Consider the following 57,671-nt stretch of genomic DNA (forward strand, 5'->3'; position numbering starts at 1 on the left):
AGATCCAAGAACTGTAAACCACGGTTAGTGTATTTTTTCGCGATAGAGATAACTAAACGTAAGTTTGCTTCTACCATTTCTTTTTTCGCACGACGCGCTTTGGCTTCACCAATTGACATGCGGCGGTTGATATCTTTGATATCTGCAATGATTAATCCGGTTTCTTCTTCAACCGCATTCATCTTGCCAATGGCACGTTCTAATTCTTCTTGGTGTCCTCTCATTTCTTCTGCATAGGGCAATGAAGAGTCGAGAATTTTGAATAACCAAGCAGTAGAAGTTTCGTTACCAGAAAAGGCTTTGATAAAGTCTTTCTTCGGCATTTTTGCAGTGATAACGCAGTGTTTCATCACTATACGTTCTTGCACTCGAATTCTGTTCATCATGCTACGCATGTTTTTAACCATTCGGTCAAACTGCTTAGGTGTGAGTCTAAACTCTTTAAAGACTTCGCTTAATTCAAAAATTTGAACGCGAGCTTCTTTATGTGAACGGCCTTTTGCATCGATAACGTCACGGGCTTTTTCATATTGAATACGAAGTGCAGTGAATTTTTCACGGGCTAACTCAGGATCTGGACCTGTGTCTTCTTCTTCTTCGTCTTCATCATCATCGCCATCTTCATCTTCTAATTCTTCTTTAGATAATTCAGAACCAACGTGTGTGGCTGTAGGCGCTACGTCTTGTTCATTTGGATCAACAAATCCGATAATGATGTCGCTAAGGCGAATTTCTTCAGCTTCGAATAAGTCCCATTGGTCTAACAAATGAGTAATGGCTTCTGGGTATTCTGCTACAGAACACTGAACCTGATTAATGCCTTCTTCGATACGTTTGGCGATAACAATCTCGCCTTCGCGAGTCAGTAGTTCAACTGTGCCCATCTCACGCATGTACATACGTACTGGGTCAGTTGTACGGCCAATCTCACTTTCTACTGTTGATAGAGCTTGGGCTGCGGCTTCAGCTGCTTCATCATCGGTATCGTTGTCTTGCATCAAAAGCTCATCTTTATCAGGAGCTGTTTCGAATACTTTGATACCCATGTCGTTGATCATGCGGATGATGTCTTCCATCTGATCTGAATCGACTATATCTTGAGGAAGGTGGTCGTTAACTTCCGAGAAAGTCAGATAGCCTTGTTCTTTACCTTTAGCAATAAGGAGTTTTATCTGCGACTGCTTGCTTTGCACCATATAACTTACGCTTCTCGAATTAGTTGGATATTCATCAAAACCCCTCACTAGAGAGGATTCACGCTGTAACTTGCTTAAATTGACCCAATAAATACCTTGTATTTACTGCGGTCTTAGCGAATTAGCCAGTATAGCAGACTCACTATGCTTTGGGCTAGATGTTGGGTCACTTTTGTTCTTTTACAAGTAGGTTAAGTTCTTGTTTTTCTGCATCGGTTAATTTGCTCACCCTAGACCTAGAGAACAACTCATCCATACGGCTTTGTAAATGCCAATCTAATAGCTTGGCAAAACTGTCTTCAAACACTGCTACTTGGTTATGCTCAGCGTATTCCCACATCATTAATTTAGCTAATTGAACACTTTGTGGGTGATGGCGAAAATTCTCTAAGACTTGTGCAGTATTTGCTTGTGGTTTGCTTAAACAGAATTGAAAAAGCTCAATTAGCATTGCGATACCAGGGACATCAACTGACTGTAATGGTGTAGGATCTGCGGCACTACATTTTGACGCCAAACTCGGATCGTCTAACAATAATCTAATCATCATACGAACGGGGGATATTGTGCTTTTGTTCGGCGTCTTGAAATCTAACTTAGTCGGTGCTTTTCGTTGATTTGCCTGAGCGACATCACGTTCAAATTTATGTTTGTTTTGATCACCCATATGATTACTTAGATCGGCTAACAAACTATCCCGAATGTTTTCGCCAGCTATTTGCTCGATTAACGGTAATGCTTCAGTTTTTAATGCCGCTTTGCCTTCATTACTGCCTACATGATGACGTTGTAATAAGTTATCAAAAAAGAATTTAGATAACGGAACAGCATCGTTCTTTAGTTTTTCCTCAAAGGTGTCTTTGCCAATTTTACGGACCAGGGTGTCTGGGTCTTCCCCATCAGGTAAAAATAAGAACTTCATCTCAACCCCGTCCTTCAGGAAAGGCAGTGCGTTTTCTAAAGCACGCCAAGCTGCTTCTCTTCCAGCGCGATCGCCGTCGTAACAACATACTACTTCACTGGTTGCGCGGAACAACATTTGAATATGTTCTGGCGTAGTAGCAGTACCAAGTGATGCCACCGCATAGTCGATACCAAACTGACCAAGGGCAACCACGTCCATATACCCCTCGACAATCATTACCCGAGCTAAGTTTCGATGGGCTTGTTTAGCTTGGTAAAAGCCGTATAACTCATGACCTTTATGAAAGATTCGGGTCTCAGGAGAGTTCAGGTATTTAGGGCCTCCGTCTTCTAATACTCTGCCCCCAAAACCGATTACTCGTCCGCGCTTGTCTCGGATAGGAAACATAATACGATCGCGGAAAAAGTCGAATCGTCTTCTGTTGTCATTTTCAGTGATGAGTTTTAATTCAAGTAACTGCTCTTGATACATCGGACTTACACCAAAGGTCTTAAGTACTGAGTCCCATTCTGGTGGGGCATACCCCATATCGAACGCTTTAACTATTTCGCCGCTAAGTCCTCGATTTTTTAGGTAATTAACCGCTTTATCTTTGTCAGGATGAACCCTCAGTTGTTGGGCAAAGTATTTAGTTACTTTCTCCATTAACTCATAGTCATTTTCTTTTTGTTGTTTTTGCTCAGCGGAAGGGGGAGGAGCGCCGCCTTTTTCCCGAGGTACTTCAATACTGTGGTATTGGGCTAGTTCTTCAATTGCTTCTGGAAATTCTAACCGGTCAAATTCCATCAAAAATGAAATGACATTGCCATGAGCACCACAACCAAAGCAGTGATAAAACTGTTTATCTTGACTCACAGTGAACGAAGGACTTTTTTCGTCATGGAAAGGACAGCAAGCTTGATGATTACGCCCAGCTTTTTTTAGACGTACACGACTGGCAATCAATTCTACTATGTCTGTGCGAGCAATAATGTCATCAATAAACTCGCGGGGAATACGACCAGACATTTACCTTCTCACTTAACAAAAACGGCTGAATATAATGCCATATAGTTTGGCAAATTTATGCACTAAAACAAACAAACCGCATCAAAGTGCGGTTTGTAAAATATTGTTCTGTATTTAGCGGGTTATGAATTAAGTTTGGCTTTAATTTTACCACTTAATTTACCCATATCAGCACGGCCTTGAACTTTAGGTTTTAATAAACCCATGACCTTACCCATATCCTGCATACTCGATGCACCTGAATCAGCCATCGCTTGCACAATTAAAGCATCGAGCTCTTCTTCGCTTAGCGCTTTTGGCATGAAATCTTGCAAAATAACTATTTCTGCTAGTTCGATATCAAGTAAATCTTGTCGACCCGCAGTTTCATATTGACTGGCTGCATCTTTGCGTTGTTTTACCATCTTGATTAAAATACCAAGAACACCTTCGTCATTCAGAGCAATATAATCGGGGTTAGTACGCCCATCGATTTCATGTTGCTTTACGGCAGACAAAGCCATGCGAATAGTGCCCAGACGAATTTTGTCTTTGGCGCGCATCGCCTCTTTTTGTGCATTTTTTAAATCATCTAATAAAGACATGGAATGACTCAGTAAAAACGGAAAAAGGATGTGTGATAAAACGACTTAAAACGCGTTACTAATCTAATAACGCGTTTCAGAAGAGATTTAGTACAATCTGATGCGACGAGCGTTTTCGCGAGATAACTTCTTCAAAAGACGTTTCTTAGCGGCAGCTTTCTTACGCTTACGTTCCCAAGTAGGTTTTTCAAAAAATTCGCGACGACGAACTTCAGAAAGTACACCTGCTTTTTCACATGAACGTTTAAAACGACGCAATGCAACATCAAAAGGTTCGTTCTCTCTAACTTTAACGATTGGCATTAAACTCTTACCTCAAAAAATAAAAACTATTATATCGTGCCGGCGTAATGAATAACCAGCTCGCTTAAAAATGGTGCGGAATACTAATCAAATCCACAAGGCTTGTAAAGTCTTGATAGGGTAAAAAACCGATTAATTCAAACAAATGTCATATTAAATTGGAGGTTTGTCTTCTAATCAGTAGAATGCCGACAGTTTAAGACATTTTTGTTAGATATTAAATATGCGTGTATTAGGTATTGAGACCTCTTGTGATGAGACCGGGGTGGCCATTTATGATGACCAACAAGGGTTATTGTCCCATCAATTATATAGCCAAGTAAAATTACATGCGGATTATGGCGGTGTAGTGCCTGAGCTTGCGTCTAGAGATCATGTGCGAAAACTGATTCCGTTAATTAAAGAGGCTTTACAAGAGGCGAGTTGTAGTGCCAAAGATATTGACGGTATTGCTTTTACAAAAGGCCCTGGTTTAGTCGGGGCTTTGTTAGTGGGTTCATCAGTGGCTCGCAGTTTGGCTTATGCTTGGAATAAACCCTCTGTGGGAGTGCATCATATGGAAGGGCACCTGCTTGCTCCTATGTTAGATGAACCTGCGCCTGAGTTTCCCTTTGTGGCCCTTTTGGTTTCAGGCGGTCATTCGATGATGGTGAAAGTGGAAGGTATCGGCCAATATAAGGTATTAGGCGAATCGGTTGATGACGCAGCTGGGGAAGCTTTTGATAAAACCGCTAAGTTACTTGGACTTGATTACCCCGGAGGGCCTTTATTGGCCAAATTAGCCGAAAAAGGCGAAGCGGGTCATTATAAATTCCCACGTCCGATGACCACCAAACCAGGTTTAGATTTTAGTTTTAGTGGCTTAAAAACCTTCGCTGCCAATACTATTCGGGCATCAGATGGTTCAGAACAAACCAAGGCTAACATTGCTTACGCTTTTCAAGAGGCCGTTGTGGATACCTTAGCCATTAAATGCAAACGTGCTTTGAAACATACTGGTTTAAAACGTTTAGTGATTGCAGGTGGTGTGAGTGCCAATAAACAATTACGTCAAGAGCTTGCCAGAATGATGAAAAATATCAAAGGAGAGGTGTTTTACCCAAGATTGGAATTTTGTACTGATAACGGCGCTATGATTGCCTATGCGGGGTTGCAGCGACTTAAAGCGGGTGAAATTGAAGGTTTGTCTACTAAGGCTAGTCCTCGATGGTCATTGGAAGAGTTAGCGGCAATTTAACTCAAATCTAGCGCTTTTTTTCTAACCAAGACAAAGGCCAGTTAATGACTAAGCTGCCATTAACTGTTTGTTGGTTCGGCATATTTGTATCATTTAACAAAGCGAACTTTTGCTGAATAAAGGCGACGCCTAAAACGGCATTGGCGGACTTATCAAGCTGGGACAGATGAGCCGCAAAAAGCGCCTTGGTTTCGGTTATAGCTGTTTTATTGCGCTGCTCTTTATAACACGTCAACATGTTACTGATATGCGATACCCCCATGGAAAAATCATCTAAACTACTATGTTTACTGGCATTTTCAGCCATAACCTGCTCATATAATTGTAGCGCTCTGTCGCAGTCATGGTTGTAGTATGCAGAAAGGGCAGTAATTAAACGCAAGGTATTACTATTCGGGGTTTGCACCAACAACAACTCTACAGTCCGCTGCCATGATGTTATTTTGCCTAAGCCCAATTGTACTAGTGTCATATGTCTGAGATTAATGTAATTCCCATCCACCTCAATTAATGGCTGCAGAATTTGTTCCGCGATATTAAGGTCATTGCTCCACAGTGCTACTCGGCCTCTGCTACCCAGCACATATGGATTATTTTCACCTAATATATTGGCACTTTTTTCTAATAGTATTTTTGCTTGTTGTTCATTGCCGGTTATTAATTGCAGTCCTGATAACCCCAATAAACAGGCTGGAAAATCAATAATGACTGCAAGGCAATGTTCATATTGTGAAAAAGCCTGATCTACAAAGCCTTCAGAATACAGAGTGTCGGCTAACGCAAAGTTACTCATAGGTGCCAACGGGTTAAGAGCCAATGCAGATTCAAAATGTTGCCGAGCTAGAACAAATTGATTTTGCATCCAATAACTAAACCCAAGGTTATGCTGAGCGGAAACTAGCGCGGGATTAAGCGACAACGCAGTGCGATAAGCGTTTTCGGCCTCAATGAAGTCACTGTGATAACTATGGTAGAGGCCCAATGCGGAAAAAGCCTCTGCAGAGGACGGTTCAGTTTTTAAGGCTGCTTGAATATGTTGTCTGGCCTCTGGTCCTGCAATGGTAAGCGGCTCTTTCGAAAATTGATGTTGCAGCAGTATTGCTTTCGCCATGGCGGCATGAGCTAAAGCATAATCAGGTGCCAGTTTTAAAGCTTGTTCTAGTTCGCTTTTGGCATTGGTTAAGAGTTTTGGCTGATCTTTACCCATTAATACTGCCGCTTTTAAAAAATGGGCATAAGCTGCATTTGATTTGGGATGATTACGCATGATGTTGAATTTGTTACGGTCGTAGTTGGGTGAAATCAACGACGCAATGCTCTGGCCAATTTCTTCCTGTACTTCGAGTATAGCAGTATGTTTACTGTCGAACACTTTGGACCATTGATGGTATCCATCTGCAGCTCGAATCAGTTGCAGAGTAATACGAACACTCTCATCGGACTGGCGAACTGAACCTTCGATAATATGGGTGACATTTAACTGCTTGGCTATTTCGCGCGGATCAATATTTCTATTTTTAAAAGCAAAGGTGGCGTTACGAGACACAACATTCAAATCGGGTAGCATAGTTAACTGGTGAATAAGCTCCTCTGCCAGCCCATCGGCAAAATACATTAATTCGGTTTTTTTAGAAAATGATTCCAGAGGTAAAACAGCGATCGAATGGATCTGTTTATCAGCAAAAAGTGGGTTTTCGGTTGGCTTTTGAACATACCAAAACCCAAAAAAAGACAATACCCCTAATACGCAAATTGCTAACAAAAATGTACCAAGTTTAAAAGCTCGATTTGACGTCGCAGGCTTTTGTAAATCGCTCTTTACTGTGGTTTTATCACCGGCATAAATCGGTGTGACTTGGGTAAGGGCATAGCCGATCCCGCGAGCTGTTTTTATTAAAACATGGTGTTGATTAACATCTGGCATTAACGCCCTGGTGTCAGATAACAAACGAGAAAGTGCCCAGTCACTGACCACACGATCCGGCCACAGTTTGCTCATCAATATTTGTTTTGTAACTATCTCTGGACTGGTTTGAGCAAGTGTTAACAGCAATAAATAACTGCGTTCTGATAAGTCAATTTCAGTTGTTTGATGAAGTAGTTTTCGATTCAACACATCGAGTTGATATTCACCAATCTCATAGCTAACGACGTTTTCAGACATTAATGATAATCCTTTACAAGCACACACCACTATAAGTACAGCTTAAATAATACGCAACTACTGTCTGAGCAAACCTCAAAAACAAGATGTAATTCATTGATTACAATAGGTTTCACATTAACTCACACTAATTCAAAGATGGGGGGCGGAAAACAGGACTATGGTGATTGAACACAGACAAGAGTTGTGGAAAACGCGTTAGTAAAACTACTCATAAATGGCATTGCTATGTTTCAGCCAGTATTTTCGCCACCAAGTGATTTGCGGTATTTGCAGGAAATACAAAACAGAATGAGGGATTTAACATGTTTACAGGTAATGGAAATTGGATAAGACGTATTGCATTGGCCTGCTTAGTTGGCGGTTTTTCAGTAAATAGTGCTGCGGTTTTAATGGCTTTTAATGATCAAGCTACCTTTCAAACCGCAATAGGTACTAATTCATCAACGACGTTAGATTTTGACAGCGTTACTGCAGCTACGCCTATTGTAAATGGTAGTCAGTTTCAAGGTGTCGACTTTTTGTTTACTGATGGTGTTGGCACTTCATTTGATGGGCAGGTTGCAAGCGGTTTTGATACCACTTCGGGCGATAATTATTTGGGATTTAATGACCCTAATAGTAGTTCCTTTTTATCCGGTGACAGTATTGTCATGAACTTGCCCCAAATGGTGCATGCCATTGGATTTTTTATTATCGCTTCACCTGGTGACCTTTTATTCTCAGATGATGCGCTACTAACTATAGGAAGTGGCAGTGCAATGGTTAACCCTACGCCAAACTCTGTATTAGCTGATGGTGGAGAAATCTTCTTTCTTGGCTTGGTTGATACGGATGGTTTCACTACAGCTGAATTATCTAGTGCTTGTTGCGGATTTTTTGAATTCAACGTCGACGACATCCAGTTTTCAACTTTCGCACCCCCTTCTGCACCGAGTCATGTTCCTGAACCTGCCACCTTAAGTTTGTTCTGTTTGAGTCTTTTATTCGGTTTAACTAGACAAAAAGTTTGCACAAACAAAAGACCATAATCACTACGTCTAGCAGCCATAGATATCGGCTACGCTAATGGCGTTTAGTCCAAATTTAACAAGGAGTCACAGATGAAAACATTCTATACATTGCCACTCACTTGCCTACTCGTATGTTTAGTGTCGTTGGCGCATGGCCAATCAAGACCTTCAGTATCAGGCAATGCCACGCGCATTAATACGCTTGAAAGCAACCAAGTACTAATACGCACTGACGTCAATGGTAACAGCAGCGAACTTACGCTGTTGCAGCAACAGATTGATGCCAACCGTGCTTCAATAGAGGCTCAAGTGCCCATTCAAGGGCCAGCAGGACCAGCTGGCGCACCGGGTCCCCTCAGTGGCCTGCAATGTGAGTTTGGTCAATTTGCGACATGGAATGGCAGTGCCTGGGTGTGTACCAGCATGGCAGGCGAGGCGACCCCCATATCAGATGATGACTGCATACGTGGCTTAGAATTTTCTATTAACTCTGCAGACCTTACTGAAATAGAGCAGGGGTGGAATGTATTGTGTGAAGATAAAACACAATATGAAGTCACTCTATCCGGTCCATTCACACTAAATCCCTTTGATCGTTCGTCAGTAACAACAATTACATTCAGTAATTTCCCCGACTTTTCTGCAGGTCTTATTGATGTTTTTATTCATCCCGTAGGGGTGGCACACTGGAGATCAAATATTGACAATAAGATCATTATTAACGTCTCTCTTATTGCGCAGATTTCAGGACAAAGCAGTGAGGTTGGGGCTTTGACGTCAGTACCTAATTCCCCTTTAGGTAATCTCAATATTAGGTTTGCTGACCATCGTCTTGATATGGTGTTAAGTCAATGTATTTCGGTGGGTTTTTCCGCTAAACCACTGCTAATTGGTCGTGATTATTTTGTCCAGGAAAAACTAGACTTGCGGTGTACCAGCTCGCCTGAAATGGTATTTTCTGAACATCCTATAATCGAGGGTTTGTTAGACATGCTGATAAATACCCCTGTGCATAATCGAGCAGACAGGATAAATATCCAATTTACTCCCATAGGACAGAGTTCTCTGAATGAGTTTAACCGAGAGTACAATGTGTCATTTCTGAAATACGCCTTCCCTCGACTTTCACGTATATTACCGGCACGGGGGATCCCGATAGACAGCAGTACACCATCATGGCAGGCCAGTAACCATAGCCTAACCTATGAATTCTCTAGGATTTTTGAGTTGCCACGTTAAGTGCTACTTGCCTTTAAACTATAAGGAAATAAAAAATGAAAGCAGCCCATTATTATAGATTGTTAGTTGTTTTGGCCGGCATTTCAACAACCCTTGCTGCTGTTGAACGGCCGTCTCTTGGCAAACACGCCAAGCAAATCGCTGAATTGGAAATCAAAACCGTGGTAATCGATTCAGCTGTATTAGAGAATAAAACGAGCATGGCAGAGCAGGCTGTTTTGATCGACACAAACACAAAAAACCTAGCTCTAGCGACAGGTAAAGAGGGGCCTCAGGGTCCAGAGGGGGAAGTAGGGCCGCAAGGACCTGCAGGACCGGCGGGAACAGCAGGCAAAGATCATCCTTTAAATGAACTTGAGTGTAAATTGGGTCAGGTCGCTACTTGGAACAGCAGTCAATGGGTATGTTCTGAACAACAAAGTCCAAATTACCCGCCTGTGGATGGAAGATGCGCTACTGGTTTCTTTTTTGCCGTAGATGCACAAACTGTGGGCAATGACGAAAAATGGAATGTTATCTGTGATAAAGCTAGTTCAGCAGCCAGTATTTTGGGGCCCTTTACAGAATCGTCTGACAGTAACGGCTTCTTCTATACTCCTAGCGCATTACAGGCACAAAATGTGCCTAGTGTTAGCCTTCACTTATTTTCCTCATACGGTTCTATGGATAATATTGTACAAGTTGAGTTTGCCCCAATTTCATTAGGCAATAATCAAGGACTCAGCCTTAGTATTATCAGCCATGAAAACGGACTAAATGATAAAATCATACAATGGGCAAACTTTGGGAGTTCTGACTGGACCTTTGGGTTTCAGGAGTCGATCTCAGGTACTCGGATTGAGTTTAGTCGTTGTCAAGCTCTGGAACTCAAGATTAAACCGGTGCGTTTTGAGGCAGAAGTACTGACTGAACATTATGTTGAGCTAAATTGTAATAAAGTAGAAGCAATCGAAGTATTTGCCCACCCGTTAGTTGTCACATTATTACTCAACCATTTTGCACAGGCAGAGGGTGTGTCACCTGATAGCTTTACTCTTCGTTTTGATTCTGTTGAAGATGCAGATATGAGTCAGTTTGATCGTGCTTTTGAAGTTGTGCAGTTTTCACAGTACCAATTACCCAATGTGACTCAAGCTGGCGAATTTCAAGAACAGTTGGTTTGGCAGCTTGGGCCACACTCCTTAGAGTTTGACGGACAGGCCTCTAACATCAATTTAGCACAATAACATCACTATGATTAGTCAGCGTATCGGAGTATCAAAGTACCTATTTCTTTGGTTGAAAAAGCAGCGTTTGGAGATTTAATTAACGTGTTACGAGTGGGGGAATTCTATTCTGCACCACTACTATTTTTTTTATCAGATACTTTAGGTTCTTTGCCTCGTATTAATCGAACAATATTACCTTTGTGACGCAAAACAATTAACAGACTTAATATACCCACTGGTAAGGCATACTCTGGTTTAAGTATCCAAGTTATTAGCGGTGCCAAGCTGACCGAAATAATAGCGGCAAGAGACGAATAGTTTGTGATTCGTACAACGATACCCCATGTCAAAATTAATAACGCCGCTATATCTAGCCCAAGAGGTAGTATTGTGCCAAAGGCCGTGGCTACTGCTTTACCACCAGAAAAATCAAAAAATACAGGAAACATATGACCTAGGCAGGCGAAAACAGCCACAAACGCTAAATAAATAGGTTCTAGGCCAAGATAATAACTACCCCATACAGGTATGGTGCCTTTCAATACATCAAAAACTAATACTAATATCGCTGGAAATTTTCCACCTAGTCGTAAAACATTGGTTGCGCCAGGATTGCCTGAACCTTGACTTCTGGGGTCGCCTAAACCAAACAATTGGCATACTAATATTGCACTGGAAATAGAACCCAACAGATAGGCTAATGCAAACATTAATATTGTGAGTGCTGTCATGTACTTATATCAAAAGAATGGGTTACAATTTAGCAGAGTATACTAAACCTTCTTAAAATGCAGCGCGGACCACCAATGAATAAAATTCATATTGAAGGACTTGAGGTTTTTGCGTTGATTGGCGTATATGACTGGGAGAGGGATCATCAACAACGATTAATAGTTGATGTTGAACTCAGTGCCGACCTTTCTTTGGCGGCGCAGACCGATGATGTAAACAATACCCTCAATTATGCCCAAATAGCTCAAGGTATAAGCCACTTTTCGGCAAAAAGCGACTATAAACTGATTGAAGCTTTAGCAAGCAATATGGCTGACTGGTTATTACAAACATTCCCTATGCTTAAATCAGTGCGTCTTAAGTTAAGTAAACCAGACATTCTGGCAAATGCTAAAAATGTCGCAGTAGAATTTACTAAGGAACAAACTCTTTGAGTATTGTCACTGACCAATCACATATTATCTATATAAGTGTTGGTAGCAATATAGATAAAGAAAAACATACAAAAGCTGGATTACAAGGTATGTATCAGGCATTTGGTGAGTTGACTCTTTCATCGGTTTTTGAAAGTGAATCGGTGGGATTTGAAGGCAACAATTTTTACAACCTAGTGGTTAAGGCAAGTACTAAGTTATCCATTGCAGAGGTATGTTGTGTTCTTAAAGAAATTGAACAAGACAACAAACGTCAGCGAGGTGAACAAAAATTTGCTCCTCGAACTCTGGATTTGGATCTACTGCTTTATGATCACCAGGTGACAACGCATCCGGTAGTCTTACCTCGTCCTGAAGTACTGTATAACGCTTTTGTGTTAAAACCTTTAGCCGAAATTGCGGCTGATGAAGTTCACCCAGAAGTAAAGAAAAGCTACGCCAGTCTTTGGCAAACATATGACAAAAGCCAACAAAATCTGTGGGTAATTAAATTTGATTGGAGCCCAACTAACACATGACCTTATTTGAGATTATTATCTTGGCGATTATTCAAGGACTGACTGAGTTTTTACCAATATCTAGTTCGGCCCACTTAATATTACCTTCTGAGGTCTTAGGTTGGAATGATCAAGGTTTAGCCTATGATGTGGCTGTGCATGTAGGTAGCTTATTGGCTGTGATGATTTATTTTCGCCAAGACATTGTGCGTTTATTGACCGCTTGGTTTAGTAGTGGGCTGAGTTCAAATCAAACGCCAGACAGTCGTTTAGCTTGGTGGGTGATTATTGGCACTATTCCAGCAGTGTTACTTGGATTTGCCTTTAAAGATATTATTGCGATATACGGCCGCTCAGCCCTAGTTATTTCTATTACTACTATTAGCTTTGGATTATTGCTTTGGTATGCGGACAGTAAGGCAACTCAGGTTAAAACTGTTCGTCAGATAACCTGGAAAAATGCGATTTTTATTGGTTTAGCCCAAGCCATAGCTATTATTCCCGGTACGTCACGTTCGGGTATTACTATGACAGCGGGCTTGATGATTGGTTTAGATAGAGAGAGTGCCGCTCGTTTTTCATTTTTATTATCCATACCAGTAATATTGGGTGCAGGTTTGCTGGCTACTCTTGATTTATTACAAACTCCTAACCCAGTGGATTGGAACGCGCTAATTTTTGGTGCTTTATTTTCATTCGTCAGTGCCTATGCTTGTATTTACTTATTTCTAGCATGGATCTCCAAAATTGGCATGTTGCCTTTTGTTATCTATAGATTGATATTAGGTGTAGCACTATTATTATTTGTGTTTATTTAAAAAGGATTAGGTTATGAGCGACACCATTTTCACCAAGATAATCAATAAAGAAATACCTGCTGACATTATTTATGAAGATGAATTAGCCTTGGCGTTCAGTGATATTAATCCTCAAGCGCCCATTCATTTTTTGGTCATCCCGAAAAAGCCCATCACTACTATTAACGACATTGAAGAAAGTGATAAAGCCTTAGTTGGACATCTGTATTGGGTGGCAGCACAGTTGGCTGAAAAACAAGGGTTCGCAAAGGACGGGTATAGAGCGGTCATGAACTGTAATGAAAACGGCGGGCAAACTGTGTATCACATTCATTTACACGTATTGGCGGGTAAAGCCATGGGCTGGCCACCATATCAGGAGAGAATCAAGTCAGCTTGATTACTGATTACTGATTAATGATTAATGTAGTTTTGGACCTTGCTTAGCTCGAGTGGCTTAGAAAAGTAATAACCTTGCAACATTTCGATCCCTAAGTTAGATAGTACCTCTGCTTGCTGTTGGGTTTCTATGCCCTCAGCAATCACTGCATAATCCAGTGAAGATGCCATTTGTTTTACTGCTTCAAAAATTGCCATACCGCTTGTCTCTAGTTTGTTAATAAAAGACCGAGCAATTTTTATAGTGTTGGCAGCCAAATCTTGAATAACCGACAGTGACGAATACTCTGTGCCAAAGTCATCTATGGACACTTTAATTCCCATGGATTGTAGTTCTTTAATACGTTCGAATATTGTTTCTTTGTCATTGGAGAAAATCGACTCGGTAATTTCTATCGTCAACTTATCAGCATTAAGCTGGGCCGTTTCTAAGGCTGACACAATAAACGTAATAAAATTTGGATTGTGTAATTGCAAAACCGATACATTAACACTGACCGAAGGTTGGCTACATTTACAATCTTTAAGCCATTGGGCTGCGGCAATACAAGATTGCTGAAGCACCCAATTTCCAATTGCATTTATTAAGCCATATTGTACGGCAATGGTGATAAATTCATCTGGTGGTACATTTTCTCCATCAAAATCCCATCTGAGCAATGCTTCAAACGCAACTACTTGGTAAGATTGTGAGTTTACGATAGGTTGATAAACCATACGAAGTTGTTGTTTGTTGATGGCCTCGGCTAAACCTACTTTCAACTTCTGTTCGCGGAATACGCGATGGCCCATTTCTTTATTGAACAAAACTACTGAACGTGGAGAAAGTTTTTTCTGGCAATACATGGCGGTATCAGCTAACTGAATAAGCTCGTCACCCTTGATTGCATGTTCCGGATAGAGAGCAATGCCAACAGTTGCACCGATTGATAATCTATTGCTTTCAAAATCATAATAATCTGAAATTTTACTAATCACCTCTTGTGCATAAGTGATGGCTACATCTTGATTGGCGCCCATAACGGCAATCAAAAATTCATCTCCTCCCCAGCGGCATAATAAATGTTCCTCATCACCAAACGCCTTTAATCGTATAGCGGTCTGTTTGAGCACTTTATCGCCAGTTTCATGACCTAAAGTATCATTTATTTTTTTAAATCCATCTAGGTCGATAAATAACAAAGCAACAGGCTCATTCTCTTTTTCACCCTTTGCGAGTTGTTCTTCTAAGTGGTGCAAAAAGGCGGTGCGATTAAACAACCCAGTGAGTGGGTCTAAATTGGAAAGCTCATATATTTTGGCTGTACGTCTAGCAACTTTTAGCTCCATTTGGTCGACTAAAACCGCATTTTCATTTTTTAAGCGAATGGCATTTAGTGTGAAATCTGCAGATTTTTTGCAGTAATCATCATTACGAGACTAAACGCAAGACCTAACAAGCCAAGGATCTGTTGGTAATATTCGAAAGATAACAGCATGCCAATTGAAAACGGGCCTAACATAATAAGTGCATAACTCATCGCCGTTAACTTATGAGCAGCCAATACAGTTGCTGCGCCCCCTGCTAAGGCTGATACGATAATGATCATACAAGCGAGTTCGGTATTGTCTGCATAACTCAAAACATACAGGCAATAGACACACCACATTATGCTACTAGCCAGTGTACCTAAAACAAAACGGTTCACTGCTTTTCTGGCATCGCCATTTTGCTCTTTGTTAACGTTTTTCCAGCGATAAACGTCAATCATTCTGATCAACATGAGGATTGTCATGCCAATCCACCAAATGTATTTTTGAATTTGTATTTCAGCTGTATTAAAGCCAAAGACCAAAAGGCTAGAAGCGAAAAGCGTCACCAAAATACCCGCTTTAGCGTTCCGATAAAGCAAATCTGCACTATCTTGATGGTAGGCTTCTTGTTGCGGTTGTTCGTTGGTTATCAAATATTAATCCCTAGTTAGACAGTTTTGTTTTTAAACAAAGATTTTATAGTTGTCTTAGTTTAAATCCAAAACTTTAATCCGTTGTTTAAGTCTATATCTACGGGAACATCCGCAATGGTTAAATAAACAAAATCTTTTGGGAAATGTGGCTTGGTTACACATTTATCTACTACTAATATGCCCACCTTCATAGTTGTCGTCTTCTAACAAGCTGAGTGTTAACTGCAAAACACATGTTTGGTAACCCTGAAATTAAACATTATCATTACAAACTTGATTGTGCTCTTGGAGTCTACTGGAGCAAGAGCACTCAATAATAGACACCGCATAGTAGCCTTCTAGCTTTCCGCCATCCATTATACCTTTGGCTAATAATCATCGACGCTTTAAAAAATACGATATTGCCTATTTAATTAATTAGTGAACATTTTTTATTTCAATTTAACATTCATTTGTGGGTTCATATTTTAAGTTAAATATATACATGACTCATTGGCTTGTTCATAATTTTAGTTTTTTTGCTTGATTTCATAAAATATGAACAATAACCCCCTGATATGGCGTGAAAAAAGTGGCATGTTAAATGCCCTATGCTTGTTACATGGAGAGTTAACCGAATCAATTCTTGTTTAGTTGATATTCAGTTTTCTCATTTTAGTTCCGTAACTCAAGGTGTCGTATTAAATGAAGAAATATCTAGCTATTGCTGGGATAGTCGCTTTCGCACTAGGCGTTAGTTCGACTTACACCGAAAAATCACCACTTGAGACACAGGTTGAATACATACTTCAAGGTGCGAATAAAGCGACGATTATTGAAAACGTAGATAATGTCGGCGGAATCATCGTTCACGAGTATTCTGTAATAGATGCAGTGTCGGTAAAGTTATCCATTAGCCAATTAAATGAGCTTAAGATACTCAATCCAATGCTTAGGTCATTTAAAGGGCAAGAAGTAAACGTTTCAAGCGTTATCGAGTCTTTCTCTAGTGATAATGTTTCTTTTAATTTAAAGAAGAAAACCGCTACATGGAAGGGTGTTAATAGCAGTAATGATACTGTGGTCATAAACGCTATCAACTTGAACATGCCTAACAAAAATAAACAGATTAAGTCAGTTAAAATTAACGGTAAAAAGGTTTCTGCTAAAAAAATACAACTTAATGACTCAATTGTATTGTCTGAAAAGGAGCAAATGGAGTTAGGTGCTGGGCAAGCAGTTAATGTAAAAATCAAGTTTAAGGCAATTGAAACAGTTTCCGCTGCTGACTACCAAGTATCCTTTGGCGAAAATGTTCAAACCGAAAGTGATGCTGAACATCCATCAAATACGCCAACAAATGCGCCATCTACATACTCCACAGCAAACTCGGATGAAGCTGATGGCGAAAAGGTAGCGGGTAAAGTGGTGTTCCATGCAGAAACCAATGAAGTTAGTTGGCAGGTGTCTAATAGAGCAGACTATATGCGAGAGTTGGAACTGTTAAATCTGAGCTTTCCTAGTGAAAATGCGGCAATTCAATCTGTTAAGATCAACCAATCTTTAGTGTCATACGTTTTAAATGATGAAAATAAAGTGGTGTTTAATCAACCTTTTGAAATAACCAACCTTGAAGCAATTGAAATACGAGTTGCTTTTGAGATCCTTAGTTCTGCCTTTAACGATGAATACGAGTTATCTGTCCAATTTACCGATGGTGTTACTGCGAAAGTAATAGTGCCGGATAATAGCGGCGAAAAAGGTGCCGAACGTGATACTAATTATCCAACGTTGGTCAAAGCTAACCTTGCTCATCAACAAGGGTATACCGGTTACGGTGTGACAGTTGCGATATTAGATACGGGAATTAGAGATTTACCGGAAATTCTATTAACCACTCAGGGTGTACGAAATATTACCATTGTTGATGTATTGGATACGTCTGATAACGCAGGGCAAGCTAAGCGAAATGACTTTAACGGTCATGGCACCCATTTAGCGAGTATTATCACCAACTCAAGTCCTGCTGTTGATGTAAATGGAAATTCAACTGGAAGTTATAACGGCATAGCCCCAGACGCAAATTTAGTGGTGTTAAAAGCCTTTGATGAAGAAGGGCAATCAAGTTATACCGCAATTTTAGCGGCACTAGACTACGTAGTTGATAATAAAGATGTACTTGACATTAAGGTACTCAATCTATCATTTAGTGCAATTCCAAGCTCATACTATTGGGATGATCCACTTAACCAAGCATTAATGAGAGCATGGGACGCTGGCATCACTGTTATTGCTGCTGCGGGTAACAGAGGCCCAGAAGCAATGACGATTGGTGTACCTGGAAACACGCCATATGTTATTACCGTTGGTGCAGTATCAGATAACTATACGCCGTCTAACTTAAATGATGATTTTGTGACAACATTCTCAAGTGCTGGCCCAACATTTGAAGGTTTCGTCAAACCAGAGCTGGTTGCTCCGGGTGGGCATATTGCTGGCGTGATGGATAAAGATACGTTGATACGTGAAACCTATGCCATCTATAACGATAAAGATAAGGATGCCCACAATTACTTTGAATTGTCAGGTTCATCTCAATCAACGGCTGTGACCAGTGGTATAGTTGCTCTTATGCTGCAGGCTAATCCAAACTTGTCTCCTGATGACATTAAGTGCCGATTAATTGAAACCGCCAAAACAGCCACAACTGAAACTGGTGCATTGGCTTTTAGTGTTTTTCAACAAGGCGCAGGCTTAGTGGATGCTATGGCCGCTATCGAAAGTACCGCTATGGGCTGCAGTAACGCGGGTTTATCGATTGAAAAAGATTTGTCGGGTGAAGAGCATTTTATTGGTCCAGCACGACGTCACGAAAATGAGGGGGATTATTATATTCCAGGTATCGAAGGGTTAGAGTGGTCTGGTGTGTACAGTGATTCTCAGTTGTGGAGAAACACCTCATTTAATGCTGACTCTCAACTTTGGAGAAACACTTCGTTCAATGCTGATTCTCAGTTATGGAGACACACAAGTTTCAATAGCAATTCACAATTGTGGCGCAATACATCCTTTAGTGCAGATTCACAACTGTGGCGTAATACTTCGTTTAATGCTGATTCGCAGTTATGGCGCAACACGTCATTTAACACAGAGTCGCAACTATGGAGAAAAACCTCCTTCAATACTGATTCAATTTTAAGAGAGTGGGTCAACCACGAGTAAAAATATTGGCAATTCAAGCCGACAACATATTTTATGTTTGTCGGCTTTTATTTGTTAGAGTCTATTATTGTCGATACTAATAATAGTAATGTTTCAGGGGGCGCAGCATAAAAAGTCTAACCTCAGCTTTTGTAGCCAATAAATTGTTCAAGTTTATGCTTGTATTTTTAGTTTTGGCGAGCGCACCATTTGCAACGGCTAAATCCTATGATCTGTTTTCGCCTCCGTTCCAACCTATTCATTTCAATAATGTCGATCCTGAAGTCGAACCAATTAATCCTGTTATCAATACAATTGCCCAAGACACGCAGGGATATATTTGGCTAGGTACGCAAGATGGACTAGCAAAGTACGATGGTAAAACATTTTCACACTATAACGTCATCCGTAATTCAAAAAAGTCGCTGTCAAATAACTGGATAAATGACATTCTAAGAGACAGTGAAGGCAGACTTTGGATTGCATCCCGAGGCGGTGTCGATTTGTTTTTACCTGAGACAGATGGCTTTGAGCGACTGTCGACTCGAAACGATTTTCCAGTTAATACTGAGTTTAAACATATTATAGAATTGCCAAACGGTAATTTGTGGTTTGTTACCAGCAATCAAGGTATTTATTCATTTAATCCTAGGCAAAATACAATCCAACATATTTCATCAGAGAGTACTTTTGAGCTCCCTAGTGACAATGTGGGGGATGCCGTCGTCAGTCGTAATTTGGTTTATGTGTCAATCGAAAAGCTAGGTATTTATCACTATAACCTATCAACTAATGTGTTTTCCCCCTTAACGTATATCAATAAACAGATGCCAGACAACAGTATTGCTAAACTGTATGTATCTAAAAATGAAGATATTTGGGCCATCAATAAAGAAAAGACTGTTTTTAGTTTCAACCTGCAAAATAGCCAGAATATTGTTCAGCACCCATCCATAACTGAGCAATGTGGCAGTGAGTTTTCAGATATTCTGCAGGACACAACCAATACTATTTGGATTGCAACGGGGCAAGGACTTTGTAGTTACAACAAAGTATTAAAACAAGCGTTTCTATATAAAAATAAAAGTAGTTCACGGACTAGTTTAATTAGTAATAGAGTTGTTTCACTTTTTCAAGATGCCGGCGATGTTGTTTGGGTTGGCACTATGGGGGGCGTAAGTCGGTGGAATGCAAAACAACGTATATTTAGTCTATTAGCGCAGAATAAAACAACCGAAAATTTACTAAAAAACAATGTAGTCACAAGTTTTGCATACGACCCCAAATCTGCAACTCATTATATTGGTACCTTTGGCGGCGGGATAAGTGTTGTTAACAATGTGACCAATGACATTTCTTTTATCAATTCCAGCACATTCCCTGCATTAACTGATGAAAGAGTAATGTCGATTGTCGCCGATGATGAACAATATTTATGGATCGCGACGTTCGGAGCCGGATTATTTAAATATCACCCCGACACTGGCAAAATCATCCAATTTAAAAAGGATTCAAATAATCAAAATTCATTAAGTTCAAATGCGATAAGTAAACTCAAACAACTGTCATCTGGTGACTTAGCCATTGCGACCTTTGGAGGGGGCTTAAATATTTTATCTAAAGATGGAGTGTTTACCCATTATCTTGCAACTAATAAAGGTACCTCATCACTCAGTAGTAAGAACTTAGTGGATATTGTCGAAGATAACCAAGGTAGACTGTGGATCGCCACTATTGGTGGGGGATTGAACGTTCTCGATCTGACTAGCAAAACCATTAAAGTATTTTCTAAAGAAAGTGAACCTGAGAATAGAATACTAAGTGACAATATTTTTGTATTACACAATACTCCAGATTATTTGTGGGCTGGTACACAAGAAACCGGTGTTTTAAAACTAAATAAGGCATCAATCGACAGTGCTATTCTAGAAGCGAAATATTATGCTGAAGAAGACGGCCTAAATAGTAATTCTATCTACGGCATCCTCGTCGATAAGGAGGATAATATTTGGGTCAGTCATGCTAAAGGACTGTCAGCAATTTCAACAGCCAATGAAATAACAAATTTCTTACCCTCTCATGGTCTTCAAGGTAAGGACTTCACCTCAGGTGCATTTTATCAAGATGCTGGTGGACGTTTCTTTTTTGGAGGGGCCAATGGTTTCAATAGCTTTGAACCAGATAAAATTAATAGAGAACAATATTCTGCGCCTCTGCGTTTGCATTCGCTCTCGAAGGCAAATAAGCCTTTGTCTTTACTGGATATGCTCAATAAAAATGGTGAAATAGAACTGGAATATACCGATTCATTTGTTAGTTTTGAATTCGCAGTACTAGATTTTACAGACTCTAAAAACAATCGCTTAGAATACTCACTTGAAGGCTTGTATGAAGATGTCATCAATACTGGAAATGATTTACGGATGTCTTTTTCTAGTATTCCTGATGGGCACTACATGCTGAGAGTGAATGGTTTTAATGCTGATGGTGTGCCAACTACCAACACAATAGATATCCCGATTATTGTTCACCCTCCGATTTGGCGAGGTAAATTAGCTCTTTTTGTGTACGTAATAGTGGTGCTTTCCATACTCTATTATTTTTATCTGCAATATAAGCGTAAAATGCGACGTCAGCTTAAGTTTCAGCAAGAATTACAAAAGCAAGTGAGCGAGCGCACCAATGACCTTACCTTAGCCAATGTTGAACTAAAACAAGCCAAACATGGGGCTGAAAAAGCTGCGCAAGCAAAATCTATATTCCTAGCAACCATGAGCCATGAAATTCGCACACCAATGAATAGTATCTTGGGAATGGGCGAATTGTTATTAAACACTAGCCTTGACAAAATACAGCGAAAATATGCATCCACAGCGCATCGCTCTTCTGAAATGTTATTAGAAATGATTAATGACATATTAGATTTCTCAAAAATGGAAGTGAATAAGGTCTCACTGGAAGAGATTAGTTTTGATTTACACGACACAGTTGAAGAAGCTATATACCACCTAGCCGGAAGAGCCCATGAGAAAGGATTGGATATAGGGGTAACTATCTCAGTGGACTGTGCAAGCCAAGTTCTTGGCGATCCCGTTAGAGTACGACAGATAATTACAAATATAGTGGGAAATGCGATTAAGTTTACTGAGTCTGGCTATGTGAAAATCAATGTTTATAACGAGGCTGGCCAAACGGTAATTGAAGTACAAGATTCAGGAATTGGTATTGCGACTAATAAACTCGCTAATATTTTTGATCCTTTTGAACAAGCTGAATCAAGTACGACCAGGCGTTTTGGTGGTTCAGGCCTAGGCTTAAATATCACGCAAACCTTAGTTACACTAATGGAAGGTACGATTGCCGTTGCATCAGAGAAAAATAAAGGTACGCAGTTTACTATCCATTTACCCCTGCGTACGGTGACTAAAACTAAAGAGCTAACTAACGATTTAGTTCAGCTGCATACTGAATTGTTTTTTAGCAGTGAATTAGTCCTGCAAAACTGTATAAATGTTTTAGACAGATGCAAATACAGCTATGGCGTAAATGAAACACTAGACATCAACAAATCATTTGATCAGAACAGTGTGTTGTTAATTGAAGAAAGTTACTTTGCACAAATCCGAGGTACCGATTTCTTAGAAACCGAAAAACATCGTATTATATTGTGCTGCTCGTCTGCGAAAGATTTAGGTCATGACGAGATGAACCAAATGACAATACTGACGTTACCCGCTACTAAAAAGCACATCGTGGATGCAATAAATGAAATTAAAGGCATTTCTGAGGATAGTTTAGATAATGCGAGCCCACTCGATTTTGGTAATAGTCATTATTTTGGTGCAAAAGTATTATTGGTTGAAGATGTGAAAACCAATCAGGAGGTTGCAAAAGGAATACTATCTCAACTTGGCGTTGAAATTGATATTGCAGATAATGGCATGATAGCGGTGCAAATGGCCCATGACACTGAATATGACCTTATCTTTATGGACTATCAAATGCCTGTATTAGATGGGCTTGAAGCTAGTAAGCTAATCTTACAACAAGCTCATCACGAAAAGTTACCAACCATAGTCGCTTTGACTGCAGATCATAGTCATTCCAATAAAGATAAATGGTTGGCGGCGAATGTGAATGGATTTATGACCAAACCATTCAACTCTGCCGAAATGTTAAAAACACTTAAGCAATTTTTATCTGAAAAAATCGTCCTTAAATCCACCACACAAACTGATGCAAGGGTAAACTTAAAAACAAATAGGCCTATTGCACAATCCCCCTATATTGATGAGACTATTATTTCTTCTCTTCGAGAAATTGAGATGGTGACGGGTAACGACATGTTAACTAAGTTGGTTGAAATTTTTACTGAGGAAGCAAACGAAAAACTACCTAATATGAGGGTTGCGGTGCGTGATGTTAACAATGCAGAAATTTCACAAATTGCCCATGCGTTTAAATCCATGGCCGGCAATGTTGGTGCGATAAAAGTCCTCGAACTTTCGTCTAAAATAGAAGCGCAAGCATTACTTAACAACAATGAAAAAGTTAACTCGCTCTTCACCTCGTTAGAGGAAACGCTTGATGAAACAATAAAAGCGTTTAAAAAATCAAAAAAGGTCGATGAATGAAAACCGATTCAGTTACTAAGAAAAAAGTACTCATTTGTGATGACGACCGAACCCATTTATTAATCTTAAATGAAACGCTCAAAGCACAGGGTTACGAGGTGGAACAGGCGGAAAATGGCGAAGTAGCATTCGAAACTTATTGCCGTTTTTTACCAGACATAGTGTTACTTGACGTAAAAATGCCAATACTAAATGGTTATGAAGTGTGTACTAAAATTAGGGCGACGAATACAGGCCAATACATTCCTATTTTAATGATCACGGGATCAGATGATTACGAGTCCATTGAAAAGGCTTTTGAGGTTGGTTCAACAGACTTCTTATCAAAGCCTATAAAGTGGTCGTTAATCCAGCACCGTATTAAATATATGTTGCGTTCGCATGCTTATCAAAAACGTCTCAAAACCCGTGAAAAAGAGCTGCAGTATTTAGCATACTATGATCCTCTTACTAAGTTACCTAATCGGCAATTTTTTACTGAGCAACTTGCTAAATCTATTGCACAATCTGCAAGACGAAATACAACAATGGCAGTGATGTTTATTGATTTAGACAGCTTCAAACGTATCAACGATACATTAGGTCATCGCTATGGCGACGTAGTTTTAAAGGAAGTGGCTTCTAGATTAACGGCAGAACTTAGAGCAAGCGATGTCATCACGCGTAATAGTGAAGGCGTAAGTGAGTCACAAGTGGCCCGATTAGGTGGCGATGAATTTACCGTTCTATTGAGTGACTGTGGCGACAGTGACAAGGTTACGCAAATAGCTAAACGAATCATTAGCGCCATCCCAAAACCGATAGTCGTAGAGCATTACAGTCTTGTTGTTACTGCGAGTATCGGTATTTCAATTTATCCAATTGACGGTACCAATGCAGAAGACCTGATTAAATACGCTGATATGGCGAAGCATGAAGCCAAAGAAAGTGGAAAAAGCTGCTATCGTTTGCATTCAAAAGAGTTGCATGAGCGGTCGTTAAATCGCTTGAAGCTCGAAGAGTATATGCGCGAAGCACTAAAACAAGATATGTTTGAGCTGTACTATCAACCTCAAGTCAATTCAATCACTGGAAAAGTAGAAGGTGCAGAGGCGTTACTTCGCTTACACCATAGTACTTTAGGTATTATTTCACCGATAGAATTTATACCTATAGCAGAGGACACTGGGTTAATTGTCGAAATAGGCTATTGGGTTATTCGCAGGGCTTGCGAGCAGCTGGTTAAGTGGCAAAATTCGGAAATGGCAAGTGTCAGTATTTCAGTAAATGTCTCTGTCAAACAAATAAACAAACCTAAATTTGTTAGTACTTTACAAGGTATGATTAAAAACACGGGGGCTAACCCTGCGTTGTTAGAGATTGAGCTAACTGAGAGTATTATTATGACTAATCCCGAGGAAAATATTTCTAAATTACAGGAAATTAAAACTCTCGGCGTCAAATTATCAATTGATGATTTTGGCACAGGTTATTCGTCATTAAGTTATTTAAAAAAATTCCCACTCGACATCTTAAAGATCGATCGGTCATTTGTTATTGGACTAACTCAAGAAACCACTAGTGATGATGCCGTGATAATAAGTGCCATATCTGCAATGGCCAAAGCGCTTAGACTGAATATTGTTGTTGAGGGAATAGAGACAAGTGAGCAACTCAATTGCACAAACACCTTATGTGGTGGTGAGAACACCTTGATACAAGGTTATTTTTATTCTAAACCTTTGCCTATAGATTCATTAGTCGATTATGTGCATAGCAATTTCAAGTATCTGAGTCACTAAAACGCCAGCTGTATTTGAGTGCTCATAATTACAATGCTTTAATATAATTGACGTTCTTTATGAGCTAGACACTAAATTATAATAAGCACAATATTTTGAAGTGATAGCAAGTATTGAGCTGAGTGAGAACTTCTTTACACAGATTTGTGTAAGCTCAATACTTGGCTGGTTATTGTATAAATTAAAGGCCTAACACCTTAATGCCTTGTGTGAAATCTACATCGACAGGAATGTCCGCAGCGGTTAACTTGTCGAGATCTTGCTGTAGTTGTGTTCTGATTACGCCTTTATCTGCTACTAACTTCGCCACGCCATCGTAATCACCATCACCCTGTAGAGTGAGTATTTTGTTTGATAATGCATCAATAGCATCACCCATTTTTTGCATGTCGACTAAATAAAACCCTTCGCTGTTGCGACTAAAAGCCTGGTATTCCTGAAAAAAGTTAAACCTGATCATATTGGCTTTTCCGTGGGCACTAGATGCGCCAAATCGAACAGAACGAAAGATCCCCGCCATAAACGTCACATAATAGTCTTGCAACATACCCTCATCTATTACGCCCTTGGCCAATAACTGTTGCACCATATAAAGCCCTAATATATCGGCCTTACCTTCTTCTAAAGCGGATGCATGTTCTTTTAAAGCCTGTCTAACTGTTTGTTCACTGCCCAATACTGTTTTAATGCCCAGCCCATGAGCTACTTCGTGAAACATAGTATTTGCGAAAAAAGCGTTGAAGGTAATATGTTTACGTTGTTCAGGCACAATCAGTTGCTTAGAAATAGGCACTAAAATGTTATCGAACTTAGCTTGCATGGCATTTTTGAGTTGTAATCTGCGAGTGCCTTTGGCTAGTTGTACTTCTTCATCGTTAGGTAGGTTGATGGCGATGGTTTTACTGCCTGCATTTGAATGGCCGGCGTAATAAATGACATCATAGGCATTTAAGTCAGCATTTGCGCCAGGCATTTGTGCTTTATATTCTGCCTCTACGGGTAAACCAAGTTGTAGCTCTGGTAAGTAAGAGGCGTATTTACTGAGCTTTTCACTCCAAACCAAGTCTTTCAATAACACATAAGATTCAAATGCTGCCCGGTAACCAAACAATTTATCTTCATATGTCTCAATGGGTCCATAAACCAATTCGATAGGATTGGTCTTCATATCCATCCACGCGTAGTCAGAAGGTTGGTAATTGTCAGTCAACAGCGCTTCAGCCCTCAAGTTGAGGTATGCAGCAAAGCTTTTATCTTCTGCTAAATTGGCTGCTTTTGTTAATAGTAACGACGCTTCTTTTAGTTCTTTAGAAAAGTAAGTGGAGTAGGAGATGGCCGTTAGTTTACCTTCTTCATCCCTGCGAACCATAGAATACAGTCCATCTTTGTCAGCAAAGTCAGTTGAATCAAACTCTGCTTTGGTCATATCTTCAGGATAAAATTGCGCGCCTAAGAACTTCTCATCTGTATCAGATAAAAAAGGTTTATCGCCATTTAATCTGTCCCATGGTCCATAATTGATATCAGCAAAATTTTGTACTTTTGGGTCGTTAATGAGTGACAAAAAAGCGTTTTTATCTTGGGGAAATGCTTGTTTCCAAAATAAGTTGTCCATAATCACAGAGGCCTCAATTAACACTGCTAACATCTGTTGTTGGTTGTCTGTTAAATGGCTGATGTTTGCAGACAATGTGACGGGGAAATAAATATTAAGTCTGCTTTCATTGCTCTCAATAAGAGATAATTCTGCTTTTTTGTCTGTGGATATTTCAGCGACTTTAGGTATCTGAGTATTATCATTTGTAGGATTATCACATGATGAAATTAGTATTGAACAAACCACTACCGTTATTGCTGATCTGCAGAATCTTGAAAGAATTCTCATTGCTTCGCCTTTTTTTATTGTTGTATTCTGTTATTTATTCTCTTTCAACGGGAATATAACAAATTTTTAGCTTTTAATGCGTTTATCATCTCTAGTTAGCACAATAAAGTATGCTAGCATTTACATTCTTTTACTTTCAGCAATTAGCTCGTTGGAATGTTTAGGTGAGACAGCAGACAATTATTTTCATAGACTTACCCTAGGGGTTAATTTGTTTTGACAGGATATAGGTAAACATATGGCTACAGAAAACGCACTTCTTACGATATTGGTAGAGAAAATAAATAACGATACATTGGTTCTACCAACATTACCTGCGATTGCTTTGAAGGTAAGGAGAGCTGCAGACGATCCCGATATCAATTTAAGTTCGATGGCTGATGTTATTAGCCAAGACCCGTCATTAAGCGCACGTATGATAAAAATTTCAAACAGTGCTTATTTAGGACGTTCAGTTAAAGTCACCTCCGCACAACAAGCTGTTACTCGTATAGGTTTGCACCATATTAAAAACATCTCCACTGCTTTAGCTATGGAACAATTATTTGTTTCTAAAAATGCCATTGTCAAAGAGTATATGACTCGTGTTTGGACAGATACCATTGGAATTGTGGCTAGTTCATTGGCTGCCTTACAAGTGCACACAAAACAAACTAAAAACCGCGCCCTTTACCTTGACTCAATGATGTTAGCGGCATTAGTACATAATATTGGTGTACTACCGATACTGACTGAAGCTGAGCGTCATGCAGATGTGTTTGCAAATGCATCATTTCTAGATCTGGCGATTGATAAAATGGCCGGTAAAATTGGTGCCAGTATTATGACTGAATGGGGCTTTGAACCAGAATTTGTCAACGTAGCACAGAACTGGAAAGACTTATCTGTTCAATCTGAAACGGCTTCTTACCTAGATTTGGTTAGATTAGGTGCAGCACTTTGCGGCAAGTTTGAAAGTCATAAAGAAGAAATTTTTAATGCGGCAATCGAAAAAGGAATTGTTGATAATTTGTCAGTGTTACTTAGTGATGAGTTTGACGAATTGCGTGATAGTGCCAAACAAATCTTTCAATAAGACAGGCATCTTAGCGCTTTTAAAGATGCTGATAATTCCAGCATCTTTTTATTAAAAAACACTTATGTGTTAACTCACCTTTTCATCATCTAAATTAAACATTTCTTTTAGACGTTTAGCGAAACGCACTACTTCGCCCGACATCAGTGCAAAATTAGCATCCAATCTAGCTAATATTTGATCTTTAGGAATGTCGTCGTTTTGTTCTCTTATTACATCTGTGAATTTCACGCGTTTAATGCTCAAATCTTCCTGGATAATCGCAGTGAGTGTTTCATTCCATTCAACAGCAAGTTTTTGAACTGACTTTCCCGCTTCTATGTGATGTGCAATTTCTTCGCAGTACAAATCTTGATTTTTGCAACGAATGATAGCGCCGTCTTCTTCCAACGCCTTTAGCTCAGCCTCTTCTAATACTACTATATCTGTTGGCGCTGAGTCATCTTTCAACCATGAGGTTAAATTAGCCTGTACAGATTGTCTTGCCAAAGGAACAACGGGCAATGAACCTATGGCTTTGCGTACCATGGCTAAGAACGCTTCAGCTTTGCCATCTGCAGACGAATCTACCACCACCAAATTATCTTGGGTAGAGATGAAGCCGTGTGTATAACTATTTTTGGTGAATGCTTGAGGCAGTAAACGATGAATTATTTCTTGTTTCATATCCTGCTGAGCTTTTTTGCCTACAGGAGAACCCGTCTCAGCTTCTATCAGTGCTACTTTGTCTGCAAGTTCAGCATTAACAACAACTGCGGGTAAAATACGCTCTTGTTTCTTCAGGGTTAGCCAAATCCTACCTGCCGTTGCGTGAATTAATGTCTCGCCTTGATTAAAGGGGGAAGCCCAACCCATCGTAGCTAACTCTTGGCTGCCGCAAGGGCGAAATTTGAATTCAGCAAGTTTGTCTTCCAAGTCTTGCTCTTTTAAATCCATGTCTTGAGTAATTGCGTAAAGCTTTAGGTTTTTAAACCACATAAAATAATCCGCTTGAGCGCAGAGCCGCGCTGTTAAAAAAGGCTGTAGAGACTATCAGGAATTAACCTTGACGACTATGTGAATTGGCAAAATTTTGCTTATACCAATGAGCTTAAAGAATTGCCTTCTCATAAAGCCCTAGCCGTTTTGGGATGACGCGCCGCCGCGCAGGGAATTCTTTAAGCTGATTAGAATTAAACGGGGATAGTGATTATGTATTGAAGGCCATTGCCAGGTTGACTGAAGGCTTCTATTCCACCACCTAGTGTTTGGGTGACTAGGTTATACATTATATGTGTGCCTAAGCCGCTTCCACCTTTACCTCTGCGAGTAGTGAAAAATGCGTCAAAGTGTCGTGCTAACGTACCTTCATCAAGACCTCTTCCATCGTCAGAGTAATTGATAATAAGATTGTTGTCTTGTTCAGAAATTTCTACTTTTATGGCACCTTTAGTTTTATCTTCGAAGCCATGGATCAGGGAGTTCATTATCATGTTGGTTAATATTTGAGCCAATACTCCAGGCGCACATTTGATTGATAAATCATCCGGGCATTGAATATTAATAGTATGTTGCGTTTTCTTGAAATTAGGTGCTAAAGATTGCACGACTTCACTTAAATACTCGCTAACATTGATTTCTCTTTCCGCTTCACTTGTTTGATCAACTGCAACCTGTTTAAAGCTTGATATAAGATCAGAAGCACGGTTTAAATTGTTGGTTAATAACGTGATAGTTTGCTGTGCTTCAGACAGAAACGACGTCATGGTACTGCCAGTCAGTTTTTTATCATCGTATGCGCTTTGGAGTTTTTTCACCCTGTCTTGTAGAAAACTGGTGGCGGTAACACTCACACCCAAAGGTGTATTAACGTCATGCGCAATGCCTGCTACTAACCCACCCAATGAAGCCATTCTTTCCGATTCAACCAACTGGTCTTTCGCCATTTGTATGGTTTCCATGGATGTGGCTAATTCGGAATTTCGTTTACGCAGTTCATCTTCGATAAATTGGCGGTTTTCGTTTTCTTGGCGTAATTCACGTTGGTTAATTAACAGCTCATCTTTTTGTTGTTCTAAGTCCAACATGATCCTGCTTAGCGTCGCAGTTTTTTTAGCGACTTCTTCTTCCAATGATATATTTTGGTCGTCTAATCTAAGGTTTGCTTGTTGCAGCTCACTTTGCGTGCCTGCAAGTTTGGATTGAAACTCAATCATTTCATCGATTAATTTATTGTAGGAAGTTTCCAATACTTTTAATTCGTTGTCCTCATTGATGCTCAAATCCAGTTTGGATGACTCAGGATCGTCTAGGTTAAAATCGGAAATCTGTTGAGTCAGTTCATTCAGTGGATTGGTCAACATAGTACGAAATGCACTCATAAACAGAAACACTAAAAATGCAGTTTTAACTATGGCATTACCCACTAAGAAAAATATTCCGACTTCAATTCGACCAAAAATAATGGCTGAACTTGAATATAAGGTGACATCTCCGACTAATGATGTTCTGCCAGAGAACTCGAAGATTAATGGGAAACTGTAACCAAAGGTACCGCCGGCGTGGTCTCTAACAACACCTTTGGTGATAGATTCACCAACTAATTTAGAAGTACGGCCTAAATCGGCAATATAATTGCTGTTTTCATCTCGAATTTGCACACCTTCTACGATTGGCAGTTCCATCAAACCTACAGCGATAGATTTTGCTTGAGGTGTATTAAGCTCCCAAATAGCTCGGGTTAAACTGGTACTAAAGGTGTTTTTTAAGGTTTTAAGCTCGCCTTCGATATGACTTTTTGCGTTTAAATATTCGGTGAAAACTTGGCCTGCAGTTACTATCAGGGTTAACACAAAGTAAACCGAGAGAACTCTGGAAAGAAGCTTTTTAGATAACCCTTGTTTGACGTTTGACATCAAAATTCATATTTCCTTAAGATAGGCTGCATGCAAAGAATATGCGGAATAAAAAAAATAAACAAGACGTCTATACCTATACGAGCTCAAAATGGGCGTTTCATTGCTATTTAAAGTGGTTTAGGCAGTGTGGCTATATGCAGACACACCAATTTAACCAAAAATAACTAAGGTAGGGTAAAAGTTTTAGCTCTATATTGTTGTTAATTTGTCATTTCACCTAAAGTGGGAATAGACAACTGGTTGAGCAAAAAAGAGTTTTGCGGCACAGTTCGGTCAAGGTTAAAAAAGCAGATCGCTTATTAAACGTTGTTTTCGATGAATAAATGCAAACTAAAATGCTAACCGTAATAAAAATGTCACACAAAATCATAATAATCTAATGCGTTGTTGATGTAGCAAGGAAACTAAATAAATGGCAAAACGTATTTTACTGGTGGAAGACGAAGCTCCCATCCGCGACATGTTAAAGTTTGTGCTCGAACAATCGGGATATGAAACGATTGAAGCGGAAGACTATCAAATCGCCTTAGATAAAATAGTCGAACCTTTTCCTGATCTCATTTTGTTAGATTGGATGTTGCCAGGAGGCACGGGTGTGCAATTGGCGAAAAAACTCAAGCAACATGAATATGCGCGGGATATCCCTATTATTATGTTGACAGCCAGAGGCGAGGAAGAAGATAAAATTAGAGGCTTGGAGGCTGGAGCTGATGATTATGTGACTAAACCTTTTTCGCCAAAAGAATTGGTGGCTAGAGTTAAGGCTGTGATTAGACGCGTCACGCCCACATCTAGCGAAGATGCGATTGATTATCAGGGATTAAAACTGGACCCAGTGTCCCATCGTGTGACCTCTAATGAGACGCCTATTGATATGGGTCCTACCGAGTTTAAACTATTGCACTTTTTTATGACTCATTCAGAGCGAGTCTATAGCCGTGAACAACTGTTGGACAATGTATGGGGAACCAACGTTTATGTAGAAGATAGAACCGTAGATGTGCATATCAGAAGGCTACGTAAAGCTTTGTCAGATTTTTCACATGAACATATGATCCAAACGGTTCGTGGTGCAGGTTATCGTTTTTCTAGCAAGACCTAGTGAGTACTGTTAGCTGTAAGTTTTCACGGAAAAAAGCTATAGTCTCACCGCTTTAAACAGGAATATTACCTTTCGATGTACCACTTTTTTCCTTGGCTGAGAAGTATTGCGAGAGTCATTGTTTTTATGACGTTCTGTACACTGCTTGGTTTATATCTAGAACATTTAACCATAACCCTACTGTTTGGTGCCTTTGCATTGCTTGGTTGGCACTACTGGCGGCTTTACAGGCTTCATTACTGGTTGTGGCATAGTAAAAAGATTTCTCCTCCTAGAACCGGCGGTATCTGGTCACATATATATAAAGGTATTTATGGGACTAATGTAAAAAATCGGAATAAGCGTAAAGCCTTAGGTGAGATTATTCGTCGTTTCAGACAAGGTTCCGAAGCCCTGCCCGATGCGGCAATTGTAGTCGATGAGTCTTCTGAGATAATCTGGTGTAATCGATTAGCACGAATTGAATTAGGTTTGAGTTGGCCTAAGGATTTGGGGCAGAAAGTGTATGACTGCATTAACGATGAACAATTTATCAATTTCTATCACGCCAACCGTTTTGATCAACCTTTAGAAATTGTCTCGCCGATTAATGCCAGCAAAGTATTAGAATTTAGGTTAGTGCCATACGAAGACGATTATTTGATGATCCTCATCCGCGACGTCACCCGACTCACTCAAATTGAGAAAATGCGTAAAGATTTTGTGGCCAATGTTTCCCATGAGTTGAAAACACCTTTAACAGTGATTAATGGTTACTTAGAAATGTTGCCGGAAAATGGTGACATGCCAGCGCCAATGATGAAAAAAGCGATTTCTGAAATGCGCTCTCAATCTGTGCGAATGCAAAGTTTAATTGAAGAGCTGTTGGTATTGTCACGCATTGAAGCGAGCACTGAAAGAACCTTTGAGAAACTGGTTAATGTGCCGCAATTGTTATGGCAAATTCAGGTTGAAGCTGAAGCGCTTAATCGGGACAAAAAACATAAAATATTTTTTGATATTTCACCGATTTTATATGTATATGGGATTGAAAGTGAGTTACGAAGTGCCTTTTCAAATTTGATTTTTAATGCAATTAATTATACGCCCAACGGTGGTGTCATCGAGATAAAATGGGCTTTAGAGAATAACCAAGTCAAGTTTAGCGTAAAAGATAACGGTTACGGAATTGCCCCAGTACACATTGAAAGGCTAACCGAACGCTTTTATCGCGTTGATAAAGCGCGCTCGCGCACTACTGGTGGTTCAGGCTTAGGCCTTTCTATAGTTAAGCATGTTTTGTCTCACCATAATTCAGTGTTAAATATACAAAGTCGAGTGGGCAAAGGATCGACTTTTTCTTGCCGCTTTTCTCCAGAATTAACTTATATCGTCGAAAAACCTGCTGACAGCCAATAACCTCCTGTATTTTATTTCAGAACTACTATTTCTTGTACTTTCCTTCTAAATTATGACTTTTGTCATATCAAACTAGTGACGTTTGGCCGCTCCGTTTTTTGTTTGTATATGTCAATATTGTCTTAACACTCCTTTACCTTTCGGTTTAAGGGGGTAATCTTTAAGACACAAATAGTCAATTTAATAGAGGTCCAGGTGACAGATAAAAGTGAATTGTTGCAGCAGCTCAAATTAGATAGGAGCCAAACTCATACAACGAATGGTATTAAGGCTTGGCAAATTTTATTATTGTTGGTGTTCTGTTGTGGATTGTCGGTTTGGATCACCCTTAGCTATTTTGCTCCTGTGCGCATAGCGGAGCAAAGTAACCCCCTTGCTGCTGAAAGTAACCGCAAAGTCCAGTCAAGTACGTCAGTGCCTACAGAGTCAGTAGAGCCAAATATTCAACCCAGTGACACTATTCTGAATTCCTCCGGTTATATAACCGCAAGACGTATGGCTACCGTTTCTTCAGAAGTCATGGGTTTAATTACCCAAGTGAATGTAGAAGAAGGCATGAACGTTGAGGAAGGACAAATTCTGGCTACCCTTGATAGTCAGTTAGCTGAAGTCAATCTTGACTATGCCCGCGCGCAATTTGCGGTGTTGCAAGCTAGGCGTAAAGCTATTTTAGTAAATCTGGATGAAGCAAAAATCAATTATAAACGCACCCTTGATAATACTTATTCAAGCGAAGTCGAACGCACCCGTGGATTTGCAAATCAACAGAGTTTGCAGGCTAATTTAGAAAGTGCAGACGCCGATTTATTGGTGGCGAAAATTGAAATTCGTCGGCAACAAGAGCGTTTAGACGACCACACCATCAGAGCGCCATTTAGTGGTGTAGTTACACAAAAAAATGCTCAGCCGGGTGAAATAGTGGCGCCATCGTCAGCAGGAGGGGGCTTCACGCGAACGGGTATCTGCACCATAGTGGATATGAGCTCTCTTGAAATAGAAGTGGATGTAAATGAATCCTTTATTGGCCGTGTTTATCCCGGTCAAAAGGTCAATGCCACTTTAGACGCCTATCCAGATTGGCCTATACCAGCCTCAGTTATTGCGACTATACCCACAGCGGATAGAGCCAAGGCTACAGTTCAAGTCAGAATTAAAATAGAACTAGAAGACTCGAGAATATTGCCCGAAATGGGTGTGAAAGTTGGGTTTATGAGAGACAACTAATTTATTCATTTTGCGAAGGAATAAGAGGATAAAAGCATGAGCAATGACAATTTATTTGAATTAACTCAAGTGGCTAAACGATTTACTAAAGGTAAAGAGACCATTAGCATTTTTCATGATCTGAATATGCAAATTAAGGAAGGCGACTTTCTCGCTATCATGGGGCCCTCAGGTTCGGGCAAAACTACATTGTTAAATTTACTTGGTGGTGTGGACCAACCTACTGAAGGACAAATTACCTTCGATGGCCAGCGCATTGATAACCTTAGTGAAGGCCAACTGGCCAAATGGCGAGCGAATAACATAGGTTTTATTTTTCAGTTTTATAATTTGATGCCTATGTTAAATGCTGCGCGTAACGTGGAGTTGCCTTTGTTACTGACCAACCTCAACCGCAACGAACGACAAAAACAAGTGAAGGTAGCACTAGAGCTTGTGGGGTTAAGTGACCGAGCCAATCATATGCCAAGTGAGATGTCCGGTGGTCAACAGCAACGTGTGGCGATTGCCAGAGCAGTGGTATCTGATCCTAAATTTTTACTCTGTGATGAACCTACGGGGGATTTGGACAGGCAAACTGCAGACGAAATTTTACAGACATTACAGCTTCTGAATGAAAAGTTTGGCAAAACCATTGTTATGGTGACCCATGATCCTTCCGCGGCTAAATTTGCAAAGCAAACTGTGAACCTAAATAAAGGGGAGTTTGTCAAAGCAGAGGAGTTGTTGGCATGAAAGACTTGTATTTAGTCTATAAAAATTTAACCCGAAAAAAGATGCGATTGTTTCTCACTACCTTTGCCATTTTTATCGCGTTTTTAATTTTTGGAGCCATTATGACCTTACGAGGCGCCTTAAACTCGGGGGTTGAAATGTCGGCAGACAATCGTTTGGTTGTTGTACATAAAACCAACTTCACTAACCCTCTACCTTATTCTTATGTAAATAAAACTAAGGCAATTGATGGGGTCAAACAAGTCACTCATGCCAATTGGTTTGGCGGTTATTATCAGCAACCTGCGAATCAAGTGGTGACCTTTGCTGTAGAGCCCGAAAGTTACTTAGCGGTTTATCCCGAATTAGTCATAGAGCCAGAGCAGCGCAAAGCTTGGTTAAACAATCAAGCCAGTGTGTTAGTGGGCCAGCGTATTGCCATGGCAAACGGCTGGAAAGTAGGTGATCGTATTCCCTTGTCATCGAACATTTTCTCCCACAAAGACGGTGGGCAAACATGGGATTTTGTAGTTGAAGGTATATTTACCGGCGCTGAAGAAAAAACCGATACCAGTTATCTTTTGTTTCACTACAAATATTTCAAAGAAACCCAGTCTTGGGGGGGAGATAGCATTGGTTGGTTAATCTTAACCACAGTCGATGCGTCGATGAATGAAAGTGTAGCCAAAGCCATAGATAGCAATTTTGCTAATTCCAATGCCGAAACTGATACCAGTACCGAACAAGCCTTTAATAAAGCCTTTATTGAACAAATCGGTAATATCGGGTTGATTATTTTTGGTGTGGTGTTTATGGCGTTTTTTACCATTTTGATCGTTGTAGGTAACACTATGGTACTGGCAATTAGGGAACGAACTGGGGAAATTGCAGTGTTAAAAACTTTAGGTTTTGCATCGATACGTATTTTTAAAATGGTCATTATCGAATCCTGTTTACTGGCATTTTTAGGTGGTTTATTAGGCCTAGGTGCGGCCTATTTGTTAATCCAGGGGGCATCAGAAAATTTAGCTCGATTTTTACCTAATCTAGTATTAGATCAAAACATCGTATTACAAGCATTGGGGTACATTTTGTTATTAGGTTTAATCACGGGCATTGCTCCGGCGATTAGCGCGCTGAGACTTAATATTATCACCGCATTTAATAGGGGTTAGTTATGAGTAACATTATGTCGCAAAGTACTGCCGTTATAGTGATGAATATTCGCAGTCTGCCTAGACGTTTATGGATGTCACTGGCGATGATTTTTGCCAGTGCAGTTGTAGTCGCCATCTTGTTGGCTTTTTTGGCCATGGCAAAAGGGTTTGAAGCCACAATGCAAAGCGCCGGATCGGATGATGTTGCCTTTTTTATGCGCACCGGTTCGGCGGCTGAATTAAACAGTTCAGCCTCCAGGGACCAGGTTAACTTAATCGAAAACGCTCCCGGTATTGTTAAAGATGAACAAGGTCCGCTTGTTTCACCTGAACTCTACGTAATAGTCGATGGGGTTAAGAAAAGCACTCAGATAGAAGCTAATATTCCGCTTCGAGGCCTAAATCAGCGTGGTGTGGATATGCGTAAGGGGTTCACCCTAACAGCTGGTCGAATGTTTACCCCTGGCACTGATGAATTGATAGTTGGTGCGGGTATATTGCGTGAATTTGACGGCTTCGATCTTGGTCAGGAAATTCGTTTTGGTAAATATACCTGGAAAGTAGTTGGCGTGTTCTCAACTGGCGGTAATGTATTTGAAAGTGAGTTATGGGCCGATGCCAAGGTGATTCAAAATTTATACAACCGCGGTAGTTCTTATCAAACTGTACGAGCAAGGATTGGTTCACCCAGTGATCTTGCGGCAATTAACGAATACCTAAAATCTGAGCCTAGATTGACTCACGAAGTACAAACCGAATCCGCTTATTTTGCAACGCAAGGTAAAAGTTTACAGTACATGGCGATATTTGGTTGGGTAATCAGTTCGATAATGGCACTGGGGGCTTTAGCAGGTGCGCTTAATACTATGTATACCTCAGTATCTGACAGAGCGATGGAAATCGCTACGTTACGCGCCATCGGTTTTAGTCATATATCGGCTTTTATTGGCACTATGGTCGAAGCGATGACTTTAGCGGTGATTGGTAGTTTAGTGGGTTCATTGGCTGCATTTATCTTTTTTGATGGCATGAATGCGTCTACGCTAGGCGGCAGTTTTACCCAAGTAGTGTTTAGCTTTCAGCTTACTTCGGAGTTGTTTGTGCAAGGTATCAGTATGGCCCTAGTGATTGGTTTTATCAGTGGGGTATTTCCCGCTTGGCAGGCAGCAAGGGTACCAGTGATAGTGGCGTTTCAATCTGCTAGGTAAATATTAAAACCTAGTCTGATTAAAAAGCCGAGTAATCACTACTCGGCTTTTTTTCATTTTGTACATACATAAGATAGTTTTTTACTGACGTCTCATTTAAGGTAATTGACATCATCTTTATTTTTAACAGTGTGCAAATGGAATTTAAAAAATGAAAAAAACATTCAGTTTAAAAGGCGTGAGTCTTGGTTTTTTGATAGTGGTAATAGTGTTGTTAGTTATCTATCAAAAAAATCTGATCCGTTTGTATACCGCCGTGACCTTATACGATGAAGATAAAATAGCGCATAATTTTCTGACAATGTATGAGTCCTTTAACGCAACAGTCATCCCAGCAAGTTCAGAGCCTTTTTCATTCACTGAGGAACCCAAACCCTTACCCAACGCTTTTAACTATGAAAATCAGACCATGTCATTAACTGATTTTCTCGAAGACACTCAAACAATGGGCTTGTTAGTGTTAAAAGATGGGGTAATTGTGAATGAAAATTATTGGTTAGGCCATGCCAAAGATAAGCAACATATCTCATTTTCAATGGCTAAGTCCTTTGTTTCAGCGTTAATGGGCATTGCTATTGATGAGGGATTTGTGACCAGTATCGAACAGGATGTGACTGATTACGTACCAGAATTGATGGGCAGTGGTTATGAAGATGTTAGCATCAAAGATGTATTACAAATATCTTCAGGCGTGCGTTTTAACGAAGATTATGGTGATTTTAATTCTGACATTAACAGGTTTTCTCGTGCCACGGCTTTTGGTACTTCTTTAGATGATTTTTCAGCTTCATTAGACAGGGAAAGAGAGCCAGGCACCTATCATCATTATGTGAGTATCGATACTCAAGTGTTGGGTATGGTGTTAACTCGCGCTACGGGTAAAAGTCTAACTCACTACTTGTCCGAAAAAATTTGGCAGCCCTTAGGCATGGAGCATCAAGCCTATTGGTTAGCAGATGATAACAACATGGAATTAGCCTTGGGTGGGCTCAATGTGTCTTTGCGCGACTATGCCAAATTAGGTTGGTTGTATCTTAATCAAGGAACCTGGACTGACAAACAGCATAACACTCAGCAAATAGTGCCTAAACAATGGGTGATTGATTCAACGACAGCCGATGCGCCACACCTTGTAGCGGGCGAAAACAATTCAGCTTCATCTTCTTCTTTTGGATATGGCTATCAATGGTGGTTGCCACTTGGCGCTGAAGACGAATTTTCTGCGCAGGGCATTTACAATCAATACATCTATATCGATCCAGATCAAAACTTAGTCATAGTTAAAAACTCAGCTAATTATCGTTTTACCGACAAAAGTTTAAACTGGACAGCCAAACATTATGCTATGTTCCGCGCGATCAGTACTCATTTTTCACAATAAGCAAATATTTTGACTCCAAGGAAAATCATTCTATGTCATTTTATTCACCTTTCTTTATGCTGGGAGTAGCCGCAATGACAACACTTTTAAGCGCTTGTAGTTCTGAGCCAGAAAACAAGATTTTCCCTAGGTTACAACAGTTGGAAGTGCCTCAACCAAAAGCTAATACACAAGCTTATATGGCACAACACCATGGGTTGACCTTATCTGATGATTATCATTGGCTCAGAGATCAGGATTATCCACAAGTAAATGACAAGCCTATATTGGATTACCTCAAAGCTGAAAACGACTATTACGCGAGTTTTCTAGCTCCCCATCAAAAATTAGTCGATACCTTATTTGAGGAATTTAAGGGACGGGTTAATGAAACTGAAACATCTGTGCCTTGGATAAAAAATGGTTACGAATACCGTTGGTATTTTCAACCTGGAAAAGAATACAGAACATGGGCCCGACGCAAGTTAGACAGTGATATCGAACAAGTTTATTTAGATGAAAATCTATTAGCTGAAGGACATGAATATTTCACTTTGGGGGATTGGGATATCAGTCCAGACAATAGTCTTCTAGCCTATTCAATGGACACCGATGGAAGCGAGCGAAACATAGTAAAAATCAAAAGCTTAACAACAAATGAATACCTTGTTGATGAATTAGCTGATGTGTCGGGTTCTGTGTTGTTTAGCCAAGACAACCAAAGTCTTATTTATGCCTTGCTAGAAAAGGATGTATGGCGAACATCGAGTGTTAACGTGCATTCGTTGGGAACCGAACAAAATACAGATAAGGTGTTAGTCAAAGAGCTTGATGAGACGTTTTCCTTAGGATTTTATCTCACTAGCAGTGAGCAATATTTAGTATTGACCACAGGCAATGCTGATAGAACAGAAATCTCGGTTGTGAGTATGGCTGATTTAGCACAAGCGCCAAAGATGCTGAATACTCGTGAGCAAAATTTCAAGCTAGATGTTGACCATGGCAATGGCCATTTTTATATGTTGACCAATGATACTCACGTCAACTTTAGGATCGCTAAAAGCAAAGAAAACCAAGTGCAATACGATCAATGGCAGACTGTATTTGCAGGTTCAAATACGAGGTATTTTAAAAGCCTGCAAGTGTTCAAAGGTTTTGTGGCAATAGGTCAGAGTATTCAAGGCTTAGAGTCGATCAGTATTTTACCCAATCTGGGCAAAGGCCATGAAATTGTGTTGCCTGAAAAAGTGGCCAGTGTCAGTTTGTCTGCTAACCCAGAGTTTTCGCAAAAACACGTACGGATAAGATATGAATCAATGATCACGCCCGACAGTATCTTTGATTACGATGTTCCTAATGAAACACTTAATTTACGCAAAACGAAAATCATTCCATCTGGCTATGACAAAAACCAATACACAACCGAGCGTATTATGGCTGAGGCCAGAGATGGTGTGAAAGTGCCAATCAGCATAGTGACTAAAAAAGGCTTTAAGAAAGATGGCTCCCAGCCTTTATATCTTTACGCCTACGGTGCTTACGCTTTTGGACTTGAGCCAAACTTTTCTACCACTCGATTAAGTCTACTTGATCGAGGTTTTGCTTATGCTTACGCCCATGTGCGAGGGGGCGATGAAATGGGCTACCAGTGGTATTTAGACGGCAAATTAGACAAGCGAAACAATGCCTTTAACGACTTTGTTGATGTGGCTCAACACCTTATCGAACAAGGGTATGTTGCCAAAGGTAATATATCCATAGAAGGAGGAAGTGCGGGAGGAGAACTAATGGGCGCTGTAGTCAATCAAGCGCCTGAGTTATGGCGTTCAGTGAACCTAGCGGTACCTTTTGTTGATGTATTGAATACTATTCTCGATGAAACCTTACCCCTAACGCCTCCAGAATGGTCTGAATGGGGTAACCCTTTGATTAGCAAAGACGTATTTGAATTCATTCAAAGTTATTCGCCCTATGACAATATTCAAGCCAAAGAATACCCGCCAATGTTAGTTACCGGGGGGCTTAATGATCCACGAGTCACCTATTGGGAGCCTGCAAAATGGACTGCAAAAATGCGAGCTACCAAAACTGATAAAAATTTATTGGTCATGCGCATGAACATGGGAGCAGGGCATTTCTCCAACACCGGGCGGTATGGGCGTCTAAAAGATATTGCCGAGGAATACGCGTTTGCGCTTATTGCGCATGGTATAAATTAATTGGTTATGACCATTGGACCTCGTTGACCTTTGATTCCGCATGATAAGTGGAAGGTTGACAGGTCCTATCATTATCAATTTATTCACATCGCTTTTGTTTGCCAGCAAATATCGTTAATGTTAAGGGTATATAATTGTTTAAGAGATATTCCCATGCGTTTTGTTTATTTTTGCCTGTTCGTTCTGTCAACACAGGTTTTTGCTACTGACTCCAAAAATCAAACAAGTATTGCTGATTTTACTCAGGATATGTCGCATAAAGCGGGGTTCTTCGATTTTTATTATCAAATTGAACAAGACAAAATTTTTCTGAAAGTTGACAAGTTTGATCAACCTTTTCTATTTCAAAGTAGTATGCCTCAAGGCATTGGTTCGAATGATATTGGTTTAGATCGTGGTCAGTTAGGTGATACACGATTAGTCAAATTTGAACGTTTTGGCAATAAAGTGCTACTTAAGCAGTTGAATACTCAGTATCGCGCTAGTTCTTCTAACCTTGCCGAGCAAGCGAGTATTGATGAAGCGTTTGCAGACTCAGTGATTGCTGGTTTTACTGTTGTGGCCGTTGACGGTGATGTAGTGATCATCGATTATTCTAATTTTCTATTATCTGATATCCACCAAATTTCCCAGCGTTTAGCTGGTACTAAACAAGGCAGTTATCAGGTCGATTCTAAGCGCAGTGGAGTATATTTAAAGAAAAGTAAGGCCTTCCCAAAGAATACTGAATTAGAAGCCTTAGTGACCTTTGGAGGCTCTAATGCTGGTCAATATGTCAATCAAGTTACGCCAGATCCTATTAGTATTTCAGTGCATTTACATCATTCACTAGTCAAGTTACCCGATGCAGATTATCAACCAAGAGAGTTTGTACCTTTTTCTGGCTTTTGGTCTGTGGGTTATCAAGACTATTCGGTGGCAATTGAAGATAATATGACAAAACAGTTTATCCCTCGTCATCGACTGCATAAGAAACAACCCAACTCACAAGTGAGTGAAGCGATTGAGCCTATCGTTTATTACCTTGACCCTGGCATACCTGAACCTGTAATGAGCGCACTAAAAGACGGCGCGTTATGGTGGGATCAAGCTTTCAGCGCTATTGGCTACAAAAATGCCTTTCAAGTGAAAGTGTTACCTGCAGATGCAGATCCTATGGATGTGCGATACAACGTTATCCAGTGGGTACATAGAGCGACACGTGGCTGGTCTTATGGATCATCTGTTATTGACCCTAGAACTGGCGAAATTATTAAAGGACATGTCACTTTAGGCTCATTGCGGGTTAAGCAAGATTATTTAATTGCTTTAGGTTTGACGAGTCCGTTTAGTGAAGTGGGAGTGGGTGCTGATAGTAAGCCTGATGATCAGGTGGATACCTCTAAACAAAAACAGATGGCGCTTGCCCGTATCCGTCAACTTTCTGCACACGAGGTGGGGCACACCCTTGGGATTTCTCATAACTTTGCCGCCAGTGAATATGGCCGAGAATCAGTTATGGATTACCCTCATCCTTTAGTGAGCGTTAAGGACGGCAAGATCAGTTTAGAGAATGCTTACGACGAGGGTATGGGCGAGTGGGACAAATATGTTGTGGCCTATGGTTATCAAGATTTCCCCGATACTAGTAGCGAAAAACAGGAGTTAAACCGTTTAGTTGTTGATGCTAGAGCCAAAGGTTTTAGGTATCAGTCTGATCCAGATGCCCGTCAATCTCATGCAGCTAATGTAGAAGGGCATCTTTGGGACAATGGCTCAGACCCTGTTAGCGAGCTAAGTCGAATCAGCGAAGTGCGCCAAGTAGCCATGGCTAACTTTGGTCTAAAAACTATTAAAACCGGCGCCACTTTGTCTTCTTTGGAAGAAACTTTTGCACCTATCTATTTGTTACATCGATATCAATTAGATGCTGTAGCTAAGTTAATTGGTGGGGTGAGTTATGAATATGAATTAAAAGGGGATTATTCAACAGCTAAAGGGGTCCATGTTATTTCTGCTGCTCAGCAAAAAGCCGCGGTAGAGGCCATGTTGAATACCTTGGAGAGTGATTTTTTGAGTATTCCTAGATCATTGAGCCAACTGATCACGCCAAAAGCCTATGGTGAAAGCCGCAATCGCGAAAGTTTTAAGGGCCGAACTGGACATACATTCGACCCCATCAGCGCAGCAGAATCTGTAGCTGGATATAGCCTTGGTTTGTTATTAAAAGCTGAGCGCCTTAATCGTATAGCACAACAACATGAACAACTAAAAGGCACGCCTGATGTAGCTTACTTATTGAATGCATTGTTTAACCAATCAATTAAACACGGTATAGACAAAACCTATCCACAGCTGAGCAAACGGGTAAATTATTTAGTTTTGGATCAAGTGGTAAAAGCCATGCAACAAGACAATTTGGCGCCTGAAGTACGAGGCGATATTGAATTGCAGCTGATTGATTTGCACAAGTGGTTAAAAAATAAAAGTCGCAACGTGCACAACAAAGTGATGGCCCGTCAGTTAGATCAATACTGGCGTTTGGGCAAGTGGCAATCTCAGTTCAAATTAAAAGCATTACCTCCAGGTTCGCCTATTTAGCATGCAAAACACTCCTTCACCTTTGTTTTGCGTAAAATGCGCTCAGCCAAGTCTAGTGCAGCACGGTGAAAAGGCCTATCGATGCAATGAATGTGACTTTGTTTATTTTCATAATGTCGCTGCTGCGGTGGGGGCGCTAATTGTTTGTAATGGACAAATATTGCTGGTGGAAAGGGCGCAGCAACCCGCTAAAGGCAAGTTGGATTTGCCCGGTGGTTTTGTGGATTACAACGAGTCAAATGAACAAGCGTTAAAACGTGAGTTGCTTGAAGAATTACAATTACCTGTCAATGATATGCGGTATCTTTTTTCTTGTCCCAATCGTTACCTATACAAAGACATTCTCTAGTCAACATTAGATAGTTTTTTTGAAATCAAGTTAGAGGTTAAACCTTGTATAGTTTTACAAGAACAAGAGGTAAGTCGTTACTTTTGGCTAGATCAGGCGAGTGTGGATGTTGAGCAACTTGCTTTTGAATCGGGGCAACGGGCGCTGGCGATGTACTTGAAATAACACTCAGATATAAAAAAAGGAGGGTATAAAACATTAAGTCTTATACCCTCCTTTTTTCATTTTAAATTAGCTTTAACCGCGATAGCCGAAGAATTTATGTTTAATAATTTCGTCTGCTACACCGTCAGGCAAATTCTTTTGCCAATCACCTTGACCGCTAGCAAGTTGTTTTAGGATCTTACGAGAATAGATATTAAACAATGCCGGATCGCTACATTCGATACCGTGCAGGAAGCCGTTTTCTAATAAATGACGATACAAAAAGCGTAAATGGTCTGGTACTTTCACATCAGTAAATTCGGTTACTTGACCATCTTCATCCATTTCTGGGTAGATGAATATACGCGTGTTGTCTGGAAATAATTTTCCAAACCCTTCTAAGATCCCACCTTCTACACCGCGATAGAAGTTCTCATCGAAAATCTGCTTAACATTGACCATGCCCATCACTATACCAATTTGTAATTGAGTAAACTGACGGAAGTAAGCCCTAAGTGAAAAGTAACGGGTGTAATCCGAGACCATAACGTTATAACCAAGGGAGTTGAGCAACTGCACTCTAGCCACAATGTCACTTTCTGGTACTTTTGCATCGTTACCGTGGGCATCGTTAAGGGATATTTCGGCAATAGCAATAGTGTTGCTAGGATCTACTCCAGGCAGCGCAGAAAAGGAATTTTGCCCCTGCTCTATCATATCTACATTTAATTTTGTCACTGGGCGGAAAGAGCCACGAATGGTGAGAATGTTTTTCTTATATAACATCTCAGCAGGTACTGCCACACTGCCATCGGGTTTAAACATGATGGCACGGGTTTTCCAGCTACGGATGAGGTGGATGTTTTTAATTCTATTATCAGCATCTTCAAAGTAAGGGCCTTCAAAATCGATTGAATCAATTTCAATACGATTGGCTTTCATACCGTCAGTTAATGAATCAATAATTTGCTTTGGATTTTCGAAATAATAATAGGCGGCATAAATAAGGTTTACCCCTAATACACCCAATGCTTGTTGTTGTGCTTCGGCATTGTCATCAAACATTCTGACATGCACCGTAATATTGGACGGTTTAGCTCCTGGGTACATCTGCACTCTAATACCGCACCAAGCATGGCATTCATTTTTTCGATTAAAACTTTTAGCCGAAACAGTCGCTGCGTAGGTAAAATAGCGTGACGACTTTGAGCGGATATCACCGACTCTGTCTACTACCAAATCGAACTCTTGTTCCATCATGGCTTTGACACGGCCTTTACTGACATATCGTCCGTCTTCTTGTACACCGTAGATTGCGTCTGAGAACTTCATGTCATAAGCAGACATGGTTTTGGCGATAGTGCCCGCCGCTGCGCCTGCTAAGAAAAATTGTCTGGCTACTTCTTGCCCAGCGCCAATCTCTACTATTGTGCCGTACTTCTTTTCATCAAGGTTAATGCGCAACGCTTTTTGAGTCGTTGAGCGGGAACTCACACTGTTACGAGACTCGATTTTTTTATCCATGATTTCTCCAAAGGAAGTGGCAAATAATTGAATACCACTATTGTAGCCTTTTTTTGTCAGAGCGATAAATCTAAATTTTAATTATAACGATGACTAATTCATTGAATAATATAATGAAAAGTTAATGGGACGTTAAAATGGTGGTGCATACTATAAGAAAGAGCAGTGACTAGAAGTTAGTCCCTAGAAAAAACAACAGCAACAGGTATTTCACCGCAGAAGAGCATGAAGCCAGAGAAAAGCACTGGTTAACTAACAACGCAAATGGTTACCACTGCGGGTAATACCTAAGATTATGCCTGTTTGGTCAAAGGCTATTTCTACTGCATCACCATTGATTATATTGGTATCTATTTGTTGCATATTGCTGAGCGCGGCTATCAGCTCTTTAGATAATTGTAGTACTTCATTATCACAACTTCTTAATTGCCATCCTTCATCCATAAGTTGCAAAGCGGCTTTGGTTTTGTGGTGAGCCGCATAGGTTTGTTTTTGGGCTAAATAATTTTTGTAATGGGCAGCATAACGATTTTTGAAACTATCAGGTAAGTCTTCAGTTTTAGTCTCCAACGAATGCAATTGTACGACTTGGTAATGCAATTCAGATGAAACCTGATTTGGCTGTTGAATCAATAACAAACTCAAAAGCAGCAAAGTGCTGGCAGCAACAGCGACGTAACTGATACGCCTAAAAATATAAGCAGTACTTTGGTTATCTTGCTGCTGGGCCAATACTTTACGTTTTATTGAAGCTGGGGCAGAGTGTTGAAGTTTACGTTTAGCGTAAAGTTGTTCAAGTGAATCTTCATTGTGCTGATTGTGTTCATTTGGTTTAGTCATGATTTTCCCCGCACTGCTTATCTAGCACTTTGCGTATATTGTCTTTGGCATATCGAAGCCTACTTTTCACTGTTTCAATTGGACAGTGGGTGATGTTGGCAATGTCTTGTAAGGTAAAGCCCTCTTGCTGCAAACAAAATGCTTCTCTTTGCTCAAAGGCCAGAGACAGGAGTCCATGATCAAAAAGAACACTGATATCCCCATCATCTAAGTTAGCTTCAATATTTTGTCCACTGTCAGCTAGTTGTTCCGTCTGGTTAATAGTAGGTTTGTTACGTCGGTATTCATCAATAAGTTGGTTGCGAGCTAGCGTAAACAACCAAGATTTAAACTGCCCTGAGTGTTGATAAAGATGCTTTTTTTCTATGACTTTTAGCCAGGTTTTTTGACAAATATCCTTGGCGAGCGTTGGATCGGAAAGAGTGAGTACAAAATGAAATAAGTCGTTGCCACAAGCATCGTACAACTGGGTGAGCAATGCCCTGTCGCCTGACTGGGCATAACGTAACATCAGGCTCTCATTATTCGTTCTATCGAAGAACCTAGCTTTTAAAGTCAATGCAAAACTCATAAACGCTCCTTATTAGCCTTGCCCACGCTTCAAACTGAATGCGTGCACAGCTTGTTGCAAATTAACTCGCTAATTTAAAGTCTAACATCACCATCATGCCATCTTGAGCTTGTGCTTTACCAGTTTGGATATTTGGTTTGTACTTCCATTTTGCCAATGCACGTCGTGCAGCTTGATTGAAGGTGCGTTTAGGTTCGGCATCTAACACTTGAATATTGTTGACAGTGCCTGAGGGAGTAATCGAAAACCTTAACTTTACCCAACCTTCAATACCGTCTCTAGCAGCAATTGATGGATATTTAGGTTCTACCCTAACTAAAGGCCTAGCATCTCCTCCACCCGAGTCAAAAGTAGGGTTTATTTTATTTCGAATTACAGGCGCGCCAATATTAGAAACAAACAGAGTCGGATCGAGTCCCTGATCAGGATCTGATTCAATTATCTTAACCACTAATTTAGGTTTGGGCACAGGAATAGGTTTAGGTTTGATTCTGACCCGCTCCGTAGTCGGTTTGTCCTCGATGAGTTGACCCAATAAAATCATGGTGTTTTCGGTCACTTTGGGAGGCATGATTTGATCATTCGCAATGAGCTTTTGCATACCAACAAACAACCCAAACGTAATGAGTGTGGCAACTACTGTGATAGCAATGAATTTATTCAGTTTAAAGTGGTTAAGAGTAAGCGCTGGCAGTGTGTGCATAGTATTTCTCCGTTGGTTTCATAGGAGTAACGAAACACAATGGAAAAAGGGGTGATTGTTTTTAAAGTTTATTTTATTTTTTGAGTCACCTATAAATATGAGGGTTTAAATTATCACCTTTGCAAGGTCCTTAACCCTTAATCCTTTCCAGTCAGAATCGAAAATAATGCTGTCTACTAGATCTTGAGCATCTTTCAAGGTCGAACTTTTCATATTCCCATGGAACTTGAAGTATCGAGTGTTTATGCCAGGGTTTTCTTCTATGAACTCAGTAAACAAGCCATGCCAGACTGCGGCCTTAAAGTTATCTTCTTTTTTTAAATAACATAAAATATAAAACTCAAAAATTTCCGGTGCCAGGTCATTTAAAAATTCTGTACGCCCGAGCAATAAATCAGCAATTTTTCTGGCATCATCCATACTCCGTGTTGCTGCTTCAGCCATCATCACAGTGTAAACATCTTGATGCACATTTTCTGTCATTTTCACACCGTTAACCATCGACTCCCAATAGTCAGTATTACCTGTTTTTTTGTAAAGCCATAAGTTGATTGCAGGTCTTACCCCTTTAGTTTCTTTGACTATTCTATTTTGATAGGTGGGTATATTAGCAATGGTTTGAAAGCGTGATATTTCATCTGATTTTTGTCTAGCACTTTGTGCTAAAACAACATTCTCAAGGCAGGCTTTGTATTTATCTAACACGGTAAGAGCAATGTAGGCTTTATTCACTGTTTTATTGCGACTATGGTTAACAAGCGCACGAATAGATTCAGCATCTTTGGATGCTACATAAAGCACCATCGTGTGTTAAATCGCATATTTCTTGGTAGGTGTCGTCACTACATAACATCACAGCCGAGCCGGTAACATCCTCGGATTCATTCTTCGAGCATGAAAATAAAGTTACAGATAAAAAGACAAAAAAAATATTGCGCATTAACGTTTTCACAAAATGATGATGATCGCGTATGGGAAGAATAAGCGCTATTCCGATTCTAAGCAATGTTAAAAAATAGAATTGAAGGATGCCATTATGAAACAAAAATCAACCTATGCATCGAGATAACTTACGAGCTCTTTTATTACCTAAGGGCATTGCTTTCCTGAGTGCGTGACTATCTTTTATTCGACTTACCTTTTTTGTGCAACATAAAACGGATTTGCCCTAATTTTATTTACCTGACTGCCTACAAAACTATCAGTTATTGTTCGATTATCGATTACTCTGCGGTATCCTATTGTTACTTTCCCATACAAGGTAGTTGTACACATGTTTCGCTTTTCTTTTTCGCGCCTGCACTTACCAACAAGGCTTTTTGCTGTAGCACTTATATTTTCATCTATTAATGGCTGTGCAAACTATTATGGGTCTAATGAACATCAGAACGATGAACTACCAGTGAGTCTGGTTTTAAAAGTTGACGATTTAGCCGTGGCGATTGAACAAGCCGAAGCGTTACCTTTGCGCTCAACCCTAGTGGTATTTGACATTGATGATACCTTACTAACCGCCACTGAATTTTTTGGTAGTGATAAATGGTATGACTGGCAACGGGGCAGGGCGCTAAGTCCAAATGGCCAAGCGTTAGTGATAGACGAAACTGATAAAGTCAGTTGTTTGTTTGATATATTGGGAATGACCTATGAAATCGCCACCAACCGCCCCACACAACAAAATATGGCAACCTTAGTCAAACAAGTTGAGAACGATCTAGTAGTTTTGACCGCCCGTTCTGGCGACTATCGTGCAGCGACCAAAAGAGAGCTAGGTCACAATGGTTTAGATTTTAGTGACAAAGCGTTGGTGACGGCGGATATTGGTTATCACTATGATTTCACCCTTGGTGGACGCACCGCCAGAATAAGTTATGTAGATGGTGTTTTTATGGTGCAAGGGATGGACAAGGGAGTGTTGTTATTAGATTTATTGGCACGAACTGAGCGGAAATATGAGGCTGTGGTGTTTGTGGATGATAAAACCCACAATATTAATAATATGGCTAACGCGTTACGAAAAGCCGGCATCGATTTTTATGGTTTTCATTACACCAAAGTTAATAAAACTGTATCTGCCCAAGAAGTGAAACATGCTCAGGCGGCTGCGAGTGATTTAGCTAAGTTACTCAAAGGTCATTTTGTCGAACGAGCCAATCTAATAACCAATGGTAGCTGTGCATATTAGTTGGTATTTCATTTTCTAAAATTAGGATGAGTGTCTTTATAGATTCATCTACTTTGTCGAAACATAACAAGACATCTCATAGCTAGCGCCAAAGTGTTCACCTTTTGTAGATGAATTATCTAAGTTTGATTCTTCCATCTAAGGCTTTTTCAAGAAAATCCACTCTTGCTAAAATTTTGTCCCGAGCATCACAATCGTAACAACGTTTTAGCATGTTTCTGATTGAAGAGAGTTCATCCTTTGCACTATCCACATCTTCTCTCAGTAACTTCATCAGCGCTAGGCGATGATGAGCGTTATACAGATTTTTGTTTAAAATCACTGCTGTATTGAAGTTTTTCTCTGCTTCTTCAGCGCGGCCTAACTGAATTTGTGACATGCCTGTCATGTATAGTTGGAAGCCTCGATTATTACATGTACGTTTTCTCAACACATCATTAGGATCTTCGTTAGTGCGAGCAGACTGAGAAATAGAAGCGGTAGAAATGTTCCCTGAACTCGATTGGCTATATTGACTTGAGTTACTTGCTGTTTGGTTGGCCAACATGTTTTGATCTATTTGGCTGTTAATCAGCCCGTTAATTCCCGCTTTTTTGTTGCGTTCTGCTCGTAATGCACATTTGGCATTTTTCTTAAATTCAACCTCTGCTAATTCAAAATTACCCGAGTTGAATGCTTGTAAAGCAGCATCACCATAAACGGCTGTCACTTCAATTCGTTCAATTTTATCAGAGGCTTCTTGCTCAGCCTTAGCCTCTGCGGTTTCTTGCGCATAAGAATAAAAAGACAGGGAAGCAATTAATAATCCAATGCTTACTTTTAAACCCAAGCCTGTCTGCGTAGTGAGTTTCAATAGATTATAAAACGCGGTTATTTTGCACATTATCTCTTCCTGAGCGATTGATTGGTTAAGGTACTCCATCACCTATTGCGTAATGGTCTCCATTACAATGTTAATAACAGGTAAGAATAGTAGCCTGTTTTTTGTTCAACTTGAGTATCACCCAATGCTAGCAAAAGTGACAACTCGATTGTGTAATAAAATATTAACTGGTTTTTATGCTGGGCTTTTTACTCATTTTAAAAAGAAACCGTTTTCTTCTGCTCTTCAACATTATACAAGCAAAAATACTTTATTCGACTAGTGTTGCACTTGATAAGGTGAACGTCGCTCTACATGTTCGTTTGGTGGCTTATATGGTCGTTTTTTACGTTTCTAAGTTATTGTTTTATAAAGTTTTATTTTTGTTGTTCGCTCTGGTGTAGGTGGTAGTCTGCAGGCCTATTTAGAGCAAGGGGGTATTTATGGCAAAAAATGATGAGGTGTTTAATCAAGTTGATTTTTCTAATCAGCAACTGAGTGAGTCAATTTATAAGGGGTGTAAGTTCTATAAATGTGACTTTAGCCGCGCTAACCTAAGGGATGCACAATTTGTTGATTGTATCTTTATGGAGCAAGGCGCTATAGAAGGCTGTCATTTTGATTATAGCGATCTGCGTGATGCATCTTTTAAGAACTGCCAATTATCCATGTCTAATTTTACTGGGGCGAAATGTTTCGGCATTGAATTTAGAGATTGTGATTTGAAGGGAGCTAATTTTATGCAAGCCAGCTTCTTAAACCAAGTGAGTAGCAGTATGTATTTTTGTTCCGCTTATATCACCAGTTGTAATTTATCCTACGCAAATTTTGAACGGCAATGTTTGGAAAAGTGTGATCTATTCGAAAATAAATGGATGGGTACTAATTTACATGGTGCTTCTTTAAAGGAGTCTGACTTAAGTCGAAGTGAGTTTTCAGAAGATTGTTGGACACAGTTTCGTATGCAGGGGTGTAATTTGAGTCATTCGGAATTGTATGGCTTAGATCCTCGCAAAGTTGACCTAAGCGGAGTCAAAATTTGCGTTTGGCAACAGGAGCAGTTGCTTGAGCAACTTGGACTAATTGTTTTACCCGATTAATTCAATCACTAGCTGTTTTCTATGTATTTCATTCAACCTTCAGAAAATTTTGAGGACTAGCGTTAAGCCAAAACCCTAATTTCTATTGTTAATAATTCACCGTGAAAACAATAGCATAGACTCAAGGTGAGCGGTTTGTGGAAACAGATCCATCATGCTACCTCGTTGTACTTTATAACGGTTTTCAAGCAAATACTGCGCGTCACGCGCCATCGTTGCTGCATCGCAAGAGACATATAGAATATGTTTAGGCTTGAGTTTGACTAAGGTGGGTAAAAACTCAAATGCGCCGGCTCGCGGTGGGTCAAGTAACACTTTAGTCACGCCTAACGAAGTCAAGTTTTTAGTGGCTGGTTGGGTTAAGTCTGCCGCAATAAATGACAAATTATCTAGCCCATTGGCTGTGGCATTCGTTTGCGCTGAATCAACCATACTGGTTTGCACTTCTACCCCTACTACTTGTTTGGCATGTTGAGCTAAAGGCAGTGAAAAATTTCCTACGCCACAAAATAAATCAAGAATGACGTCATTTGTATTGGGTGCTAACCACTCCATTGCCTGCGCTACCATTTTAGTGTTCATCATGGCGTTAACTTGTATAAAGTCTTGGGGATGGTATGTGAGCGTTAGCCCATTGAGTTGATAGTGACGCATGTCCTGTTGCAGAACAATTGCGCGGTTATCATCGGCATGTTGCCAATACAGCTGAAGAGGCTGTTGCTGGGCCCACTGCTGCCATTTTTGTTGCTCATGATCGTCGATATTAGCAGTGAGACGAATCAGTACAGACACGCCTTTGTCATCGTCGAGTAATTCTATGTGTCCTATTTTGTCGGCAATTGCATTGCCGGATAAGCGACTCTTTAATGTTGTAAATGCCCGTTGTAGGACAGGGGTTAATACCAAACAGTTATCAATCGACACTATTTGTTGTGACGATTTTCCACGAAAACCTAGATTTAATTTTTGCTCAGTGACTAGCACAGAAAGGCGAGCTCGTCTTCTATAACCAAAGGCTGAATCAGCAAGTAGGGTTAATTCTTGTTCTGGACATACTTTACGTAATTGACCTTGCAACCAATTCATTTTGGCTGCACGTTGTTGTTCTAAAGCCAAATGCTGAAAGCTACATCCGCCACATTGCACATAATGTGGGCAAGCAGGTTCAACTCTATGCGGACTAGGCTGCTCAATCTCAATCAGTTTTGCCTCATCAAATCTACGATTCGATTTGACCACCTGCGCCTTAACGGTTTCGTTTGGTAAAGCCCCGGGTATAAACGTCACTTTCCCTGCGGCCCGTGCCACACCTTTGCCTTCGTGAGTTAGACCCTCAACACTAAACGATTGCACGGGGCCTATAGGTTGTGAAGGTTTAGTACGACGTCTTTTGTTAGTGAAATTGCCTGAAGACGTTGCTTTATTCGAGGTGGAAACGCGTTTTCTCAACTGAAACTCTTAGTTAATTGGCTTATTGGGGAGGATTATATCATTGCATTGCCAAGTCTGTTTTCTTTGATTTAAAACGGTAAGGATCTTTTATAGATTAAAGCAAGCGCTGACGCTTACCTCCATTCATGACTATCCTTGCGCGAAGTGTTTTTGTAATCAGTATGTACTGCCCCACATTTAACGGTAATCAGTGTTCGCATCAGGACTGCCCACAATCTCTCTGACAACCCTCAACCGCTTACTCAAAATAAACACTAAACTACTAAACATCAGTCCAATCACTATTGCGCCTACCCATTGGATTTGTAAAAAATCCAAGGTGAATAAAAGTGTAAGGCCGCTTAATACCACTAAGTTGCCTATAAAATATTTGGCTTTGCCATGGCGTTCAACCGTTAGGTTAAGGTTGTCTGTATATAAGCGTATCAGTGAGTCCAATGAGTTGATCACAAAGATAACGCCCACAACGACCATTGAGCCGTTGATGACGCCGTTAATATTTAATTCATTCAGGTGATAATAATACAAACCCACGAACCACACTGCGATAGGAATAGAAGGGAAAATCAGCATCGCTAACAACACTTGGTAAGTGCGCAGGCCGCTAACAAAACGGGCTGTGAATTGGCCTATCATGATGCTCCAAGCGAACCACCAATACAGGTAAAATTCGTGGTAGGCGTTGAGCGGTAAAACAAACTGCTGCATGTTTGAAAAGTAGTTGCCTAGCAGTGCAAAGGTGGCAAAAAATTCAGTGGCATTACCTTGTTCTGATAATAAGGCACTTGCCCACAGCAACACTATCAATGCAAAAAACAACCAAGTACTGGCTAGGCTAAGTACTTTGACGTAACGGATATCGGTACTGGAATAAACTGATAAGGCTATGACGACTAAAACGATTAAATAAAAACTAGCGGTTAGATTACCCGCATCGGCTAGTTGAGGAATGTACCAAGGCAAGTTACTCAGCAGTAAAAAAGCAGTAAATGCACAGGTGCCAATAATGACTATATTATTGATCAGCTTGACTAAGGGAATGGCAAAAAACTGTACTTTAGGTTCAAGCACACAAAAGTAAAAACAGGTGAGAAAGTAAAAACTCCAGATCAGAAATGCCCAAAAACCAAACTCAATAGCTAAGGGGTTAGAGAAGGCATATTCAGGACTGGTGATGATGTCGGTGTAGCCAGCAAACTCAGTTAACGGGAACATGATCAGTCCCACATCTAAACCTGAGGTAAACAAGATAGCGATAAAGGTAAAGGTGCTAACAGGTGTCACACCTGTGCAGCGAATATTTCCCCATTTGACCAAAATACAGCCGATACAAAAAAAGGTGAATAAAATGCCTGCTGATAACCAAAGTGTCATAGCGCTTCCCAAAATAACATTGCCGAAAAAAGTACTGCCAAAAAGTATGTGATGGTTTTGCCCTTCTTATCGCTTAGGTTGATTGGCTCGTTGTTGGGTTTTCCAGTGCGTATCGCCTGTCACCTTGACTAATTCGGGAGCCAAGACTGAGCCTTTAATCAGATCGGCTGCGCGCTCTGCCAACATGATGGTAGGCGCATTTAAGTTGCCATTTGGGATTGTCGGAAATATCGACGAGTCCACCACGCGTAGGCCTTTTATGCCATACACTTTAGTTTCTGGATCAACCACCGACAATTCATCTGTGCCCATCTTACATGAACAACTTGGGTGATAGGCACTTTCGACTGATTCACGCACAAAGGCATCAATCTGTTCATCGTTTTGAATATGAGTGCCTGGTTGTATTTCTTCACCTCGGTAACTATCTAGCGCCGGTTGGTTGATGATTTCGCGGGTTAAACGTACGCAGTCTCGAAAGCCTTGGATATCGTCTTGATGTTGTAAATAGTTAAAAGTGATCTGCGGTGCTATGTCGGGCTGATTAGAAACGACCTGAATAGAGCCGCGACTTTTGGGTTTATTATGCCCAATATGTACCTGAAAACCATGCCCTGCAAAAGCTTCTTTACCATCGTAACGCATCGCCGCTGGTAAAAAGTGATACTGCAAGTCTGGCCATTCCACTCCCGTTTTTGAACGAATAAACCCACAGGATTCAAAATGGTTGGTTGAGCCTAATCCGTCTTTGTTCAAGATCCAGCGCACACCAATTTTAAGTTTGCTCCACCAGTCTAATTCACCATTTAGGGTAATGGGTTGGGTACATTTGAATTGAAAATAGAATTCTAGGTGGTCTTGCAGGTTTTCACCCACGCCATTTAATTCGTGTTGGCATTCAATGCCCGCTTTCTCTAGTAAGTCTTTATTGCCGATGCCAGATAATTGTAATAGGTGTGGCGAGCCAATCGAACCGGCACTTAAAATCACTTCTTTGTTGACCCTGATTTCTTTAATCTGGTTTTTATGGGCAAAACGCACACCCACAGCGGTTTTATCTTCTAGCAATACTTTATGTACTAAAGCATGTGTCACAACGGTTAAGTTGGGGCGTTGCATCGCTGGGCGTAAATAGGCATTAGATGTGGATGCGCGGCGGCCATTTTTGACCGTCATATGCATAGCGCCAAACCCTTCTTGCTGCTCGCCATTATAATCTTCAGTAGCGACATAACCTGCATCGACTCCGGCATCGACAAAAGCCTGATACAGTGGGTTTTGCATTTGGTTGCCGTTATTCACACCAAGCGGGCCATCACCACCGCGATAATTATTTGCCCCAAACGCCCAGCTTTCGGCTTTTTTAAAATAGGGCAGGCAATGGGCGTAATCCCAGTTGGTAGCACCTGTTTGTTGCCATTCATCAAAGTCTTTGGCATGTCCACGCACATACACCATGCCATTTATTGATGACGAACCACCTAATACCTTGCCTCTAGGGCAATGCATTTGGCGATTATTTAGATAGGGTTCGGGCTGGGTTTCAAATTGCCAGGCGTATTTTTTGGTATTCATTGGAATAGACAAGGCGGTGGGCATTTGAATGAAGATACTTTTGTCACTGCCACCAGTTTCTAATAATAAAACACTGGTGTTGGGGTCTTCTGATAATCGATTGGCTAACACGCAGCCTGCTGAGCCTGCGCCAACTACGATGTAATCATATACTGCTTGCATGTTTGACACCTTAGTCTAAAACGGGCTGTCTAAAGGTACTAGACCCACATACACCGATTTTAATTGAGTATATTGTTTGAGTGTGACTAAACCGTTTTCGCGGCCTATTCCCGATTGTTTATAACCACCAACGGGCATTTCAACCGGTGATAAACCATAACTATTGATCCAGCAGATACCCGCTTGCATCTGATGAATGACCCTGTGTGCACGGGTGATATCTTGGGTAAACACACCAGCGGCTAAACCTAAGTGAGTATTGTTGGCTCGGGCCACCACTTCATCCTCATTTTCAAAGGTTAATACTGCCATAACTGGGCCAAATATTTCTTCACGGCAAATGCTCATGGAGTCATCGCAATAGGTAAATACTGTGGGGGCTACGAAGTATCCATTAGGCGAATTTTCAGGTTGTAATGCCTGACCTCCGCATAACAATGTGGCACCTTCTGCTTTACCTTTTTCAATGTAGCTTAACACCAACTGCTGATGTTTTTTGGATATCAGCGCGCCAAAGTTGGTGTCTGGATGCATAGGATCGCCCGCCACAATATTGGCTTTGACTCGACTCTGCAATTTTTCAATAAATACAGGGTAAATGTCATTTTGCACAAACACTCGGGTAGCGTTAGTGCAAATTTCTCCCTGAGTATAAAAATTGCCAAGCATGGCGGCAGACACTGCATTATCGATATCTGCATCATCAAAAATAATTAAAGGAGACTTACCACCCA

Annotated in this window: 45 protein-coding genes (1 of these 45 running past the window's edge); 24 read left to right on the plus strand and 21 right to left on the minus strand. The window is 40.4% G+C overall.

The window, feature by feature from the left end; genetic code table 11:
• From QZ488_RS02690 to rpsU, 4 genes are all read right to left on the minus strand, one after another.
• A partial coding sequence (locus QZ488_RS02690; protein WP_293746097.1) for an RNA polymerase sigma factor region1.1 domain-containing protein occupies positions 1–1,196 on the minus strand: 1,196 nt, incomplete at its 3' end.
• Between the two features lie 166 nt (positions 1,197–1,362).
• Positions 1,363–3,129 carry a DNA primase gene (dnaG, locus tag QZ488_RS02695; protein WP_293746098.1) on the minus strand — a complete coding sequence of 589 codons (1,767 nt, stop codon included), beginning with the start codon at positions 3,127–3,129 and terminating at the stop codon, positions 1,363–1,365.
• Between the two features lie 122 nt (positions 3,130–3,251).
• Positions 3,252–3,713: a GatB/YqeY domain-containing protein gene (locus tag QZ488_RS02700; RefSeq protein ID WP_293746099.1), complete on the minus strand. Its 462-nt coding sequence runs from the start codon at positions 3,711–3,713 to the stop codon at positions 3,252–3,254.
• Between the two features lie 87 nt (positions 3,714–3,800).
• Entirely contained in the window at positions 3,801–4,016 is a 216-nt protein-coding gene (gene rpsU / locus QZ488_RS02705; RefSeq protein WP_006991319.1) for a 30S ribosomal protein S21, read from the minus strand.
• Positions 4,017–4,239: 223 nt separating this feature from the next.
• On the opposite strand from rpsU, the gene tsaD reads away from it, so the two are divergent.
• On the plus strand, positions 4,240–5,253 hold the full coding sequence (gene tsaD, locus QZ488_RS02710; protein ID WP_293746100.1) for a tRNA (adenosine(37)-N6)-threonylcarbamoyltransferase complex transferase subunit TsaD: 1,014 nt from the start codon (positions 4,240–4,242) through the stop codon (positions 5,251–5,253).
• A 7-nt stretch (positions 5,254–5,260) separates the two neighbouring features.
• Here tsaD and QZ488_RS02715 read toward each other — a convergent pair whose 3' ends face one another.
• Positions 5,261–7,417 (minus strand): winged helix-turn-helix domain-containing protein, encoded by a 2,157-nt coding sequence (locus QZ488_RS02715; RefSeq protein ID WP_293746101.1) that lies wholly within the window; start codon positions 7,415–7,417, stop codon positions 5,261–5,263.
• Between the two features lie 305 nt (positions 7,418–7,722).
• On the opposite strand from QZ488_RS02715, the gene QZ488_RS02720 reads away from it, so the two are divergent.
• The 3 genes from QZ488_RS02720 (at position 7,723) to QZ488_RS02730 (ending at position 10,895) form a co-directional block, all read left to right on the plus strand.
• Positions 7,723–8,448, plus strand: a complete 726-nt coding sequence (locus QZ488_RS02720; RefSeq protein ID WP_293746102.1) for a PEP-CTERM sorting domain-containing protein — start codon at positions 7,723–7,725, stop codon at positions 8,446–8,448.
• Positions 8,449–8,520: 72 nt separating this feature from the next.
• Complete coding sequence (locus QZ488_RS02725; protein ID WP_293746103.1) at positions 8,521–9,669, plus strand: hypothetical protein; 1,149 nt, start codon at positions 8,521–8,523, stop codon at positions 9,667–9,669.
• A 35-nt stretch (positions 9,670–9,704) separates the two neighbouring features.
• Positions 9,705–10,895, plus strand: a complete 1,191-nt coding sequence (locus tag QZ488_RS02730) for a collagen-like protein (protein WP_293746104.1) — start codon at positions 9,705–9,707, stop codon at positions 10,893–10,895.
• A 104-nt stretch (positions 10,896–10,999) separates the two neighbouring features.
• Here the strand turns inward: QZ488_RS02730 and plsY are convergent, their stop codons facing one another.
• Positions 11,000–11,608 carry a glycerol-3-phosphate 1-O-acyltransferase PlsY gene (gene plsY, locus QZ488_RS02735; protein WP_293746105.1) on the minus strand — a complete coding sequence of 203 codons (609 nt, stop codon included), beginning with the start codon at positions 11,606–11,608 and terminating at the stop codon, positions 11,000–11,002.
• A 75-nt stretch (positions 11,609–11,683) separates the two neighbouring features.
• Between plsY and folB the strand changes: the two genes are divergently transcribed.
• Genes folB through QZ488_RS02755 form a run of 4 tightly spaced genes read left to right on the plus strand, consistent with a single transcriptional unit; the run spans position 11,684 to position 13,737 of the window.
• Positions 11,684–12,043: a dihydroneopterin aldolase gene (folB, locus tag QZ488_RS02740; protein WP_293746106.1), complete on the plus strand. Its 360-nt coding sequence runs from the start codon at positions 11,684–11,686 to the stop codon at positions 12,041–12,043.
• Positions 12,040–12,561 carry a 2-amino-4-hydroxy-6-hydroxymethyldihydropteridine diphosphokinase gene (gene folK / locus QZ488_RS02745; RefSeq protein ID WP_293746107.1) on the plus strand — a complete coding sequence of 174 codons (522 nt, stop codon included), beginning with the start codon at positions 12,040–12,042 and terminating at the stop codon, positions 12,559–12,561. Before folB ends, folK begins: the two co-directional genes overlap by 4 nt.
• Positions 12,558–13,358, plus strand: a complete 801-nt coding sequence (locus QZ488_RS02750) for an undecaprenyl-diphosphate phosphatase (protein ID WP_293746108.1) — start codon at positions 12,558–12,560, stop codon at positions 13,356–13,358. Before folK ends, QZ488_RS02750 begins: the two co-directional genes overlap by 4 nt.
• Before the next feature lie 13 nt (positions 13,359–13,371).
• Positions 13,372–13,737: a histidine triad nucleotide-binding protein gene (locus QZ488_RS02755; protein WP_293746109.1), complete on the plus strand. Its 366-nt coding sequence runs from the start codon at positions 13,372–13,374 to the stop codon at positions 13,735–13,737.
• Between the two features lie 14 nt (positions 13,738–13,751).
• Here the strand turns inward: QZ488_RS02755 and QZ488_RS02760 are convergent, their stop codons facing one another.
• Both QZ488_RS02760 and QZ488_RS02765 read right to left on the minus strand, forming a co-directional pair.
• On the minus strand, positions 13,752–15,065 hold the full coding sequence (locus QZ488_RS02760) for an EAL domain-containing protein (RefSeq protein ID WP_293746110.1): 1,314 nt from the start codon (positions 15,063–15,065) through the stop codon (positions 13,752–13,754).
• A gap of 44 nt (positions 15,066–15,109) precedes the next feature.
• On the minus strand, positions 15,110–15,682 hold the full coding sequence (locus QZ488_RS02765) for a hypothetical protein (RefSeq protein WP_293746111.1): 573 nt from the start codon (positions 15,680–15,682) through the stop codon (positions 15,110–15,112).
• A 684-nt stretch (positions 15,683–16,366) separates the two neighbouring features.
• Here QZ488_RS02765 and QZ488_RS02770 point away from each other — a divergent pair.
• From QZ488_RS02770 to QZ488_RS02780, 3 genes are all read left to right on the plus strand, one after another.
• Positions 16,367–18,883, plus strand: coding sequence for a S8 family peptidase (locus QZ488_RS02770; RefSeq protein WP_293746112.1), 2,517 nt, complete (start codon positions 16,367–16,369; stop codon positions 18,881–18,883).
• Positions 18,884–19,038: 155 nt separating this feature from the next.
• Positions 19,039–23,496, plus strand: coding sequence for a two-component regulator propeller domain-containing protein (locus tag QZ488_RS02775; protein ID WP_293746113.1), 4,458 nt, complete (start codon positions 19,039–19,041; stop codon positions 23,494–23,496).
• Entirely contained in the window at positions 23,493–25,277 is a 1,785-nt protein-coding gene (locus QZ488_RS02780; RefSeq protein ID WP_293746114.1) for an EAL domain-containing protein, read from the plus strand. The genes QZ488_RS02775 and QZ488_RS02780 overlap by 4 nt, the downstream gene beginning before the upstream one ends.
• 181 nt (positions 25,278–25,458) lie before the next feature.
• On the opposite strand, the gene QZ488_RS02785 is transcribed toward QZ488_RS02780, so the two are convergent.
• On the minus strand, positions 25,459–27,162 hold the full coding sequence (locus QZ488_RS02785; RefSeq protein WP_293746115.1) for a Zn-dependent hydrolase: 1,704 nt from the start codon (positions 27,160–27,162) through the stop codon (positions 25,459–25,461).
• A 238-nt stretch (positions 27,163–27,400) separates the two neighbouring features.
• Between QZ488_RS02785 and QZ488_RS02790 the strand changes: the two genes are divergently transcribed.
• Positions 27,401–28,237, plus strand: a complete 837-nt coding sequence (locus QZ488_RS02790) for an HDOD domain-containing protein (protein ID WP_293746116.1) — start codon at positions 27,401–27,403, stop codon at positions 28,235–28,237.
• Between the two features lie 69 nt (positions 28,238–28,306).
• Here the strand turns inward: QZ488_RS02790 and rdgC are convergent, their stop codons facing one another.
• Positions 28,307–29,215, minus strand: a complete 909-nt coding sequence (gene rdgC, locus QZ488_RS02795; RefSeq protein WP_293746117.1) for a recombination-associated protein RdgC — start codon at positions 29,213–29,215, stop codon at positions 28,307–28,309.
• A gap of 194 nt (positions 29,216–29,409) precedes the next feature.
• A complete protein-coding gene (locus QZ488_RS02800; protein ID WP_293746118.1) occupies positions 29,410–31,131 on the minus strand; it encodes an ATP-binding protein in 1,722 nt (573 codons plus the stop codon).
• A gap of 415 nt (positions 31,132–31,546) precedes the next feature.
• Between QZ488_RS02800 and phoB the strand changes: the two genes are divergently transcribed.
• The 10 genes from phoB to QZ488_RS02850 all read left to right on the plus strand — a co-directional run bounded on the left by phoB (position 31,547) and on the right by QZ488_RS02850 (position 44,445).
• A complete protein-coding gene (gene phoB / locus QZ488_RS02805) occupies positions 31,547–32,236 on the plus strand; it encodes a phosphate regulon transcriptional regulator PhoB (protein ID WP_293746119.1) in 690 nt (229 codons plus the stop codon).
• 75 nt (positions 32,237–32,311) lie between these two features.
• Positions 32,312–33,634, plus strand: a complete 1,323-nt coding sequence (gene phoR / locus QZ488_RS02810) for a phosphate regulon sensor histidine kinase PhoR (RefSeq protein ID WP_293746120.1) — start codon at positions 32,312–32,314, stop codon at positions 33,632–33,634.
• A gap of 195 nt (positions 33,635–33,829) precedes the next feature.
• On the plus strand, positions 33,830–34,858 hold the full coding sequence (locus tag QZ488_RS02815) for an efflux RND transporter periplasmic adaptor subunit (protein ID WP_293746121.1): 1,029 nt from the start codon (positions 33,830–33,832) through the stop codon (positions 34,856–34,858).
• 36 nt (positions 34,859–34,894) lie between these two features.
• Positions 34,895–35,593 (plus strand): ABC transporter ATP-binding protein, encoded by a 699-nt coding sequence (locus QZ488_RS02820; RefSeq protein ID WP_293746122.1) that lies wholly within the window; start codon positions 34,895–34,897, stop codon positions 35,591–35,593.
• Positions 35,590–36,747, plus strand: a complete 1,158-nt coding sequence (locus tag QZ488_RS02825; protein ID WP_293746123.1) for an FtsX-like permease family protein — start codon at positions 35,590–35,592, stop codon at positions 36,745–36,747. Before QZ488_RS02820 ends, QZ488_RS02825 begins: the two co-directional genes overlap by 4 nt.
• A gap of 2 nt (positions 36,748–36,749) precedes the next feature.
• On the plus strand, positions 36,750–37,937 hold the full coding sequence (locus tag QZ488_RS02830; RefSeq protein WP_293746124.1) for an ABC transporter permease: 1,188 nt from the start codon (positions 36,750–36,752) through the stop codon (positions 37,935–37,937).
• 151 nt (positions 37,938–38,088) lie between these two features.
• The gene (locus QZ488_RS02835; protein WP_293746125.1) at positions 38,089–39,318 is read left to right on the plus strand and encodes a serine hydrolase; all 1,230 of its coding nucleotides are present in this window, start codon (positions 38,089–38,091) and stop codon (positions 39,316–39,318) included.
• A gap of 32 nt (positions 39,319–39,350) precedes the next feature.
• A complete protein-coding gene (locus QZ488_RS02840; protein WP_293746126.1) occupies positions 39,351–41,516 on the plus strand; it encodes a S9 family peptidase in 2,166 nt (721 codons plus the stop codon).
• 153 nt (positions 41,517–41,669) lie between these two features.
• Positions 41,670–44,096 carry a zinc-dependent metalloprotease gene (locus QZ488_RS02845; RefSeq protein WP_293746127.1) on the plus strand — a complete coding sequence of 809 codons (2,427 nt, stop codon included), beginning with the start codon at positions 41,670–41,672 and terminating at the stop codon, positions 44,094–44,096.
• A gap of 1 nt (position 44,097) precedes the next feature.
• Positions 44,098–44,445 carry an NUDIX domain-containing protein gene (locus QZ488_RS02850; protein ID WP_293746128.1) on the plus strand — a complete coding sequence of 116 codons (348 nt, stop codon included), beginning with the start codon at positions 44,098–44,100 and terminating at the stop codon, positions 44,443–44,445.
• A 237-nt stretch (positions 44,446–44,682) separates the two neighbouring features.
• Here QZ488_RS02850 and QZ488_RS02855 read toward each other — a convergent pair whose 3' ends face one another.
• The 5 genes from QZ488_RS02855 to QZ488_RS02875 form a co-directional block, all read right to left on the minus strand.
• Positions 44,683–46,113, minus strand: a complete 1,431-nt coding sequence (locus QZ488_RS02855) for a TonB-dependent receptor (RefSeq protein WP_293746129.1) — start codon at positions 46,111–46,113, stop codon at positions 44,683–44,685.
• Positions 46,114–46,365: 252 nt separating this feature from the next.
• Complete coding sequence (locus QZ488_RS02860) at positions 46,366–46,953, minus strand: hypothetical protein (protein ID WP_293746130.1); 588 nt, start codon at positions 46,951–46,953, stop codon at positions 46,366–46,368.
• A complete protein-coding gene (locus QZ488_RS02865; RefSeq protein ID WP_293746131.1) occupies positions 46,946–47,524 on the minus strand; it encodes a sigma-70 family RNA polymerase sigma factor in 579 nt (192 codons plus the stop codon). The genes QZ488_RS02860 and QZ488_RS02865 overlap by 8 nt, the downstream gene beginning before the upstream one ends.
• Positions 47,525–47,585: 61 nt before the next feature.
• Positions 47,586–48,227: an energy transducer TonB gene (locus QZ488_RS02870; RefSeq protein WP_293746132.1), complete on the minus strand. Its 642-nt coding sequence runs from the start codon at positions 48,225–48,227 to the stop codon at positions 47,586–47,588.
• A 105-nt stretch (positions 48,228–48,332) separates the two neighbouring features.
• Complete coding sequence (locus QZ488_RS02875) at positions 48,333–48,959, minus strand: DUF2989 domain-containing protein (RefSeq protein ID WP_293746133.1); 627 nt, start codon at positions 48,957–48,959, stop codon at positions 48,333–48,335.
• 541 nt (positions 48,960–49,500) lie between these two features.
• Here QZ488_RS02875 and QZ488_RS02880 point away from each other — a divergent pair.
• Positions 49,501–50,412, plus strand: coding sequence for a DUF2608 domain-containing protein (locus QZ488_RS02880; RefSeq protein WP_293746134.1), 912 nt, complete (start codon positions 49,501–49,503; stop codon positions 50,410–50,412).
• Positions 50,413–50,527: 115 nt separating this feature from the next.
• On the opposite strand, the gene QZ488_RS02885 is transcribed toward QZ488_RS02880, so the two are convergent.
• On the minus strand, positions 50,528–51,295 hold the full coding sequence (locus QZ488_RS02885) for a hypothetical protein (RefSeq protein ID WP_293746135.1): 768 nt from the start codon (positions 51,293–51,295) through the stop codon (positions 50,528–50,530).
• Between the two features lie 422 nt (positions 51,296–51,717).
• Between QZ488_RS02885 and QZ488_RS02890 the strand changes: the two genes are divergently transcribed.
• A complete protein-coding gene (locus QZ488_RS02890) occupies positions 51,718–52,374 on the plus strand; it encodes a Qnr family pentapeptide repeat protein (protein WP_293746136.1) in 657 nt (218 codons plus the stop codon).
• A 96-nt stretch (positions 52,375–52,470) separates the two neighbouring features.
• Here the strand turns inward: QZ488_RS02890 and rlmD are convergent, their stop codons facing one another.
• The 4 genes from rlmD to betB form a co-directional block, all read right to left on the minus strand.
• Positions 52,471–53,823: a 23S rRNA (uracil(1939)-C(5))-methyltransferase RlmD gene (gene rlmD / locus QZ488_RS02895; protein WP_293746137.1), complete on the minus strand. Its 1,353-nt coding sequence runs from the start codon at positions 53,821–53,823 to the stop codon at positions 52,471–52,473.
• 180 nt (positions 53,824–54,003) lie between these two features.
• Entirely contained in the window at positions 54,004–55,200 is a 1,197-nt protein-coding gene (locus QZ488_RS02900; protein WP_366508969.1) for a BCCT family transporter, read from the minus strand.
• A 66-nt stretch (positions 55,201–55,266) separates the two neighbouring features.
• The gene (betA, locus tag QZ488_RS02905; RefSeq protein WP_293746139.1) at positions 55,267–56,937 is read right to left on the minus strand and encodes a choline dehydrogenase; all 1,671 of its coding nucleotides are present in this window, start codon (positions 56,935–56,937) and stop codon (positions 55,267–55,269) included.
• 15 nt (positions 56,938–56,952) lie between these two features.
• A protein-coding gene (gene betB / locus QZ488_RS02910; RefSeq protein ID WP_293746140.1) for a betaine-aldehyde dehydrogenase crosses the window boundary here: on the minus strand, positions 56,953–57,671 show its end. Its footprint extends 760 nt past the window's final position; 719 of the gene's 1,479 nt are visible here — the last part of the coding sequence; its start codon lies off the right edge, out of view; the stop codon is at positions 56,953–56,955.

The sequence above is a fragment of the uncultured Paraglaciecola sp. genome, from assembly GCF_913020055.1.
GTDB lineage: Bacteria > Pseudomonadota > Gammaproteobacteria > Enterobacterales > Alteromonadaceae > Paraglaciecola.

Excerpts from the sequence above, each read along its gene's own strand:
- QZ488_RS02845 (WP_293746127.1), top strand. The coding sequence starts at position 41,670 with ATGCGTTTTGTTTATTTTTGCCTGTTCGTTCTGTCAACACAGGTTTTT.
- QZ488_RS02865 (WP_293746131.1), bottom strand. The coding sequence starts at position 47,524 with ATGAGTTTTGCATTGACTTTAAAAGCTAGGTTCTTCGATAGAACGAAT.
- rpsU (WP_006991319.1), bottom strand. The coding sequence starts at position 4,016 with ATGCCAATCGTTAAAGTTAGAGAGAACGAACCTTTTGATGTTGCATTG.
- QZ488_RS02720 (WP_293746102.1), top strand. The coding sequence starts at position 7,723 with ATGTTTACAGGTAATGGAAATTGGATAAGACGTATTGCATTGGCCTGC.
- QZ488_RS02775 (WP_293746113.1), top strand. The coding sequence starts at position 19,039 with ATGCTTGTATTTTTAGTTTTGGCGAGCGCACCATTTGCAACGGCTAAA.
- QZ488_RS02860 (WP_293746130.1), bottom strand. The coding sequence starts at position 46,953 with ATGACTAAACCAAATGAACACAATCAGCACAATGAAGATTCACTTGAA.
- betA (WP_293746139.1), bottom strand. The coding sequence starts at position 56,937 with ATGCAAGCAGTATATGATTACATCGTAGTTGGCGCAGGCTCAGCAGGC.
- QZ488_RS02830 (WP_293746124.1), top strand. The coding sequence starts at position 36,750 with ATGAGTAACATTATGTCGCAAAGTACTGCCGTTATAGTGATGAATATT.
- QZ488_RS02700 (WP_293746099.1), bottom strand. The coding sequence starts at position 3,713 with ATGTCTTTATTAGATGATTTAAAAAATGCACAAAAAGAGGCGATGCGC.
- QZ488_RS02725 (WP_293746103.1), top strand. The coding sequence starts at position 8,521 with ATGAAAACATTCTATACATTGCCACTCACTTGCCTACTCGTATGTTTA.
- QZ488_RS02800 (WP_293746118.1), bottom strand. The coding sequence starts at position 31,131 with ATGTCAAACGTCAAACAAGGGTTATCTAAAAAGCTTCTTTCCAGAGTT.
- rdgC (WP_293746117.1), bottom strand. The coding sequence starts at position 29,215 with ATGTGGTTTAAAAACCTAAAGCTTTACGCAATTACTCAAGACATGGAT.
- tsaD (WP_293746100.1), top strand. The coding sequence starts at position 4,240 with ATGCGTGTATTAGGTATTGAGACCTCTTGTGATGAGACCGGGGTGGCC.
- QZ488_RS02715 (WP_293746101.1), bottom strand. The coding sequence starts at position 7,417 with ATGTCTGAAAACGTCGTTAGCTATGAGATTGGTGAATATCAACTCGAT.
- QZ488_RS02890 (WP_293746136.1), top strand. The coding sequence starts at position 51,718 with ATGGCAAAAAATGATGAGGTGTTTAATCAAGTTGATTTTTCTAATCAG.
- QZ488_RS02835 (WP_293746125.1), top strand. The coding sequence starts at position 38,089 with ATGAAAAAAACATTCAGTTTAAAAGGCGTGAGTCTTGGTTTTTTGATA.
- QZ488_RS02855 (WP_293746129.1), bottom strand. The coding sequence starts at position 46,113 with ATGGATAAAAAAATCGAGTCTCGTAACAGTGTGAGTTCCCGCTCAACG.
- QZ488_RS02755 (WP_293746109.1), top strand. The coding sequence starts at position 13,372 with ATGAGCGACACCATTTTCACCAAGATAATCAATAAAGAAATACCTGCT.
- QZ488_RS02785 (WP_293746115.1), bottom strand. The coding sequence starts at position 27,162 with ATGAGAATTCTTTCAAGATTCTGCAGATCAGCAATAACGGTAGTGGTT.
- QZ488_RS02730 (WP_293746104.1), top strand. The coding sequence starts at position 9,705 with ATGAAAGCAGCCCATTATTATAGATTGTTAGTTGTTTTGGCCGGCATT.
- QZ488_RS02790 (WP_293746116.1), top strand. The coding sequence starts at position 27,401 with ATGGCTACAGAAAACGCACTTCTTACGATATTGGTAGAGAAAATAAAT.
- phoR (WP_293746120.1), top strand. The coding sequence starts at position 32,312 with ATGTACCACTTTTTTCCTTGGCTGAGAAGTATTGCGAGAGTCATTGTT.
- QZ488_RS02900 (WP_366508969.1), bottom strand. The coding sequence starts at position 55,200 with ATGACACTTTGGTTATCAGCAGGCATTTTATTCACCTTTTTTTGTATC.
- QZ488_RS02750 (WP_293746108.1), top strand. The coding sequence starts at position 12,558 with ATGACCTTATTTGAGATTATTATCTTGGCGATTATTCAAGGACTGACT.
- QZ488_RS02770 (WP_293746112.1), top strand. The coding sequence starts at position 16,367 with ATGAAGAAATATCTAGCTATTGCTGGGATAGTCGCTTTCGCACTAGGC.
- QZ488_RS02850 (WP_293746128.1), top strand. The coding sequence starts at position 44,098 with ATGCAAAACACTCCTTCACCTTTGTTTTGCGTAAAATGCGCTCAGCCA.
- QZ488_RS02820 (WP_293746122.1), top strand. The coding sequence starts at position 34,895 with ATGAGCAATGACAATTTATTTGAATTAACTCAAGTGGCTAAACGATTT.
- dnaG (WP_293746098.1), bottom strand. The coding sequence starts at position 3,129 with ATGTCTGGTCGTATTCCCCGCGAGTTTATTGATGACATTATTGCTCGC.
- QZ488_RS02760 (WP_293746110.1), bottom strand. The coding sequence starts at position 15,065 with ATGGAGCTAAAAGTTGCTAGACGTACAGCCAAAATATATGAGCTTTCC.
- QZ488_RS02880 (WP_293746134.1), top strand. The coding sequence starts at position 49,501 with ATGTTTCGCTTTTCTTTTTCGCGCCTGCACTTACCAACAAGGCTTTTT.
- phoB (WP_293746119.1), top strand. The coding sequence starts at position 31,547 with ATGGCAAAACGTATTTTACTGGTGGAAGACGAAGCTCCCATCCGCGAC.
- QZ488_RS02840 (WP_293746126.1), top strand. The coding sequence starts at position 39,351 with ATGTCATTTTATTCACCTTTCTTTATGCTGGGAGTAGCCGCAATGACA.
- QZ488_RS02825 (WP_293746123.1), top strand. The coding sequence starts at position 35,590 with ATGAAAGACTTGTATTTAGTCTATAAAAATTTAACCCGAAAAAAGATG.
- plsY (WP_293746105.1), bottom strand. The coding sequence starts at position 11,608 with ATGACAGCACTCACAATATTAATGTTTGCATTAGCCTATCTGTTGGGT.
- QZ488_RS02870 (WP_293746132.1), bottom strand. The coding sequence starts at position 48,227 with ATGCACACACTGCCAGCGCTTACTCTTAACCACTTTAAACTGAATAAA.
- QZ488_RS02885 (WP_293746135.1), bottom strand. The coding sequence starts at position 51,295 with ATGTGCAAAATAACCGCGTTTTATAATCTATTGAAACTCACTACGCAG.
- folB (WP_293746106.1), top strand. The coding sequence starts at position 11,684 with ATGAATAAAATTCATATTGAAGGACTTGAGGTTTTTGCGTTGATTGGC.
- QZ488_RS02780 (WP_293746114.1), top strand. The coding sequence starts at position 23,493 with ATGAAAACCGATTCAGTTACTAAGAAAAAAGTACTCATTTGTGATGAC.